The organism is Candidatus Endomicrobiellum cubanum (assembly GCF_031278955.1).
In the GTDB taxonomy this organism is placed as follows: Bacteria; Elusimicrobiota; Endomicrobiia; order Endomicrobiales; family Endomicrobiaceae; genus Endomicrobiellum; species Endomicrobiellum cubanum.
The window spans coordinates 1-47,901 of record NZ_JAITJM010000060.1 but is presented as its reverse complement, the minus strand read 5'-3'; the positions used below and the strand labels follow the sequence as shown (position 1 = coordinate 47,901).

At 30.5% G+C, this 47,901-nt stretch carries 44 protein-coding genes and 2 pseudogenes; 5 read left to right on the top strand and 41 right to left on the bottom strand.

Annotation, left to right across the window (positions count from 1 at the left end):
- Nucleotides 1-222 precede the first annotated feature (222 nt).
- The 20 genes from smc to LBD57_RS05775 all read right to left on the bottom strand — a co-directional run bounded on the left by smc (nucleotide 223) and on the right by LBD57_RS05775 (nucleotide 22,878).
- Nucleotides 223-3,693 (bottom strand): chromosome segregation protein SMC, encoded by a 3,471-nt coding sequence (gene smc / locus LBD57_RS05870; RefSeq protein ID WP_373470402.1) that lies wholly within the window; start codon nucleotides 3,691-3,693, stop codon nucleotides 223-225.
- Nucleotides 3,694-3,733: 40 nt separating this feature from the next.
- The gene (locus LBD57_RS05865) at nucleotides 3,734-3,913 is read right to left on the bottom strand and encodes a hypothetical protein (RefSeq protein WP_373470401.1); all 180 of its coding nucleotides are present in this window, start codon (nucleotides 3,911-3,913) and stop codon (nucleotides 3,734-3,736) included.
- Nucleotides 3,907-4,275: a hypothetical protein gene (locus tag LBD57_RS05860; protein ID WP_373470400.1), complete on the bottom strand. Its 369-nt coding sequence runs from the start codon at nucleotides 4,273-4,275 to the stop codon at nucleotides 3,907-3,909. The genes LBD57_RS05865 and LBD57_RS05860 overlap by 7 nt, the downstream gene beginning before the upstream one ends.
- An 81-nt stretch (nucleotides 4,276-4,356) precedes the next feature.
- Complete coding sequence (locus LBD57_RS05855) at nucleotides 4,357-5,478, bottom strand: hypothetical protein (RefSeq protein WP_373470399.1); 1,122 nt, start codon at nucleotides 5,476-5,478, stop codon at nucleotides 4,357-4,359.
- A 13-nt stretch (nucleotides 5,479-5,491) separates the two neighbouring features.
- Nucleotides 5,492-6,679: an aminotransferase class I/II-fold pyridoxal phosphate-dependent enzyme gene (locus LBD57_RS05850; protein WP_373470398.1), complete on the bottom strand. Its 1,188-nt coding sequence runs from the start codon at nucleotides 6,677-6,679 to the stop codon at nucleotides 5,492-5,494.
- A gap of 16 nt (nucleotides 6,680-6,695) precedes the next feature.
- Nucleotides 6,696-7,688 (bottom strand): NAD-dependent epimerase/dehydratase family protein, encoded by a 993-nt coding sequence (locus tag LBD57_RS05845; RefSeq protein ID WP_373470397.1) that lies wholly within the window; start codon nucleotides 7,686-7,688, stop codon nucleotides 6,696-6,698.
- 47 nt (nucleotides 7,689-7,735) lie between these two features.
- A complete protein-coding gene (gene pta / locus LBD57_RS05840) occupies nucleotides 7,736-8,743 on the bottom strand; it encodes a phosphate acetyltransferase (protein ID WP_373470396.1) in 1,008 nt (335 codons plus the stop codon).
- 34 nt (nucleotides 8,744-8,777) lie between these two features.
- The gene (locus tag LBD57_RS05835; protein WP_373470395.1) at nucleotides 8,778-10,436 is read right to left on the bottom strand and encodes an AMP-binding protein; all 1,659 of its coding nucleotides are present in this window, start codon (nucleotides 10,434-10,436) and stop codon (nucleotides 8,778-8,780) included.
- A gap of 32 nt (nucleotides 10,437-10,468) precedes the next feature.
- Nucleotides 10,469-11,035: a helix-turn-helix domain-containing protein gene (locus LBD57_RS05830; protein ID WP_373470394.1), complete on the bottom strand. Its 567-nt coding sequence runs from the start codon at nucleotides 11,033-11,035 to the stop codon at nucleotides 10,469-10,471.
- A 12-nt stretch (nucleotides 11,036-11,047) separates the two neighbouring features.
- Nucleotides 11,048-11,827 carry a hypothetical protein gene (locus LBD57_RS05825; protein WP_373470393.1) on the bottom strand — a complete coding sequence of 260 codons (780 nt, stop codon included), beginning with the start codon at nucleotides 11,825-11,827 and terminating at the stop codon, nucleotides 11,048-11,050.
- 38 nt (nucleotides 11,828-11,865) lie between these two features.
- Nucleotides 11,866-13,515 (bottom strand): AAA family ATPase, encoded by a 1,650-nt coding sequence (locus LBD57_RS05820; RefSeq protein ID WP_373470392.1) that lies wholly within the window; start codon nucleotides 13,513-13,515, stop codon nucleotides 11,866-11,868.
- Nucleotides 13,516-13,721: 206 nt separating this feature from the next.
- Complete coding sequence (gene gpmA, locus LBD57_RS05815; protein ID WP_373470391.1) at nucleotides 13,722-14,468, bottom strand: 2,3-diphosphoglycerate-dependent phosphoglycerate mutase; 747 nt, start codon at nucleotides 14,466-14,468, stop codon at nucleotides 13,722-13,724.
- 78 nt (nucleotides 14,469-14,546) lie between these two features.
- On the bottom strand, nucleotides 14,547-16,700 hold the full coding sequence (locus LBD57_RS05810) for a Tex family protein (protein WP_373470390.1): 2,154 nt from the start codon (nucleotides 16,698-16,700) through the stop codon (nucleotides 14,547-14,549).
- Between the two features lie 185 nt (nucleotides 16,701-16,885).
- Complete coding sequence (locus LBD57_RS05805) at nucleotides 16,886-17,833, bottom strand: cation diffusion facilitator family transporter (RefSeq protein ID WP_373470389.1); 948 nt, start codon at nucleotides 17,831-17,833, stop codon at nucleotides 16,886-16,888.
- Nucleotides 17,834-17,843: 10 nt separating this feature from the next.
- Nucleotides 17,844-18,593, bottom strand: a complete 750-nt coding sequence (locus tag LBD57_RS05800; RefSeq protein WP_373470388.1) for a DUF3108 domain-containing protein — start codon at nucleotides 18,591-18,593, stop codon at nucleotides 17,844-17,846.
- Nucleotides 18,587-19,159 carry a D-glycero-alpha-D-manno-heptose-1,7-bisphosphate 7-phosphatase gene (locus LBD57_RS05795; RefSeq protein ID WP_373470387.1) on the bottom strand — a complete coding sequence of 191 codons (573 nt, stop codon included), beginning with the start codon at nucleotides 19,157-19,159 and terminating at the stop codon, nucleotides 18,587-18,589. The genes LBD57_RS05800 and LBD57_RS05795 overlap by 7 nt, the downstream gene beginning before the upstream one ends.
- Nucleotides 19,120-20,130 carry a tetraacyldisaccharide 4'-kinase gene (gene lpxK, locus LBD57_RS05790; RefSeq protein ID WP_373470386.1) on the bottom strand — a complete coding sequence of 337 codons (1,011 nt, stop codon included), beginning with the start codon at nucleotides 20,128-20,130 and terminating at the stop codon, nucleotides 19,120-19,122. Before lpxK ends, LBD57_RS05795 begins: the two co-directional genes overlap by 40 nt.
- Nucleotides 20,127-20,879, bottom strand: coding sequence for a glycosyltransferase family 2 protein (locus LBD57_RS05785; protein ID WP_373470385.1), 753 nt, complete (start codon nucleotides 20,877-20,879; stop codon nucleotides 20,127-20,129). The genes lpxK and LBD57_RS05785 overlap by 4 nt, the downstream gene beginning before the upstream one ends.
- A 182-nt stretch (nucleotides 20,880-21,061) precedes the next feature.
- On the bottom strand, nucleotides 21,062-22,168 hold the full coding sequence (locus LBD57_RS05780; protein ID WP_373470384.1) for a glycosyltransferase family 4 protein: 1,107 nt from the start codon (nucleotides 22,166-22,168) through the stop codon (nucleotides 21,062-21,064).
- A complete protein-coding gene (locus LBD57_RS05775) occupies nucleotides 22,165-22,878 on the bottom strand; it encodes a PIG-L deacetylase family protein (RefSeq protein ID WP_373470383.1) in 714 nt (237 codons plus the stop codon). The genes LBD57_RS05780 and LBD57_RS05775 overlap by 4 nt, the downstream gene beginning before the upstream one ends.
- A 153-nt stretch (nucleotides 22,879-23,031) precedes the next feature.
- On the opposite strand from LBD57_RS05775, the gene rpmB reads away from it, so the two are divergent.
- A complete protein-coding gene (gene rpmB, locus LBD57_RS05770) occupies nucleotides 23,032-23,223 on the top strand; it encodes a 50S ribosomal protein L28 (RefSeq protein ID WP_373470382.1) in 192 nt (63 codons plus the stop codon).
- A gap of 47 nt (nucleotides 23,224-23,270) precedes the next feature.
- Here rpmB and LBD57_RS05765 read toward each other — a convergent pair whose 3' ends face one another.
- From LBD57_RS05765 to LBD57_RS05670, 20 genes and pseudogenes are all read right to left on the bottom strand, one after another.
- Nucleotides 23,271-23,516, bottom strand: a complete 246-nt coding sequence (locus tag LBD57_RS05765; protein ID WP_373470405.1) for a TGS domain-containing protein — start codon at nucleotides 23,514-23,516, stop codon at nucleotides 23,271-23,273.
- 116 nt (nucleotides 23,517-23,632) lie between these two features.
- Nucleotides 23,633-24,073: a hypothetical protein gene (locus LBD57_RS05760; RefSeq protein ID WP_373470404.1), complete on the bottom strand. Its 441-nt coding sequence runs from the start codon at nucleotides 24,071-24,073 to the stop codon at nucleotides 23,633-23,635.
- 102 nt (nucleotides 24,074-24,175) lie between these two features.
- Nucleotides 24,176-24,502 (bottom strand): annotated as a pseudogene (locus LBD57_RS05755) (HD domain-containing protein); the annotation flags it as partial.
- 179 nt (nucleotides 24,503-24,681) lie between these two features.
- A complete protein-coding gene (locus LBD57_RS05750; RefSeq protein WP_373470381.1) occupies nucleotides 24,682-25,779 on the bottom strand; it encodes a lipid-A-disaccharide synthase in 1,098 nt (365 codons plus the stop codon).
- Nucleotides 25,779-26,714 carry a Gfo/Idh/MocA family oxidoreductase gene (locus LBD57_RS05745; RefSeq protein ID WP_373470380.1) on the bottom strand — a complete coding sequence of 312 codons (936 nt, stop codon included), beginning with the start codon at nucleotides 26,712-26,714 and terminating at the stop codon, nucleotides 25,779-25,781. Before LBD57_RS05745 ends, LBD57_RS05750 begins: the two co-directional genes overlap by 1 nt.
- The gene (locus LBD57_RS05740; RefSeq protein ID WP_373470379.1) at nucleotides 26,711-27,799 is read right to left on the bottom strand and encodes a DegT/DnrJ/EryC1/StrS family aminotransferase; all 1,089 of its coding nucleotides are present in this window, start codon (nucleotides 27,797-27,799) and stop codon (nucleotides 26,711-26,713) included. The genes LBD57_RS05745 and LBD57_RS05740 overlap by 4 nt, the downstream gene beginning before the upstream one ends.
- A gap of 10 nt (nucleotides 27,800-27,809) precedes the next feature.
- On the bottom strand, nucleotides 27,810-28,610 hold the full coding sequence (locus tag LBD57_RS05735; protein ID WP_373470378.1) for an LpxI family protein: 801 nt from the start codon (nucleotides 28,608-28,610) through the stop codon (nucleotides 27,810-27,812).
- Between the two features lie 45 nt (nucleotides 28,611-28,655).
- Entirely contained in the window at nucleotides 28,656-29,417 is a 762-nt protein-coding gene (lpxA, locus tag LBD57_RS05730) for an acyl-ACP--UDP-N-acetylglucosamine O-acyltransferase (RefSeq protein WP_373470377.1), read from the bottom strand.
- Nucleotides 29,418-29,440: 23 nt separating this feature from the next.
- Nucleotides 29,441-29,956 carry an outer membrane beta-barrel protein gene (locus LBD57_RS05725; protein ID WP_373470403.1) on the bottom strand — a complete coding sequence of 172 codons (516 nt, stop codon included), beginning with the start codon at nucleotides 29,954-29,956 and terminating at the stop codon, nucleotides 29,441-29,443.
- A gap of 240 nt (nucleotides 29,957-30,196) precedes the next feature.
- The gene (gene lpxA / locus LBD57_RS05720) at nucleotides 30,197-30,961 is read right to left on the bottom strand and encodes an acyl-ACP--UDP-N-acetylglucosamine O-acyltransferase (RefSeq protein ID WP_373470376.1); all 765 of its coding nucleotides are present in this window, start codon (nucleotides 30,959-30,961) and stop codon (nucleotides 30,197-30,199) included.
- 19 nt (nucleotides 30,962-30,980) lie between these two features.
- The gene (gene fabZ, locus LBD57_RS05715; protein WP_373470375.1) at nucleotides 30,981-31,451 is read right to left on the bottom strand and encodes a 3-hydroxyacyl-ACP dehydratase FabZ; all 471 of its coding nucleotides are present in this window, start codon (nucleotides 31,449-31,451) and stop codon (nucleotides 30,981-30,983) included.
- A 16-nt stretch (nucleotides 31,452-31,467) separates the two neighbouring features.
- The gene (lpxC, locus tag LBD57_RS05710) at nucleotides 31,468-32,325 is read right to left on the bottom strand and encodes a UDP-3-O-acyl-N-acetylglucosamine deacetylase (protein WP_373470374.1); all 858 of its coding nucleotides are present in this window, start codon (nucleotides 32,323-32,325) and stop codon (nucleotides 31,468-31,470) included.
- Between the two features lie 7 nt (nucleotides 32,326-32,332).
- A complete protein-coding gene (gene lpxD / locus LBD57_RS05705) occupies nucleotides 32,333-33,352 on the bottom strand; it encodes a UDP-3-O-(3-hydroxymyristoyl)glucosamine N-acyltransferase (protein WP_373470373.1) in 1,020 nt (339 codons plus the stop codon).
- Nucleotides 33,353-33,886, bottom strand: a complete 534-nt coding sequence (locus tag LBD57_RS05700) for an OmpH family outer membrane protein (RefSeq protein WP_373470372.1) — start codon at nucleotides 33,884-33,886, stop codon at nucleotides 33,353-33,355.
- Nucleotides 33,887-33,911: 25 nt separating this feature from the next.
- On the bottom strand, nucleotides 33,912-36,167 hold the full coding sequence (gene bamA / locus LBD57_RS05695) for an outer membrane protein assembly factor BamA (RefSeq protein ID WP_373470371.1): 2,256 nt from the start codon (nucleotides 36,165-36,167) through the stop codon (nucleotides 33,912-33,914).
- Nucleotides 36,168-36,230: 63 nt separating this feature from the next.
- On the bottom strand, nucleotides 36,231-36,974 hold the full coding sequence (locus LBD57_RS05690; RefSeq protein WP_373470370.1) for a hypothetical protein: 744 nt from the start codon (nucleotides 36,972-36,974) through the stop codon (nucleotides 36,231-36,233).
- The gene (locus LBD57_RS05685; protein ID WP_373470369.1) at nucleotides 36,971-37,765 is read right to left on the bottom strand and encodes a type III pantothenate kinase; all 795 of its coding nucleotides are present in this window, start codon (nucleotides 37,763-37,765) and stop codon (nucleotides 36,971-36,973) included. The genes LBD57_RS05690 and LBD57_RS05685 overlap by 4 nt, the downstream gene beginning before the upstream one ends.
- Nucleotides 37,766-37,767: 2 nt before the next feature.
- Nucleotides 37,768-38,298: a FumA C-terminus/TtdB family hydratase beta subunit gene (locus LBD57_RS05680; protein WP_373470368.1), complete on the bottom strand. Its 531-nt coding sequence runs from the start codon at nucleotides 38,296-38,298 to the stop codon at nucleotides 37,768-37,770.
- Nucleotides 38,295-39,131, bottom strand: coding sequence for a fumarate hydratase (locus LBD57_RS05675; RefSeq protein WP_373470367.1), 837 nt, complete (start codon nucleotides 39,129-39,131; stop codon nucleotides 38,295-38,297). Before LBD57_RS05675 ends, LBD57_RS05680 begins: the two co-directional genes overlap by 4 nt.
- Nucleotides 39,112-40,458, bottom strand: a complete 1,347-nt coding sequence (locus LBD57_RS05670) for an NADP-dependent malic enzyme (RefSeq protein ID WP_373470366.1) — start codon at nucleotides 40,456-40,458, stop codon at nucleotides 39,112-39,114. Before LBD57_RS05670 ends, LBD57_RS05675 begins: the two co-directional genes overlap by 20 nt.
- A gap of 110 nt (nucleotides 40,459-40,568) precedes the next feature.
- On the opposite strand from LBD57_RS05670, the gene LBD57_RS05665 reads away from it, so the two are divergent.
- Together LBD57_RS05665 and LBD57_RS05660 are read left to right on the top strand one after the other, a co-directional pair.
- Nucleotides 40,569-41,606: a glycosyltransferase family 2 protein gene (locus LBD57_RS05665; RefSeq protein ID WP_373470365.1), complete on the top strand. Its 1,038-nt coding sequence runs from the start codon at nucleotides 40,569-40,571 to the stop codon at nucleotides 41,604-41,606.
- A gap of 8 nt (nucleotides 41,607-41,614) precedes the next feature.
- A pseudogene (locus LBD57_RS05660) lies at nucleotides 41,615-43,276 on the top strand (YgiQ family radical SAM protein).
- 166 nt (nucleotides 43,277-43,442) lie between these two features.
- Here LBD57_RS05660 and LBD57_RS05655 read toward each other — a convergent pair.
- Nucleotides 43,443-44,390: a peptidoglycan DD-metalloendopeptidase family protein gene (locus tag LBD57_RS05655; protein WP_373470364.1), complete on the bottom strand. Its 948-nt coding sequence runs from the start codon at nucleotides 44,388-44,390 to the stop codon at nucleotides 43,443-43,445.
- A 64-nt stretch (nucleotides 44,391-44,454) separates the two neighbouring features.
- On the opposite strand from LBD57_RS05655, the gene LBD57_RS05650 reads away from it, so the two are divergent.
- Together LBD57_RS05650 and LBD57_RS05645 are read left to right on the top strand one after the other, a co-directional pair.
- Entirely contained in the window at nucleotides 44,455-46,467 is a 2,013-nt protein-coding gene (locus LBD57_RS05650; RefSeq protein ID WP_373470363.1) for a hypothetical protein, read from the top strand.
- On the top strand, nucleotides 46,460-47,500 hold the full coding sequence (locus LBD57_RS05645; RefSeq protein WP_373470362.1) for a response regulator: 1,041 nt from the start codon (nucleotides 46,460-46,462) through the stop codon (nucleotides 47,498-47,500). The genes LBD57_RS05650 and LBD57_RS05645 overlap by 8 nt, the downstream gene beginning before the upstream one ends.
- Nucleotides 47,501-47,901: the final 401 nt, after the last annotated feature.

The window sequence follows — 47,901 nt, the reverse complement described above, 5'->3', positions numbered from 1 at the left end:
TTTTTTAGAAAAAACAAAAATTAGATGTTTTTATATAAAACTAACTCTTTGGGTTACCCCATTCCTCCTTTTTATGAATAAATTTTTCCTTTTTTTCCTTAAAATGGGCAAGGCAGGTACTATTTAAAATTAATCTCTAACTCTTCCTGAGTGTATCCACATATAGATCTATATTTATTACTTATTTACTGAAAATTAGGTAATTTTTTTCTTTTGCGTCTTTTATGCAATCTCTGAAGTTCTATTTTCTTGGTTGTTCATTCTAACAGAAATTATTTTGGAAACGCCGTGTTCTTCCATTGTTACACCATACAAAATATCAGCCATTTCCATGGTTCGCTTATTATGAGTAACTACTAAAAACTGTGTCTTAGAAGAAAATTCACTTACCATTGCATTGTACCTGCCAACATTTGCATCATCTAAAGGAGCATCTACCTCATCTAAAATACAGAAAGGAGACGGTTTAGCCATAAAAAAAGCAAAAAGTAACGCAACAGCAGTAAGTGCCTTTTCCCCACCTGAACACAAAGAAATATTTTGGAGTTTTTTTCCTGCAGGTTGAGCATAAATATCTACACCGCTTTCTAGTAAGTTATTTTCATCAGTAAGCATCAAGTCTGCTTCTCCACCACCAAAAAGCTTTTTATATAAACTTTTAAAATTTTCTCTAACAATATCAAAAGTTTTTTTAAAGTTTTCCATAGTGGACTGGTTAATTTTCTTTATAACCTCATGCAAGTCTTCTTTGGCTTTTAGTAAATCTTGCTGTTGGGTTAATAAAAAGTTGTATCTTTGTTCTAAAGCATCATATTCTTCTTGAGCAGCTAGATTTATAGAACCTAACGTTTCCATTTTTCTTTTAATTCGATCTATTTCTTCATTGTTTACTTGGACATCATTAAAATCGTTTTTTATTTCTTCATAGTTTTTATTATAAACTTGCAAAAGTCTTTGTTCTAAATCATTTTTTTGATATTCAAAATTTTTTAAATCTACTTGCATAGAATTTACAGTACTATTTAATGCTTCTACTGTAGAACGTAAAGTATTCATTTTGTCTGCATCTATATCTAACGCTTCTTGCAAAGTTTGTTTGTCTATCAAAGAAACTTGTATCTGAGTTTCTTTAGAAGTTTGCTCTTCATATAATGCTTGTAACTTAGCAGTTTCTTCTTGCGCACAAGTAGTAAGCTCTACAAGCTTATTGTCATTTATCTCAATTTTATTTTCACAACTAGCTATTTGTCGCTCTATATTAGTTATATTATCTTGAAGATATTGCTGCCCTTTTTGTTTATTTTCAAGTTCAGAAGTTTTTTTATCCCAATCACTTCTTGCTTGCATCATTAAGGGAGCAATTAAGTCTTCCTCTTTCCTTACAGAAAACATATTGTCTTCAATAATTTTTAATTCCTCGTAAAGCCTATTTTCTTCATCAGTAAAATCTGTAAGTTGAGTTTCAAAAGCAGATATTTTGTCACTAAAAGAAGAAAGCTCTAAAGTTTTAGCATTAATTTCTTCTTCGTTTTTACATATCTCTTCAGAAACGCTTTTTATGTCATTTCTTTTTTCTTCAATTTGCAACTGCTTTCCTTCAATTTGAGTCTTTATTTTTATAGATTCAAACCCAATCCTTTCTTTTTCCAATTTTGAATTTATTTGATACTCATTTAGTTGGTTTATTTCAGACTGAATAGAGAATATATCCTGGGACAATTGTTCTGATTTTGTTTTAAGAGTTTTTATGTGTTCTTCAATCAAAACAGGCTTTTCAAAAGATATTTTTCCACCACCTTGTACAATTACATTACTATAAACTTTGTTTGCACAAACTAAAGTGTTAGAACAAATAAAACGAATTATTTTTTCGTCTTGAATATCATATTTTAAGTATTTTATAAGCTCTGTATAGCCTAATGGAAGTCTAATAGCACTGCTTTGGTAAGAATCTGTAATTTTGTCTGCAACTATAAAAGACAGTCTGCTTAAACCATTTTCTTCTAAAAAAGATATGGCTTCTTCTGCTTTTTGAGAAGTTTCGCAAACAAGATAATTTAATTTCTCTCCAAGCGCAGAAGCTATAAGGTCTGCTTTATCGTCTTCAAAATCAATCATACTACTTATTGGGCCTCTAGCTACAGAACCTAAATTAAGCACTGCCCTAATCGAGGATCTTACAGGATCTTGTTGGTCAAATTCTTTTAGTGTTGCTATACGAGACTGATTTGAAGCTATTTTTTCTTTATGTTCAAGCAAAAGATTTTCCAAAGCTTTTATTTTTCCTTCATTTTCTGATATTGTTTTATTAATTTCTTCTTTCTTTTTATCAAAAGACTCTAAAGAATCTTTCAAAGAAACTAGCTCTGTTTCTAGCAAAGTAATTTCTTTATTTGTAGGTTCAATTTCATTTTTAAGTCTTGATATAATCCTTTGTAAAGAAGCGATGTCTGCATCCAAGTGTATTTTAGATTCTGAAAGTTCTGCTTTTAAGTTAAGCTGAGTTTTTTTTTCAGACTCTAAGCTTGAAAGTCTGTTACGAATTTCATTCCCTCTTTTCCCATATTCCGACAACTTTAGTTTAATAGAATTATATTGTTCTTCTTTTTGCTTATATTCTTGCTCTAGCTTTTGTGTCTGAGAAAGTAAGTAAGTGTCATCAGTATTTAAATTTTTTAATTGTTCTTGTGTTTGTGTAATTTTATCTTTATTTAAAATAAGTTCTTGTTTTAGCTTTTCTTGTTCGGCTTTTATTTCAGCTTCTCTATTCATAGCGTTTTGTATTATCTGATCACAAACCCCAATTTGCATCTTTATATTACTAGCATCTCTATTTAAACTCACATAATGTTCATTTTTTTCATCTAAACTAATACGTGTTTCTTGTATTTGAACTTCTAATTTAGACATCGAAGTATTTGTGGATTCAAATTCTTTTATCTTTGGATCTAACTCATTTTTTAACCTTTCTATTTCCTGACTACCATAAGATATGTGTTTTACTAAAGAAGCAACTTCGTACTTAGCAAGCTCCTCTTGATATTGTTTATATTGTTTTGCCTTTTTTGCCGCCATCTCTAAAGCTGTTATCTGCTGCTTGTGTATACTAAGAGCATCTGAAAGACGAGACATATCCATATCTATTTTTTCAAGTTTTCGTAAAGTTTCTTCTCTTCTAACTTTATATTTAGAAACACCTGCAGCCTCCTCAAACAGTTCCCTTCGATCTTCAGGTTTTGCAGTAGTTAAAAAATCTACTTTTCCCTGTTCTATTATACAATAGCCCTCTGAGCCGACACCTGTATCCAAAAACATATCCCTTATGTCTTTAAGTCTACACTGTGTTTTATTTATAAAATACTCACTTTCTCCACTTCTAAAAAGTCTTCTTGTAATTGTAATTTCAGAATAATCTATAGGTAAAATGTTTTGTGAGTTATCAAACGTAAGAGAAACTTCCGCCATACCTGTAGTAGCTCTAGTTTGAGTACCGCCAAATATAACTTCCTGCATGTTTGAGCTTCTCATAGATTTAGCCCTTTGTTCTCCCAAACACCAGCGAATAGAATCAGATATATTAGACTTGCCACAACCATTTGGGCCAATAATACAAGAAATGCCTGGCTCAAAATCTAACACTGTTTTATCAGCAAAGGATTTAAATCCGCACATCTCTACTTTTTTTAAATACATTACATTTTCCTATAAGTTGAGTCTCTCTAAAAACCCAGTACTAATATTCTTCTGGAGAAAGGCCATCATAAGATTGTCTTAATCTTTTTTGTAAATAGGCTGCCTTTTTTTCATCATTGTTTAAAAAAGCTTTTGCAATAACAAAGCAAGAACATCCAACTGCAGAAATTAAAACAAACTTACCTAAAATCTCATATAAAGAATCTTTCTCTTTTAGCATACTCTACACTTCCTATTTTCTGTTTGTAAAATAACATCACCTGATGGATTTACAAGCCTTGCAGAAATGAAATGATCTCCAGGCGTAAAGTAAGACCAGTCAAACCACCAATAACCAGAAGCAAATCTACAAGGAAGCCATTCCCCATTGTTAAACGAAAGCTCAACATACCCTTCGTTAGAAGCTCCTACTCTAATAACGTAATGAAAGCCTTTAATATTTTCTGATTCAAATGGATAATCTATAACAATATAACTATTACAGTTATTTTTTAATTCTAGCTTTTTTTCATCTATAGATTTTGTTTTTAGTTTTGTTGCTTTTTTTAAACTTCTTTTTTTCTTTAATGCTTTAATAACCATTTTCCCATACCTCCGACTATATATTTTCGTCGTTATTCTAGGAGAGGAGCATAAATCTACAAAAACTATACACAACTTTAACTAAAAACTATCAAAAGTAGCATATACTGCATACTTTTTATAAATCCTACCATTCATCATTTCTGCCGTACGATGAGTCATAACATTATCATCTAACACCCAAGAAAGTTCGCAATGTTTATAACCCAACTTTAAAGCATTCTTAAGACCTTTTTCATACATAATAGCTTCTATGCCTTTATGTCTATATTCTTTTACAACTCCCATTACCATAAGTCTTAAACTATTTATTTTTCTTCTATAATACAAAAACTTAAAAATACCAAATGGCAAGATTTTACCATTTAATTTCTTTAAAACTTGGTTGTAATCCGGCAAGGATATAAGCATTCCCACAGCAACACCAGACATTTTAGCTATTATTATCATTTCAGGTTCTACAAAACTTTTTAGTTTCGACGCAATATATGCAAACTCTTCATCGCTCCAAGGGACAAATCCCCAGTTTTTCTCCCATGCGCAATTATATATAGATATTGCTGAAGCTAAATCTTCTTTAAAAGAACTCTTTTTTAAAGTTTCCACTTTTAGCATTGGCATTTTCTTTTTTGCCATATTAACGATTTTCCCAAGTCTAGCTACTCTAGAGTCACTTGTAACGTCCATATCATAAGCATAAAGTTCTTTTATTTTTTTTAATCCGCATTTTTCTGCAAGACACAAATAATATTCTGGAGTATATGGCATCATAATACTCGGTAAAATATTAAAACCTTCCATCAAAAATCCACATTCATCATTTGTGGAAGGGTTCATAGGTCCCATAATTTTATGTATGCCTTGCTCGCTTAACCAACTCTTAGCATTATCAAAAAGAAGTCTCGCAACAGTTACATCATCAATACATTCAAAAAAACCAAAAAAACCGCAATTATCGTTTTGAAAAGATATATAGTTATAATCAATGATAGCTGCAATCCTGCCTAAAGTTTTTCCTTGTTCATCACAAACTAAAAAAAGTTGCTTTTTTGCATGTAACCAAAAAGGATTTTTCTCGCTTAAAATTTCTTCTACGTCTATTTTTAATGGAGCCACCCAAAATTTATTATCTTTATAGATTTCCCATGAGAAATCTATAAACTGTTTTAGTTGTCTTTTATTTCTTATATTAACTATTTTCATATATTCACAGATTTTAAGCTATTACACCACAAGATTTCCCAACTTTTTTAAATTTTTCTAAGATAAAATTTAAATGTTCGTCAGTGTGTGTTGCCATATAACTTGTCCTAATAATTGCCTGTCCTTCAGGTACTGCAGGAGTTACAACAGGAGATGTAAAAACACCTTCATCAAAAAGCATTCGCCACATTTTAAATACCACCATATCTGTACCTACAGTTAAAGGTATAATAGGAGACTCTGAATTATTTGTATTAAAACCAAGAGATTTAAATGCTTCTTTCATTTTTTTTGCAGTATTCATAACTCTCGCTCTTCTTTCTGGTTCTTGCTGTATTAAATCTAAAGAAGCATCTATTGCCCCAACACACGCTGGCGGAAGACTTGCTGTAAAAATAATAGATCTTGCATTATGCCTTATGTAGTCTATAACTTCCATTTTACTTGCTATAAAACCACCTATAGACGCCATAGATTTAGAAGCTGTTGCCATTAAGACATCAACATCATCTTCCATGTTAAAATGTTCTCCAGTGCCTCTTCCATTTGCACCTAAGACACCTAAAGAATGAGCCTCATCTACAAAAACTCTTGCTCCATACTTCTTTGCAAGTATTGAAATTTCAGGAAGTTTTGCAATATCGCCTTCCATACTAAAAACACCATCAACAACTATAAGTATTCCTTTATCTTTGTATCTTATAAGTTGTCTTTCAAGGTCATCCATATCATTATGTCTAAATCTTGCCATCTGTCCAAAAGACAAACGACATCCATCTATTATTGAGGCATGATCTAATTTATCTGTAACAAAAACTTCACTTTTTGAGACTAAACATGACAAAGCTCCTAAGTTTGAGTGATGTCCTGTAGTAAATAAAATTGCATCTTCTTTGCCGACAAACTTTGCAAATTTTCTTTCAACTTTTTCATGCAAATCATTTGTACCGTTAAGAAGCCTTGACCCTGTACAAGAAGTACCATAATGACTAGCAGCTTTAGCAGAAGCTTCTATAACTTTAGGATGGTTTGCAAGTCCAAGATAATTATTAGAACAAACAACTACTCTTTTTTTACCTTCAACTGTAATTTCTGGCCCTTGTTCTGACTCAACTCTATGATAATATGGGTAATATCCTACTTTTTTTAGTTCATTTGCAGCCTGAAAATTAAAACATTTTTCAAAAATATCAGAGGGCATTAAAACATCTCCTATTTCATATTAGTTTATTAAAAAAACCTTTTTTTAAATACCAATTATATGTTATTTTAGAAGCAACTTCAAGACTAGTAAAAGACAATTTTAAGTCTTTTTCAACAGGTTTTGTATCACAAGACCAATTATCACAAAGCATTTCAGCTATTTTTTGTTCGTTTAAAACTAAAGGTTTACCTGTTATATACGATAATAATTTAGTTATAAAACCTACAACATCAAAAACAAAGTCAGGGATAATAATAGGAATTGTCTTAACACCTACACTATTAGATATAATTTTGCCAATATCGTCCCAAGTATATTTTGTAGAATTAGCAAGGTAATAAATATTATTATCTGACTTTCCTTTTTCTATAGATTTTACAATACCATTTGCAACATCTTTAACATAAACAAGTTGTAAAAATCTTTTTTTAATAGTTGTAGGTCGTAAATGTTTATTTACCAAGTTAAAAAATATAAATATATCTTTATCCCTGGGACCATAAACTGCAGCAGGTCTAAAAATTATATATGGAATTTTATCGCTCAATATATGTTTTATTTCAATCTCTGCAGCAAGTTTACTCCTACCATAATCAGAAACTGGACTTTCTTTATCTGTTACTGTCCTAAGAGAATTTAGATCAGAGGGGCCTTGTGCAGCCTGAGAAGAAATAAAGATAAACTTTTTTAAGGTTGGTTTATTTTCTAAAATCGCCCTACATAAAATTTTTGTATTTTCAACATTTACTCTAAAGTATTCTTCTTTGCTAAAAGCTCTTACAATACCTGCACAGTGTACAATAACATCAAAATCTTTAACTAAAACATCTAAAAAAAATTTATTATTCAAATTACCATACAAATATTCTAAAGGAAGATGTTTTATCCATTTTAAATTTGATGTCTCTCTGACTAAACATGAGACCTTATATTTTGCTTCAATTAAAGCTTCAACAATATGGCTCCCAACAAAACCATTTGATCCTGTAACTAATACTTTCAACATTATAATAACCTCTAAAAACTAAAAAATGGAATACTTACTTCTTTACTCTATCTTTTATTTAAAAGCATTATAGCTGAGATTAAGTAAATATCCTCGGCACTAGACCCTCTACTTAGATCGCTTACAGGGAGTGATAGACCTTGTAATATAGGCCCTAAAGCTTGGAATCCACCAAATCTTTCTGCAATCTTATAAGATATGTTTCCAGTATTTAAGTCTGGGAAAATCAAAATATTGGCGTTCCCTGCGACTAGAGAATTCGGTGCTTTCCTTTTACCTACACTTGGCACAATAGAAGCATCAAATTGTAATTCTCCATCAACGTTTACAGAGCTATCTTCTTTATAATATTCTTTTGTAAGCTGTGTAGCTTCTATTATTTTTGAAAGCATTTTATTTGTAGCACTACCTTTAGTTGAAAAAGAAAGCATTGCAACATTTGCAATTTTCCCTGGGAAAATTTTTTTATAACTGTCTACTGTAGATACTGCTATATTGTGTAATCCTAAAGCTTGAGGCTCTGGGTTTACAGCACAGTCTGCAAACATTAAAGGTTCTTTTGCTATAGGATGATTTTCTGGAGGAATCATAAGAAAATAAGATGAAATCATCTTTATGCCTTCTTGAGTACCAATAACATAAATAGCTGCTCTCAAGACATCTGCACTGTCATAAACAGCGCCTCCCACACACGCATCACATTCACCACTTTTAAGATACATCATAGAAAAATACAAAGGATTTTTTAACAAATCTATAGAATCTTGTTCAGACATGCCTTTTTTCATTCTTGCTTCAACAAAAAATTTAATTTTAGTACCATTTAATAAAGACCTGTCCATAGAAATTATTTCGATCCCAGTTAAATCAATATTGGCATTCTTCGCTATATTTTTAATATCTTCTAAATTATTTGTTGGCAAAACAACAGACGCTATAGCGTTTTTAGTAAGCATAGAAGCTGCCTTTAAAATTCTTATATCAAAACTTTCTGGAAAAATAACTTTACCTTTTATTTTTTTTGCAGCTTCTAAAATTTGTTTTCCAATATCCATCTTTCAAGTCTCCCTAAATAACTAATACCCACTTCTACTTGATAGAATCAGTCTCTCTTATTTGTTTACGTTTTATTTTACCACTTATTGTTTTTGGTAGCTCTTTTACAAATTCTATAATTCTTGGATATTTATATGGAGCTGTAACTCTTTTTACATGGCTTTGTAGCTCTAAAACAAGCTCTGGACTCGGACTATACTCTTTAGTAAGCACAATAGTAGCTTTAACAACTGAACCTCTAATATCATCAGGAACACCAGTAATAGCACATTCTAACACACTTGGATGTTCTAATAATGCACTTTCAACTTCAAATGGGCCAATTCTATATCCTGAACTTTTTATAACATCATCTGAACGACCTACAAACCAAATATATCCATCTTCATCTTTATATGCCATATCTCCAGTATCATATATCCCACCTTTCCAAACTTTTTCTGTCAAAGCATCATCTTTATAATAACCACAAAATAGACCTACTGGTCTAGACTCTTTAGTTCTAACCACAAGACGACCTTCTTGTCCAGACTGACAAGAATTATTTTGATTGTCTATAACATCTATATCCCAGCCTGCAGAGGGTCTTCCTACTGATCCTGGTTTTACTTTAATCCAGGGAAAAGTCGCAATAAAAGCAACACTTTCTGTTTGCCCAAATCCTTCTTTTATCTCTAAACCTGTCATCTGTTTAAATTTTACAAAAACTTCTGGATTTAAAGGCTCGCCTGCAGTTTCTGCATATTTCAAATTAGAAAAATCGTACTTTGAAAAATCTTCTTTTATCATATATCTGTATACTGTAGGAGGAGCACAAAAAGAAGTTACTTTATAATATGCAATTTTGGATAATAAATCTTGATATTCAAACCTTTCATAATCATAAACAAAAATACAAGCACCACACAACCATTGTCCATAAATTTTGCCCCAAGAAGCTTTACCCCATCCAGTATCTGCAACTGTAAGATGTAAAGAATTTTCATCTAAATTTTGCCAAAACCGTGCAGTAATAATGTGCCCTAAAGGATAAGAAAAATCATGACACACCATTTTAGGCATGCCAGTAGTTCCAGAAGTAAAATATAACAAAAATTTATCTTTTGAACTTGTTGATTGTGTACCAGTAGGTCTTTGAAAAACATCTGAACACTTCTGAACTTCCCTTGAATACTCAACCCATCCATCAACTTTACCTCTTACTGAAACTATATGTTCTAATTCAGGTAAATCTTTTTTTGCTTGTGTTACTATATCAATAATTCTACTATCTGAAGCTGCTACAATAATTTTTACACCTGCAGCTTTTACTCTATACTTTATATCTTTTGCCGTTAACAAGTGTGTTACTGGTATTAATAAAGCTCCTATTTTATGCAAAGCAACTGCACAATGCCAGTATTCATAATGTCTCTTTAGCATAAGTATAACTGCATCACCTTTCTTTATTCCCAAAGATTTAAAAAAATTTGCAGCCTTATTACTTTCTTTTTTTATATCTTTAAAAGTAAAAATCTTTTCTTCACCTTCAGGGTTACGCCAAACCATTGCTTTTTTATTAGGTTCAGATTTTGCTATCTCATCAACAACATCAAATCCAAAATTAAAATTGTCTGGGACAGAAATTTTACAGTTTTTAATAAAATCTTCATAAGATTTATAATTGATTTTTACAAACTTTTCAGCTATCATTTTTTCTCTCTTTTTTTTTATTTACGTTAAAACTATTTTAACTCAAGAATTACCGCTAATAATTTTGCAGGAGTGCCTCCTATGATAAATACACTATGATCATGGCCAGAATCAAAATACACACAATCCCCAACTTCTAAAATATACTCTTTGCCATCAAAAACAAACTTTACAGTCCCTTCTAAAACATAATTAAATTCTTGTCCTCTATGAGAATAAGAATGCTTCTGGGGCTGAAATGATGGTTCAATTTTAACTAAAAAAACTTCAGCGTTTTTTCCAACAAATTCATAAGCTAAATCTTGATATTTATATTCTTTCATTCTATTTACAGTTATCCCCTCACCTTTTTTAACAACAGATAACGCTTTTAAATGAGGTTCTTGTCCTGTTAAAAGTGCTGTTAGTTCTATATTGTACTTGCTAGCAATTGCAGAAAGTACTGTTATAGGAATGTCAAGAGAACCTTCTTCATACTTTACAAAAGTTTCAACATCTAAACTAATACTTTTTGAAAAAGCTTCTGCAGACAAACCTGCAATTTCTCTAATAGATTTAATTCTCATACCTATTTGTTTAAGAATATCTTTACAAGGCATCTACCCTCCATACTAGTTTTTAGAATTCAATATACTTACATTAAATATAATTTTTCCTTCAATGTTTATAGCTTTTAGGACATCAAAAGAGGTTGTATATTTATTTACATAGTTCTCAAAATTTTTTTGTAAAGCATCTTGAATTATAGGTTCCACTACAGAGTCTACAACACCTAAAACTAATAAATAAAGCTCCTTATCTTTTATGCCAATATAGTACATTTGCATTTGAGCTATTAAAGTACCATAAAAAGGATTTGTTCTAGCCATCATATTAATTTGAGATGCTATAAGCCTTCCAACAAATTCATCTTTTGTTATGTCATGTTTATCATTTATAATTTTGGGCACTAAAGAGCTGCCAACAAGTTCTACGAGATTTCTTGATTCATAGTCTGAGCGAGATATTCGCATATAAAAGTAACTTTTTATATCTTCAATGTTTTGCACAACTCTAAAGGCTAAAATTCTGTTTTTATCAAAAGCTGTTGCAACCATATACTGTATATTAGAGTCACTACTTAAAACAACTCTAACAACAGATAGGTTTACAGTTTGTATTGTATGCATTATTTGTGGAAATATTTTGACATCATTAGAAGCAAGATTGTCTATTATTATATCTAAATATAGAGTTCTACCAACAACAACAGCTTCAGAATCTAACCCACATTCTTTTTTTACAAGGGCTTGTAGATCTTGTGTAATTTCTCCTTTTTTGTAAGTAACCCCACAAGAAGTTAACAAAAAACCTAACATTAATAAGCTAAATGCAATTTTAAATTTTTTCACAATTACAGTTTTTTCCTGTACATATAGTATTCTAAGCTTTAATCTCTTTCGGAAAAATTAGAAATTATAGAATTCTCAGGCTTAGGCTTTCTTTTGCCTACACTTTCCATAACTTCTTCTAGCTCATCAAAATCAAGTTCTTTATCTTTTATAAGCCTTTTTGCTAACGCGTCTACAGCATCCCAATTTGATTTTAAAAACTCCTCCACTTTAGAATAACAAGAATTTATTATAGATATCGTTTCATCATTTAATTTTTCTTTTAAACTTTGAGACATTTCCTCTTTAGGTATAACAGAAAAATTTCCTACCAATCCATTGTTTCCCATACCAACTTTCCATACCATAGCATTCGCTATTGCCATAGCTCTAGAAAAGTCAGAAGAAACTCCTGTAGTAGTATTGTTGTACTTTAATTTTTCTGCAGTATACCCTGCAAGTGATACCATAATATCTGCAAGAAGTTCATCTTTATTCTCACTATGTAGCTCCTCTTTAGGCAATGGGGCAACAAGACCTAAAGATCCTTGATGTGATTTTACAGTAACTTTAAAAACATCGTCAGTTGGATGCATAAAATATATTGCCACAGCATGACCTGCTTCATGATAAGAGGTCATCTCAAGCTCTTTAGGTGTCATATCTAAATACGTTTCCATGCCTAAATCTATTCTATCCATAGCCTCTGATATATCTTTCATATCTATTTCTTCTTTATTTTCTCTTGTAGCAATTAAAGCTGCTTCTTTAATGATATTTTCAATATCAGCTGGAGATTTGTACACAGCTTTTCTTGCAAGCCTATCAATCTTTACCTCAGAAGACATTTTTACTTTTTTAAAATAGTACTTAAATATTTCTTCTCTTTCTTTTAGGTTTGGAAGAGTAATAGAAATTTTTCTATCAAATCTGCCAGGTCTAAGCAAAGCTCTATCTAAAACAGCTTCGTCAGCATTTGTTGCGGCTATAACAATAACATTACTTTTTCCATTATCTAAACCATCCATTTCCACAAGCAGCTGATTTTGAGTGCTGTTTGTTTCTTCTCTTCCAGAACACATATGAGAAAAAGTTCTGCCTCTTCCTATAACTTCAATTTCATCTATAAAAACTATACAAGCCCCATCAGTATAAGCATATTCTCTAGCTTTTTTAAAAAGACTTCTTACTCTGCTTGCTCCAACTCCAACAAGTATTTCAACAAATTCGCTACCAGCCATAGAAATAAATGGAATCTTACATTCTGTAGCTATAGCTTTTGCAATTAGAGTTTTTCCACAACCTGGAGGACCCATCAAAATAATACCTTTAATTATTTTGCCACCAATTTTCTGGACTTGCTTTCTATCCTTAATAAGTTTTACAACTTCTAAAGCTTCTTTTTTTGCAGCTTCAAGCCCTATAACATCTTTAAAAGAAACTTCAATATCTTTAGCTTTAATTCTCTTCTTTTTTAAGTTGCCAAAACCTCCTCTTGTAAATACTGTCATGTACATAAACACAAAAGCAGCAGCGCTTGCAAATGCTAATAAAAGTTGTACAGGCATTGTTGCAAGAGTCATCACCCTATAAAAAGACTCTAGTTTACTTAGTCCATAAATAGATAAACTTATAAGCCCTATAACAATAGCACCAACAATAAACCATATTTTGTTGTTTATAAAATATAATCTAAACTTTCGCAGCATTTGCAAAACCTCTCATCTTTGAGGCTCTCCCTAAAACCCTCTAACACATATCTTTACTTACTGTGCCATTTTTGACACTGCGGCGTTAAACACTCCTGTGTTACAAAACTGACGCTTATCACTCGATAATCTCTGTGTTTTTTGCCTTGCTTTGTCAAAAAATTCACTGCAATTATACGTATTAGTTTTTTAGACAGACCCTTTTATTATTTTACTTTTCCCTGATTTGCAACAGCTTCCATGGCTTTTTTGACAGCTTCTTGATCACCCAAATAATAATTCTTTATAGGCTTTAAATCCTCGTTTAATTCATAAACCAAAGGCATAGCTGTAGGTATATTTAAATTTACAATATCATTATCACTTATATTATCTAAATATTTAACCAAAGCTCTTAAACTATTTCCATGAGCTGCAATTATAATTTTTTTGTCTATTTTTATTTGAGGAACAATTTCTTTTTCCCAATAAGGAACTACTCTTTCTACTGTATCTTTTAAACATTCTGTTAAGGGAATCTCTTTTTTGGAAAGTCCAGAATATCTCTTATCTTTACCTGGGTATCTTTCGTCATTTTCTTCTAAAGGCATTGGAGGCACATCGTAACTTCTTCTCCATATCTTTACTTGATCCTGACCATATTTTGCTGCAGTTTCAGCTTTATTTAAGCCTTGCAGTGCACCATAGTGCCTTTCATTTAATCTCCAACTTTTTATGACTGGGATCCAAAGCAAATCCATTACATTTAAAACATTCCACAAAGTTTTTATCGCCCTTGAAAGTACAGATGTATAAGCTAAATCAAATGTAAATCCATCATCTTTTAGATGTTTACCAGCATCTAATGCCTCTTGATAACCTTTTTGAGATAAATCCACATCCGTCCAGCCAGTAAACTTGTTTTCTTTATTCCAAACACTTTCCCCATGCCTAATTAAAACAATTTTATACATTGTATTCCTCCGCAATTTAGGGCAATTATATTACATTTAAATTAAACACACAAATGAATGTGTATACGAAAAAATAATTTAGTTGCTAACAACTTCAAGACTAATCCTTTTAAGTTCAGTGTCCACTCTCAACACTTTAACTTTTAGCGTATCTCCTACGGAAACAACTTCATATGGATTTTTAACAAATTTTGAACTTAATTTTGATATATGTACAAGTCCATCTTGATGAACCCCAATATCTATAAAAGCTCCAAAATTAGTAACATTTGTAACAGTACCATCTAACACCATATCTTCTCTTAAGTCTTCTAAAGTGTTTACATCATCACTAAATTCTGCTGTTGAAAAATCTTTTCTTGGGTCAACACCTGGCTTTTTAAGTTCAGAAGTAATGTCATTTAAAGTTAATAGCCCTATCTCTTGAGTAACATATTTTTTAGGATCAATTTTTTTTATGAGTTCATCATTTCCCACAAGGCCTGTAATATCAACACACAAATCTTTTGCCATTTGTTCTACAACAGGATAACTCTCAGGATGAACAGCAGAGTTATCCAATGGGTTTAAGCCTCCAGCAATTCTTAAAAAACCTGCACATTGTTTAAATGTTTTTTCTCCAAATAGTGCTATTTTCATGAGATCATTTTTATCTTTAAAAGAACCGTTTTGGGTTCTATAGTTTACAATATTTTTAGCGACAATTTTACCTATACCAGCAATATACGATAATAATTCAGTTGAAGCAGAATTTAAGTTAGCTCCAACATAGTTTACTGCAGACTCAACTGTAGCATCCAATTGTTTCTTTAATTGTATTTGATTTACATCATGTTGATATTGACCTACTCCTATAGACTTAGGGTCTATCTTTACAAGTTCTGCTAAAGGATCTTGTAATCTCCTTGCTATACTTATTGCTCCTCTAACAGTAACATCTAAATCAGGAAATTCTAAGGAAGCTAATACAGAAGCAGAATATACTGAAGCTCCTGCCTCACTTACAGTTACAATTTTTGCATCTAAGCTGTGCTTTTTTAAAACATTTTTTACAAAAGTATTTGTTTCTTTTGACGCTGTACCATTGCCTATAGCTATAAGCTCTACATAGTATTCTTTTATCAAATCAATTAGTATATCTTCTGCTTCTTGTATTTTTGCTTGGGGCTCGTGAGGAAAAATTGCATGGTATTCTTTAAAATTTCCATTTTCATCTATGACAGCAACTTTACAACCAGTTCTAAAACCCGGATCCATACCCATTATAACCTTATGTCCAGCAGGAGGTGCAAGTAAAAGATTTTTTGCATTTGTAGCAAAAACATCTATAGCATCTTGGTCTGCTTGGTCCATTTTCGCTAAAAATATTTCTACCTGTAACGATGGATATAAATGTCTATCATATGCAGTTTTTACAGCAGTATAAAGCTCAGGATAAAATAAAGATCTATTATTTATTGCAACTTTTGAAAGTATTAAATCTATAGCATCTTGATCTTCTACAACTATTTTCCAAGATAAAACCTGTTCTTTTGAGCCTCGTCTTATTGCAAGTAATCTATGGCCTACAACGGTTTTTAAAGGTTCATTATAATCGTAGTACATTTCGTATTTTGTTTTTAAATTTTGGGCAGCTTTTGTAGCCTTAGAACGAATATTACCTGTTGAAACTATAAAATTTCTCAAGACTCCTCTAATAGTTGCATCATCTGACAATTGCTCTGCAATAATATCTATTGCTCCAGAAATTACTTTTTCAATAGTATCAATGCCTTTTTGTGGATTCAAATATTTTTTTATAATATTTTCTCTATTTTCTTTCATAGAAATCTTTTGTGCCAAAATTTCTATGGCAAGAGGTTCCAACCCATTAGCTTTTGCAATTGTCGCCTTAGTTTGTCTTTTTGGCTTATACGGAAGATAAATATCTTCTAATTTTGTTTTTTCTTTACACAGTTCTATTTGTTTTTTTAGTTCCGGGGTAAGTTTTTTTTGCTCTTGTATACTATTTAAAATGGTTTCCTTTCTTGTCTCAAGTTCGATATAGTATTGCAATTTTTCTGAAATATCTCTTACGTTTATTTCAGAAAAATTTCCTGTTTTTTCCTTTCTATATCTAGAAATGAAAGGCACCGTATCACCATCACTTAACATAACAACAGTGTTTCTAACTCCAACTTCAGATAAACTCAAATCTGTTGAAATCCAATCAATTATTTTCTCTGCACTCATTATAATCTCTCCCAAAAAAATAAATTACTTTTAAAACCCTTATATGTATAAATGCAGTGATTTTTTTGACAAAGCAAGGCAAAAACGCAAGACTTATCGTTGGATAAGATAAGCATAAGTTTTTAAACGAAGCTGTGCCCAAAAAAGCGCTGTAAAGATATGTGTTAAGGTTTTAGACAGACCCTTTAATATTTTTCTATATTACATCTTTTAATTAAACATCCCTCTTGGCATTTCAATGTACACGTGTTATCGCAAGGTTCTACATGAATTGTCACAGAAGTGTTTTCAAATTTTTCAGAAATCTGCAGTTTCATTTGTCTTGTTATATCGTGAGATTGTAAAACACTCATTTGAGGTCTAACAAGTATGTGAAACTCAATAAATCTTTTATTACCAGCTTTACGAGTCTTTAAAGCATGGTAACCAGAAATATAAGTATTTGAATGTATTATCCCCTCTATAAATTTAACTTCATCCTCAGGAAGACTTACATCAAACAAATCTTTAGAAGATTTAATTATAAGATTGTAAGCAGTTTTAATAATTATGCTAGCAACAAAAATAGCAGCAATAGAGTCTAGCCAATAAATATTTATTTTCGGATAAAAAAAATCACAAACAGTAATTACAAATAACGCAAGCATAACTCCTAAAGAAGTGTAGACATCTGTTCTTAAATGCCAGGCATCAGCCTCTATAGCAACAGAATCTACTTCTTTTGCTGCAACAAAAAGTTTTTTTGAAATAAAAAAATTGACACCTGCAGAAAACAACATAACTAAAACACCAACTACTGGCATTCGTATCTTTGAAGGATTCAAAAGATGGTATAGTGCTTCATAAACAATATAAATAGCAGCTATAAAAATAAGAAAAGCTTCTATTGTACCTGAAACATTTTCAAATTTTCCATATCCATATGGATGTTGTTTATCTTCAGGTTTTGAAGACTCTTTCACAGCAAAATATGCCATTAATGAAGCAACTAAATCTATTAACGAATGCACAGCCTCAGAAATAATTGATATTGAACCTACACATATGCCAACAAATAATTTACCTAATGTTAATGAAATATTAGAAAACACAGAAAGTCTTGCTGTCTTTATTGACTTTTTTAAAACACTCATTAAAAATCCCTTATTTTTTATCACTAAAGAATGCTAATTTTGCAGATATTATTCCTATATTGCTTTCAACTTTTATATAAATTGGCAATTTTTTTGTGTCAGCAGTAACCCAAATTAACATCTTACCACCTAAATCAATAATATTGTTTTCATAAATCAAGGGTTCTATAACAAAACAATTACGCTGACCTAAAACTGTATTTAATTGTTCTTTCCTTAAAACCATAATAGCTAACGGTACAGAAATATTTTGTGAATGTAAATTTAAAATATATTTATGCCCTGCTTTTAAATCAAGCGTTCTAATACAATACAAAATAGCTAAAATATCTTTTACATTTTTTAGCGTTTTCCCTTCCTTTATCATTCCATTTCTACTTAATCTATAGATTTTCTCTTTTGGCTCAAATACGACATGCTCGTACATTTCTTTACCATCTTGAAGCATTTTTGAAGTAAATTCAAAAGAATATATAGCATTATATTCAAATAAAGACTCAAAATGAGCGTCAAAAGAAAACATAGAAGACAAAAAATCATTTGTTACTACATTCAAACTAGCATAACGAACTTTTACTCCATTAATATACTTAAAACCTTTAAGCTCTAAACTTGCCTCACCAACAGGAAGCATATTCCACATTAACGTGTAGTCTATTTTTTCAAACTCTGGAATTAATTGTCTTGCAGGCAAATTTTTTGCAAAAAAGCCAATCATGCACATAATAAACAAAAATAGGAATTTAGCCTTATTTAACATTTTTTAACATCTCTAACAATTAAATTAACGGCCTGCTTTAAATCTTTACACACAGCGAAAGGTTTTATTTTTTCCTGATTTATTTTTTGTTTTTGGTTTTTACCATGACCAGTAAGCACTAAAATACCTTTTCCGCCAACATTAAAACCCAACAAATAATCTCTAATACTGTCACCAACTGTATAAGATTTTTTTAAATCTATATTAAAGTCTTTAGACCCTTGCATAACCATGCCTACTTTTGGTTTCCTACATTGGCAGTTATCTGCATCAACGTGAGGACAAAAATATATGCCGTCAATAGACGCTCCTGCTATCTTTAAAAGAGACAAAAATTTTTTATGAATCTTATCTAAATCTTTTAATGTAAACATACCTCTTGCAATTCCTGATTGGTTTGTTACAACTATTACTTTAAAACCAGCCCTTTTAAGCTTGTTAATACTTTCTGCAGTATAAGAATAAAGTTTAACTTGACCAGGAGAGCTTAAGTAATTTTTACTGTAGATAAGTGTGCCGTCTCTATCTAAAAAGACTGCAGGGTGTTTAATATACTGTTTTCCCACTGGAGTTTTCCTGTTATAAATTTAGGAGTTACTTTTAAAACTATAATTTTTTCCCTTACACTTTCATCAATATCTTTAAACTTTACAGCGTCTTTAGCTGTAATAATAAAATAAGCATTCTGGTATTTCTTAACAATATCAGTTAAGAATTTATTATCGAAATTACTATGATCTCTTAAAACTATACTATCCTTTATTTTTAATCCAGATTTTAAAATGGAATTTTTAAATCCATTTGTAAAACCCACAGCACTTAAGGAATATAAATTTGACTCTTTTAAATATCTAATGTCAAAAACTGTTTTTAAATCTAAATCTATATATTCAAAATTACTATAACAAGTTACTACAGGATCTTTCCCTGTTAAAGATAATATTTTTTTTTTTAGGTTTTCTAATTCTACATTAGTTACCATATCAGAATTTGTAAGCACTATAATATCAGCCCTTCTTAAAGAATTTATAGGTTCTCTTAAAATTCCTGCAGGTATTAACATTCCACTGCCAAAAGGATTAAAAGTATTTACACAAACTATATCTAAATCTCTTTTTATATTCCAATGTTGAAATCCGTCATCTAAAACATAAACATCTGTATTCAATTGGTCTGTAAATCTTCCAGCATTGGAATACCTGTCTGATCCGATAATAACACTTGCTTTGGGAACACTTTTAGCTATTAGCATCGGTTCATCGCCAGTAATAGAAACATCCATATCTATGTTGCCATTTGTTAATATCACTGCTTTTTTAGTTTTTCTTAAATATCCCCTGGTTAAAACTGTAGGACTTATCTTTTTTTTAACTAAAAGCTTTAAAAGTTCTATTACGATAGGGGTTTTTCCTGTGCCTCCAAAAGTTATATTGCCAACGCTTATTACAGGTTTTTGCAACTTTTTTGGTTTAGTGAATTTTCTATCTAGCTTATATAACCCATAATAAATTAAAGATATTGGATATAAAGACTTCATTTATTTTCTAACTCCCACAGTTTTACATACTTCATTAGAGTGTAAAATGAAGAGTAAAGTAAAGCAAGTACTAAACCCGTAATACCATCTAAAAAGCCTCTTTTTGATATATACATTTTAAAAAACATGAATGCAGGGTTTACTATCAAATTTACAACTTTAAACTTCTTTCCTTTTTGGAACATTTCTTTTGAACGCAAATCACTGTAAAAGTCAGATTTATTAATAAAGCTTTTTATACTATCATAAGGATAATGTAAAATATCTCCTTTAAAATAAAACGGCTTACCCTTATAATCTATATCCTCATGTACCAATTGATCCTTATATATTACCTTACTCTTGTTAAACAAAATAGGATGCCTATAATCTGGATACCAGCCAGAATGCATAATCCACTTATTTATAAATCGACTTTTTCTCGGAGCAACGTAAACATCAAATTTCAGATATCCTTGAAGGGTAGACTCTATTTCTTTTTTTAATTCTTGCGATACCCTTTCATCTGCATCAAGACATATAACCCATTGATAAGTGCAATGCTTTAAAGCGAAGTTTCTTTGTTTGCCAAAATACTCAAACTTATTCTGAACAACTTTACATCCAAGAGATTTGGCAATTTTAACCGTATTATCTGAGCTAAAATCGTCTATGACCACAATTTCGTCAACCCATTTAATACTTTCTATACAATCTTTGATACGTTTTTCTTCATTTTTAGTCAATATGTAGGCAGAAACTTTGTTCATTTTACTCTGTCCTAAAAACTGAGATTTTTAAAGAGATTTATGGGTTTCTCTAAAAACCCTAATACATATAATTTACTGCAGATTTTTTGACAAAGCAAGGCAAAAAACACAGGCTTTATTGGTATCCTAAGCATAAGTTTTTTAACACAGTAGTATCGCAAAAGACGCAATAAGGATATGCGTTAAGGCTTTTTAGAGAGACCCTTATATACTTCTAAAACATTTTTTATTGTGTTATTTAAAACGAACTTTTTCTCAACAAACTTTTTACCTTCTATTCCCATTTGCTTTGCAATATGTGGGTTTAAAATAAGTTTTTTTATTGCATTGGCAACTTGAATAGAATTTTTAGGTTCCACCATAAAACCAGTAACTCCATCTACAAATGCTTCAGAATTTCCTCCAATGTTGGTAACAACTACAGGCTTTTCTAAAGATTGTGCCTCCACAACAACGTTCGGCATACCTTCTGTATCCCAAGCAAGCAAGCAAAATATATCCATAGCCAAAATATATTTAGGAACATCATCTTGATAACCTGTAAAACAAACTATATCATCAACATTAAGCTTTTTGGCATATGCTTGCTGTTCCTGTAAGCCTTTACCAGAACCCACTATTAAGTATCTTAAATCAGGAAACTCCTCTCTTAACATTTTTGCTGCTTCCATAAGATATGTTTGCCCTTTACCTTTAAAGTCTACAATTTGAGAAACCGTACCCACAACTTTTTTATTTTCTAAAGAATATTTCTTAATAACATCACTATAATCTATATTTTTGTTAAATTTTTCAAAATTGACTCCATTATAGACAACCATAATTTTTTTAGGATCAACTTTTTCATACTTTATTAGACCATTAGCAACCGCTTGTGACACAGTTATAATAGCATCAGCAAATTTATAATGATTTTTACTTATAAAGCTATGTCTAGTATCTTGCCTTCTATGAAAAACAACTTTAATTTTATTTAAACACAAGAATTTTACTATAAGTGAAGTCCAGTAGAGTTTACCTTGATGAACATGCAGTATGTTTATATTATTTCTTTTAATAATCTTTACAAGTTTTAAAATACCACAGGGATCAAAAGAATTAACTGCTTTAAATGTTACTATCTTAATATTTCTTTTCAAAGCCTCTTTGGACATTTGACTTTCATAAGGAACAGCAACTATATTATCGCAAACTCCTGACTTTTGTAAATTTTCAGCCAAGAGAAGTGTAGTTTTTTCTGCTCCACCAAAAGAGTAAGATGAAAAAATGTGTAAAATTTTATATCTCATCTAAATACTTTACCCCACAAAGATATATATTCCTTGACTGTCATTTTAAGAAAAGCTTCAGCATACATCATACCTTGTTCTTTAATTTCACCCCAATATCGATTTAACCCTTGAGCAATTTTTATATAATCTCTTGTTATAATCTGAGTTTTATAGCACTCTATTGCTTGTCTTTTAACATCCCATTCCTTACTTATATCAAATAAACAATTCGGATTAAGTGGAGACCACACAGAATAAGCATATATCATAAAATTCAATTTTATTTTCTTCCTTAGTTCATTAATTGCCCAAGAAACAGCTATATGGTCATTATGTTTGTCAAAAAAGAAAGGTATAAAAACTGCTTCTGGCTTTACAGAATTCAAGACAAAACCCAAATTTTCTTTAAAATTTTTATTACAATTTAGGTTACGTGAAGAAAAATGCATATAATGATTTTTCTTAGACCCTATTATTTCTGCAGCTCTTTTAGATTCTTCCATTCTCTCTTGCGAGTCATTTGTACAAAAAACAATTTCTAAATGCCCTCCAGATTTTACATGCTTTATCAATGTCCCAGCACACCCAACAGCTTCATCATCTTGGTGAGGAGCTATAGCTAAAACTTTATTTGCATAAATATTATCTTCTTTTGGTATAGAATAATTTATAAGCGGTTGAATATATTCATAAAGTCTAAATAAATGTATATTTTTTAAACGTTTCATTGTTTTTTCCAAACTTAAATGTAAATCAAATAATTTAGACTGATAGTTTATCAAATTTTTAAGACGTAACATAATGAAAGTACTAATTTGACTATAATTTAGCAAATTATGTATAATCTTAAAATATTAGTGCTATTGGGAGGAATGTAGAAAATGTCTTATAAATGCGCAGTTTGTGGCAAAGGTTCATCGTCAGGTAATACTGTAAGCCACTCAAATAAAGCTTCAAAGAGACTTTTTAGACCTAATCTTCAAAGTTTAAACATTGTTGTTAACGGTAAGAAAACCCGTGAATATGTTTGTACCTCTTGTATTAAGTCAAATAAAGTAAAAAAAACAATATAATTTTATAAAAAAGTACAGTTATTATTAAAAGTAATGACTGTACTTTTTTATTTATTCTCCCTTAAATATTTCCTTATTTTAGAACGAGCTTGAACAGTTGTTGCACATTCTAGCCACTGAGTGCTTGGTTTCATACTTTTCCTAGTTAAAATTTCACAAATATCGCCTGTATTTAACTTTGTACTTATTGTTACCCTCTTACCGTTAACTTTTGCACCAATAAAAGTATTTCCTATATCTGAGTGCACAGCATAAGCAAAATCCAGAGTTGTTGATCCACATGGAAGCTTTATTACGTTTTTTTAGGTGTAAAAACAAATATCTGTTCAAAATTACATTCTGTTTTTAACGAGTCTAAAAATTCTATAGAATCTGTTGTTCCTTTCTGATACTCAAGAAAGTGTTTTAATCAGTCCAACCTATCCTCACCAAGAACATTTCTTGTGTCTTCTTTACCTACACCTTTATAACGCCAGTGAGCAGCAACTCCATATTCTGCTCTTTGATGCATTTCTTCAGTTCTAATTTGTGTTTCAACTATGGCATTTGTATCCGAAATAATAGTTAAGTACAAAGATTGATACATATTTTCTTTCGGAATATTTATATAATCCGTAAAAGAGCCTTCCAAAAGATTAAAATTTGAATTTATTATGCTAAGTATTTCATAACAATGCTCTACAGTATCTGTAATAATCCTAAGACCGAACAAATCTTGAATTTCACTGAATGGTTTATTTTGCCTCTCCATCTTTTTGTATATACTATACAAATTTTTTGGTCTTGCTAACTCTCTATACTTTATGCCAACATTCTTTAACTTCTCCTTAATTTGTTTTTCTACTAACATAAGATTTTCTAAGTTACTCTCTGAACGCTTTTCCCACTGCGCTTTTATAAAATTATATTCTGCAGGATACAGTACCGCAAAGACAAGTCCTCCAAGTCTGTGAGCAAATGGAGCATATAAGGTAAGTGATTCGTGAGCAATGTGTTTTTGTAAAGGCAAAAATTTAATAGTTCTCATATTATGAAGTCTATCTGCCAACTTAATTATTATAACCCTTACATCTTTAACAACAGCAAGTAACATTTTTCGCCAATTCTCTGCTTGCTCTGTTATAGTATCGTCAAACTGATATTTTGAAAGTTTTGTAACCCCATTTACCAAAGAAACTATTTCCATCCCGAATTCTCTTATGAGCTCTTGCTCTGTTACTGCAGTATCTTCTAAGACATCATGAAGTAATGCTGCAGATATAGTTGCAAAATCCATTTTTAGTTCCGCTAAGTTTTACATCACATTAATACAATGTGACATATAAGGTTCACCTGAAGCTCTACACTGGCAAGAGTGTGCAATTATAAGCCTTTTTTACAATTTTAAACTCATTTTCTGGTATGTAAGTAATATTTGTAAAATATTTTTCATATTCAGGGTATTTAAGTTTAGAGGTTTTAGACAGACCCTTTTAAAATTATTTCTGCCACTCTTTTACTTACGCCAGGTTGGCCTAACATTTCTTTAAATAAAAGAAGTTCCTCAACTTTTGACATGTAATTTTTAGGTTCTAGTTGATTAAGTACGTAATCTGATATTTTTTTAGGATTTGCTTTAAATTGAATAAACTCGGATACAATATTTTTAGAGGATAAAATATTGACCATAGTTATATATTTTACCTTTATAACTGCTCTTAGAAAGAAATAGTTAATATAAGGCAATTTGTATATTATTGCCATAGGAATACCCATTAATGCATTTTCAAGACTTACAGTACCAGATGGACAAATAGCAAAGTCTATAAGTTTCCTTTTAGCAAAATCGTTTGAAATATCCATTTTAATATAATCTGGCAAACTATAAGAAATATCAGAATTTACACAAAACATTATAAACTTTGCATTTATCTTCTCTTTGAGTATTTTTGCAGCTTCAATAAGGATTGGAATGTGACGCTTAATCGACCAACTGCGACTACCAGGAAACAAGCCTATTAAAGGAGGGTTAAGAGCACTGAACGGCTCTTTATTAAAATTGTTTTTTTGCGTTATTTTATCTATTAACGGATGACCTACAAAAACAGCATCCACTCCATTTTGTTTATACAAGGTTTCTTCAAAAGGAAAAATGACAAGCATCTTTTTTACAGTTTCTGCAAGTTTTTTTATTCTTGAACTTCTTGACGCCCATACTTGGGGACTTATATAATAAAATACTGGAATATTTAGCTTTAGCGCAAGTTTTGCAATATGTATATGAAATCCGTAGTAGTCTACAAGTACTATTTTATTAGGTCGTTCTAAGATAAGTATAGAAACTAACTTTTTAAATAATTTTTTAAAATATAAAATTTGCTTTAACGATATAAGACCAAAAGCATTTATGTTAACTATATCCTCAATAAAGTAATCAGCCGCACATTTTAAATTATTCCCGCCCAATGCAATAACACGACAGTTTTGATTTATATCTTTGATTTTTTTTATAACATCTGCAGCACAAATATCACCAGATAAATCTCCAGCTGATATAAAAATCTTATCATTTACCATTAAAACACCATGTTCTGTAAAATATTAAGAGCAAGTTCCACTGCATCTCTTCCCTGCTCTCCTGAAACTAATGGTTTTTTACCCTCAATTACATTCCTTAAAAAGTTATCAAGTTCGTAAAAGAGCGGCTCGTTTGAAGGTAATTTAGGTTTTTTTATATCTATGTCAAACAAAGAAGTTATTTTTTCTTTCCCTTCTTTTTTCGTATAAACTTTAAGGCTTTTGCCAGCATAGTCTATGGAAATATAACTGTCATTTTGAAAAATTCTTATTTTTCTATATTTGTCCATTGACACCCTACTTGCAGAAACATCTGCAACACAACCGTTTGCATATTTTAACCTTACCTTCGCAATATCTTCGGTTTCTGAGAAGATTTTTGCTCCATACGCTTCAACAGAAACTACTCTGTCTTTTACTAGCGAAAATAAGATATCCAGATCGTGTATCATTAAATCAAGCACTACGCCTATATGATTTGTCCTAGGATCGTAAGGGCCAAGTCTGTTAACTTCAATAAATTTAAGCTTATTTACAAATGGAGACGCTGCAATAACAGCAGGATTAAACCTTTCCACATGCCCTACTTGTAAAACTAAATTTTTAGATTTTGCTATTTCTATAAGCTCTTGAGCTTCATTGACATTTAAAGTAAAAGGCTTTTCCACAAGACAATGTATACCACTTTCTAAAAGAGGTTTTGCAACTTGGTAATGGTACGGAGTGGGGACAGCAACCACTACAGCGTTAACTTTACCTATCAAGTCGTAAAAGTCTGTCAAATATTTTGTCTTGTTTGCTTTTGCAATTTTTTCAGCTCTTTTTGAGTCTGAATCAACAACAAACTCTAGTACAGAATTCTTATGTTGCCCTAAAATTCTTGCATGGTGCTGCCCCAAAGAGCCCACACCTATAACAGCTGTTTTTATACTCATTTTTTATAACCTTGCACAACTTTTATTATCTTAAGTATTTCATTATTTTTAATAGATGGATGGACTGGAATAGATATAACTTCTTGAGCTGCTTTTTCTGCCTCTTTGCAAAGACCATGTTTATAACCTAATTGTTTATAGAACGGTTGATTGTACATAACAGTGTTATAATAAATGCCACTACCTATATCATTTTTTGCAAGATATTTAATAAATTTATCTCTTTGATTAACTCTAAGCGTATATTGATGAAATACATGCCTATAATGTTTAGGAACAAAAGGAATCTGTAAAAAATCTAATTCTTTAAAAGCTTCGTTGTACATATTTGCTATTTCTATTCTTTTTTTAATCCAACTTTCAAGCTGTTCTAGTTGAGCTATACCGATTGCTGCAGCAAGGTTTGTAAGTCTATAATTGTACCCTAAAACAGTATGTGTTGAATGAGACTCTCTTCCATGATTTATAATCTGTCTACCATATTTATCAGAATTTTTATTATTCGTTAAAACCATCCCACCTTCACCAGTCATCATATTTTTTGTAGCATAAAAAGAAAATGCAGACGCATCTCCAAAAGATCCGACCTTTTTATTTTTAAACTCTGCTCCATGTGCCTGACAAGCATCTTCAATAAGTTTAAATCCGTACTTCTTTTTAAGTTCTAATATTGCGTCCATATCGCAAGCAAGCCCATATAAGTGCACTATTAAAACTGCTTTTACATTTTTCTCTCTTTTTAGAGTTTCTTCGAGTTCTAGTGGATCTATATTAAAAGTTTTTGGGTCAATATCTACAAATATAGGTTTAGCGTCACACATTAAAATTGAATTTGCGGTAGCTATAAAAGAAAATGGTGTAGTTATAACTTTATCTTGTGATTTAATACCACACATTAAAAGAGCAGTGTGCAAAGATGTAGTCCCATTTGCATTTGCAATAGCATATTTTGTACCACAATATTTTGAAAAAGATTGCTCAAAGTGAGTAACATATTTGCCGCTTGCCAAAATCTTTGAATCTAAAACTTCTTTAATTAATTGCCTTTCTTTTTTTCCAATAACAGGACATGCTACATTAATCATTTTTTCCTTCTTATACACCAAATATAGTAACTTTTTCTTCTTGTGCTTTCTTTATAACTTCGTCTTTGTCTAAAATTAGGGTAACACCAGCTTCTATTGCCATTGCTCTTATTCTGTTTTGTTTTAAAGTGTCTATCGTTTGCAAACCAATAACAGGGACATCAAACCTAAAATCTTGGTTTGGTTTTGCTACTTTAATCACTATAGCATTTTCTCCACCAAGCTTATATGCTCTCTTTATACACTCGTCTGTACCTTCTACCGACTCAACAGCTAGCACAGACCTATCCTTAACAACGACAGTTTGTCCAATATCAAAACCAGCTATACCTTTTGCTATCTTGTACCCAAAATCAACATCCTTGTTTTCATCTAAAGAGAGTTTCTTTCCAGCTATTAAACCTGGCAAAGCAAGTAAGTGTTTTAAGTAAGTGTGAGAATCTATTAAATACATCCCCTCCTTTTCGAACTCGTTAGCTATGGTTTTTAAAATAGTATCTGTTTTTTTGTTTATTAAACTACCCATAACTTTTATAGCACGAAAATCCATACTTATAGCAGAATAAATTTTTACATGTTTTACTTGACCTGCCATTATAACGTTTTTAATATTTTCACTTTTCAATGCATCTATAATTTTTTGAAATTTTCCAATTGAAAACCAAAAAACTTTATCACAAACTTTTTCTAATTTAGGGTCTGCTTCTTCTTTTAAAGCAATACAAACAACTTTATTTCCACTTTTTTTAATCTCATGTGCAACTAAAAATGGAAACCTATTATTGCCGGCAATAAGGCCTATGCTTTCCATGTTATTCTCTTATCATTAATTATGGACGCTTCTAAAATCAAATATTTAAGGCCTCGCTAGACCTCTTTTAGAACTTTCTACAAACTTAATAATCTCTTTGACGCAAACTGACTGAATTTGTTCAAGTTTTGATAAAGCATCTTTAAGTAAAAGCTTTGATTTAAAAAGTATACGATAAGCTTCTTTAACCGCATCTATATCCATTGAAGAAATTTTTCTTCTTTTCATTCCAACTAGATTTAATCCATCAAGTTTTACTCTATCACCAGCGCACAAAGCATAGGGAATTATGTCCATAGTAACAGCTGCACCAACACCTGTCATTGTATCTTTGCCAATTTTTACAAACTGATGTATTCCAACAAGTCCGCTTATAAAAGCATTATCGCCTATTTCAACATGACCGCCAGCTGCAGAACAGTTTGCCATAATAACATAGTCGCCTATTCGACAATCATGCGCTACATGAGATGAAGTCATAAAGTAGCAATTTTTACCTATTACAGTTTTGCCAGTTTTTTTTGACCCTCTATTAAAAGTCACAAATTCCCTGACTGTAGTACCGTCCCCAATATAAACTTTTGATGGTTCATCATTATAACTTAAATCTTGAGGAGGCGTACCTATAGAAGCTGAATTATAAACTTTGCAGTTGTCACCTATTTGTGCATGCTCAATAAAAACATTAGAGCCTATTATCACATTTTTACCTATAACAACATCTTTTCCTATTACAGTATATGCACCTATAGAAACATTATCACCCAAAATTGCAGTCCCATCTATTATAGCTGTTTTATGAATCATTTTGTTCACTAACTCCAAATCAATTAAAGTTTAAATTTATAAACTACGCTAAGACTAAGCTTAGAAAAAGTATAATTTATTTCTGGGGCTAATGTGTTTCCTATATAAATCTCTTTAGGTTTACCATTGCTTACATTACCACTAAAATCATACAATATTTCAAAAAATAAACCCGACGGTAAATCGTAACCTAAACCCAAACCATAATAAACACCAAAATATGTATTATTATTGTCTAGAACAGCTATTTGTCCGGATCTAAAAGAATTAATAATATCATCATAGCTAGGTTTAATATGCAAAATGGCAAGTCCTAAATTCCCTTTTAAATAAAGATTTTCTAAATTTTTTATAGGGTAAAATTGCAATGTCACATAAATTGGATATGCACTAACTTTAATTTCATCAAGACCGAGATCTTCAAAGACTTGTTTTTCAGAATTACTGAACGAAACAGATCTTGAAAGAGAATAACCAATTCCGATTCCCCACTTTAATCTGCTTGCAGTAGTATACAAATACTCTAATGCCAAATCGATATTTGCCTTAACGTTGTCACTCGTACTAGAGTCAATAATTTTTGCGGAACACCATTAAGTAAAACTTTATTATCAGAAGTTCCCAATTTACCCAAAATACCATATCCGGCTTTTATGGTTAGTTCTTGATCCCCTATGGTTTTACTAAAAGAACAATTACAAACATAAAAAAGTAAACAGAAAAACTAATAAGGCAAGTCTTTTCACAACAACCCCCAAATAAAGTTCTATGAATATTTTCTATTTTGGTCTTGTAATACCTCTTTGAGATCTTTTTATAAAATCTGTTATATCTTTAACGTAAAGTGAATTAGATTCTTCTAACTTTGCTATAGCATCCTCTAAACTTAATTTAGACATAAAAAGAATCCTATATGCAGATTTTATATCTTCTATTTCTGAAAATTTAACCTTTTTTCTTTTTAAACCTATAAGATTAAGACCCACCAAAACAGCTCTATCACCTTGAACTGTCACGTAAGGTATAATATCCATATTAATCATAGAGCCCGCGCCAATAATCACAGACTTCCCTATTTTGCAAAATTGATGTACCCCAATACTTGCACTAAGAATTGCGCCATCATCAATCTCAACATGACCTGCAATACCCGTTGAATATCCAACAATTACATTATCTTTAATAATACAATCATGAGCTATGTGAGCACAAGCCATAAGTAAACAATTATTGCCTACCACAGTCTGTCCAGCTGCAGCAGTCCCTCTATTTAAAGTAACACCCTCTCTTATAGTGGTATTATCGCCAACTATAACTTTAGTATGCTCTCCTTGATATTTTAAATCTTGAGGACGTTTACCTATAGAAGAAAAATTAAAAATCTCACAATTTTTACCTATTTGAGCATACTCTATAACACATTGTCCGTGAATTTTAGTCCCAGACTTTATAACAGTATCCGGACCTATTACAGTATAAGGACCTATCTCTACATTATCTTCTATAACAGCATCTTTACTTATAATAGCTGTTTGATGTATCATTATCACCACCCCTCTTAAGCTATTGTCTATCTACAATAATAAACATAAATTCCGCTTCTGTTGTAAGCTTACCATCCACATAAGCTTCTCCTTTCATTTTGCCACGTTTGCCACCATTTTTTATTATTTCAACATGAAGTTCAAGAAGATCCCCTGGTTTTACTGGTATGCGAAATTTAACCTTATCTATTGACATAAAATAAGCTAACTTATCCTGCATTTGAGGTTTTGAAAGAAACATAACACAAGATGTCTGTGCCATAGCTTCAACAATTAAAACCCCTGGCATTATAGGAGCACCGGGAAAATGCCCTTGAAAAAAATTCTCATTTCCGCTTACACATTTATAGCCTACAGCTTTTATAGGACAAGAAGAATCTACTTTAACTTTATCTATCATTAAAAATGGATACCGGTGAGGAATATACTTTAAAACTTCCTCATGACTTAAAATTTTTTCAGTTGGAGATAATTCTATATTTATATTCACTCTTTCCTCCGAAATTTTAATTCTTTTTAATAATGGCTTTACTAGCAAATTCTTTCACAAAATTTATATTGTTTTTATGTCCTGGTTTTTGAGCAACTATTTTTGCTTTAATGGGTTTTCCTACTAAATAAAGGTCCCCTATTAAATCTAAAATTTTATGCCGTACAAATTCGTCTTCATAGCGGAGTGGCTCTTTATTGTGTATTCCGCTTAACCCTATAACTATGGCATTTTCCATTGAGCCGCCAAGAGCAAGCCCATTTTTTTTCAAAGCCTCTATTTCATAGTCAAAACAAAAGGTTTTAGCGCTAGCAAAATCAATTAAGTAATTATCTTTATTTAAGTCCCTTAAAGATAAATTTTGATGTTCTAAAAATGGGTGGTCAAAACCTATAGTACAATCTATTTCTAAGTGATCGCTAGGATATGCTGAAATTTTAGTTTTCCCAGATTCAAAATGAACTGGCTCATTAATCGTATAAAATTCCCTTTGCGCATCCAACTCTTTTATACCAGCATTTAAAAGAGTTTCTGTAAAAATTTTTGAACTTCCATCTAAAATTGGAGGTTCATTATTGTTTATCTCTATAGCTAAGTTATCAATACTTAAAGCTGCGCATGCAGACATTATATGTTCTATTGTATGTACTCTTGCACCATATTTCCCTATCACAGTCCCTCTTACAGCAAGTCCTGTAGCTGTATTTTCATAATTTGCCTCAATTTCAGGTTTATTAGGTAAGTCAACCCTTATAAATCTTATGCCATAATCAGCTTGGGTTACTGGCTTAAATACTACAACACTTTTATTCCCTGTGTGAAGACCGATACCCTCAAGCGAAATCTCTTTTAAAATAGTCGTTTGTTTTGTCATAATAAATCTACTTATCCTCTAGATCTTTTTTTATTTTTTTTAAATCGTTATAAATTTCAGGTAATTTTCTAATTAAAGCTCTTATTTTTATACTTTGGTTTAAAGGCGCCATAGGGTTTCCACCTACTTGTTGGCCATCTTTTACATTACCAGAAATACCAGATTGACTTGCAATAGTTACATTATTACCTATTTTTAAATGTCCGCCAAGACCAGTTTGTCCTGCAATAGTTACATTATTACCTATGTGAGTAGAACCTGCTATCCCTACTTGAGCTACAATAATACAATCTTCCCCTATTTCAACATTGTGAGCTATCTGTACAAGATTATCTATTTTTGTCCCATTACCTATCTTAGTTGAATCAAAAGTAGCTCTATCTATAGTAGTATTTGCGCCTATTTCAACATCATCTCCTATCTTTACGTAACCTATTTGAGGAATTTTATAAATTTTCCCAGAAATATTCGCAAACCCAAACCCATCTCCCCCAATAACAGCTCCAGGTTGTATTATAACTCTATTTCCAATAATTGTACCTTCTCTTATAACTACATTCGGATAAATAAGGCAATCATCTCCAATTGTAACATTTTTGCCTATATAAACATTTGGAAAAATCTTAGCATTATTTCCAATTTTTGTACCACTCTCAACAACAACGTTTTGCCCAATATAAGCAGATATCCCTATAACAGAATCATTAGATATACAAGCAGTACTATGTATTATTTCATTTAATCTTTCTTTTTCTATTAAGCTAAGCACTATACTATAAGAATATTGAGGGTTTTCTACCTTTATAATATTTTTATCTTTAAATTTTGAAATATCTGTATCAAAAGCTACAAATATAACACCCGCTTTAGTTGTTAAAGCATCTTGCAAATATTTTAAATTTCCTAAAAAAGAAATTTCATTTTCTTTTGCATTAGAAAGACTATTAACACCAGTTAAAAGAATATCTTTCTTGCCAATAAGCTGGCCAGCAACAATATTTGCTAATTCACAAGCAGTTAACTTCATTTATTTCCCTTTTATATCTTTTACAATCTCGTCGGTAATGTTTTTATATTTACCAAATAAAACACTTTTTTTATCCAAGATTGTGTCTACGTGATACTTTTTTGCAAATTCTTTCAACAAAGTCTCTATATCCTTTAAAACTTCTGCGCTATAACGTTGTTCCAGCAAAGATATATCTTTCTTTGAACTTTCAGACAAATCTGAAATTTTTATACTTTGTTCTTTTAAAATTACTAAAAGACTTTCTAATTCTTTTGATAGTTCACAGACAAGCACTTCATTATTTTCCACCTTTGCTTTTGATATTTTTGACTCTAAAGTTTCTATTTTAAATTTCAACTTATTAAACTCTTTTATTAAATCTTCTATAATCACTTTTCTTTTATAGGCAAACTCTTTAATTTCATTTTTATATTTTAGTGTTTTTGGGTAAGCATTAAATATTTCGTCCATATCAACACAAAAAACACTATTAAAAACTTCAACACTTAAAGGTTCATCTAGACCAAATCCCTTTAAAGATATAAAAATCAAACAAAAAACTAATAAAAAAAATTTTTTAGAAAACATTTCCCATCGTAAAATAGAACTCTTGTAAAGGTTCACCCTCTTTATGGTTTAACCCGTAGCCATAATCAAGTCTTACAGGGAAAACTGGCGTTGCTATTCTTATCCCAAACCCTACTCCAGAGCGTAAATTCTTTTCCCCACTTCCAAGCTCCAAATTTATATTATTAAAATCTGTCCAAGAGCCACCTATATCATAAAAAAAAGCACCTACAAGTATTGACCTGTCTTTTTCTGCAACTATAGGGAACTTATATTCTACATTTAAAACACCTTTTACTTTACCCCCATTTTTAGAGCCTATTTGTACTCTAGGCTTGTAACCTCTAATATCGCCTTGGCCACCTACATAAAATCTTTCGTAAATTGGAACTGAAGTCTGATTTCCATAAGCTGTAATTGCACCAAGCTCAATATTAGCACATAACACTAATTTCCAAAAAGTTGGGAAAAACCAAGTAGACCTTGCAATACCTCTTATATAGTTTATTTCTCCTCCTAGTTCATTACTTGCCACTTGGAATTTAAGAAATTGTCTACTACCCTTTGAGGGATCAAAAACATAATCTCTAGAATCATAAATAATCCCTGTAGATACACTAGAGGTTTTTCCTTTTGAAAGATCGGCAGCTTGTTCTATTTGTTTTTTCACATCATCTTTCATATCTTTAAGCTTTATGTCTTCCAAAGTATATCCAAAAGCTAAGGCTACAGTCTCGCTTAATCTAGGGCCAATCTCTGTAGAAAAACCTACTCTCCCCTCTTCGTAAGCATCTGTATAAGTTGTATAATCTTTTTTCCTATTTGTATTAAAAAGGCTTAAAGTCAACTTTATATTTTTGTCTAAAATTCTTGGCTCTGTCCAATCTAATTCATAATTTCGCCTGCGAGCGCCAAATTCACATAATAAATTCAATCTTTGGGCTAAACCAAATAAATTCATATGTTGTATCTGAAAAGAACCTATCAGCAAATCAACTGAAGAATATCCAATTCCAGCCGTAACCATGCCAGGCTTCCCTTCTGTAACAGCAAGAGACAGGTCTAGAACACCTTGATCACCTGTAGGCATAGGTTGGGTCTCAACACTTTCAATAAAACCTAAATTATAAATTTTCTCTACACTTCTACGCACCTTTTGCAAAGAAAACACATCCCCTGGAGACAAAAGGACTTCTCTTCTTATTACTTTATCTTTTGTAGAAACAAGACCATCAATATAAATGTTGCCTACATATACTATTGTATTCTCTTGAATTGAAAAGTTTACATCTACCATACTAGAAACTTCATTTGATTTAGTAAATTCCGGCTCAATTTTTGCATTTAAATAACCTCTGTCAGAATATAAAGAATATATATTTCTAACTATTTCAATAATTTGGCCCTGATTATAAATTTGTTTCTTTTTTAATTTAATTACTTTTTGAATATCCTTATCATCAATAGCAAAAGTTCCAGTATAACTTACATCACCAATTTCATATCTATTGCCTTCATCTATATTGATTTTTAAAAACATTTCTGTCCTACTTTCATTATATGTAATAGATGAAGACAGCAGCTGATAATCCATAAAACCCTTATCTTTATAAAAACTTTGTACTGCCATTAAATCTGCTTGAAAAATACCTTCTTTAAATATTTTTTTAGGTCTTGTTTTCATAATCCTAAAAATTTTTTTAGTCTTAAACGAAAACACCCCCTCTACATCTACTCCACCTATAACAACTTTATTATTTTCCGTTATAACAAAAGTTATAGTGATTTTATTTGTGTCTGCATCCACCGTTGGATAAGCTTCTATTTGGCAATCTGCATAACCTTTATCGCTATATAACTCTAAAATTTTATTTTTAGTTTCTTCCAATTTTAAGATGTCATAATATTCTTTTTCTTTTAATACACTTGTTCTTTTTAGTTTATTTGTTGGTAAAGCTGAATTCCCTTTAAAAACAATACGATTTATATAAGGTTTTTCTGTAACTGTAAAAGTAAGAATCCCTCGTTGGTCATCAAAGCTTACTTCGACATTTTCAAAATAGTCAAGACCAGATATAGAGCGAACATTTTCTCTAGCTACATCTGCAGAATATATTTCGCCCTTTTTAATGTTAATAGCTGATAAAACTGTTTTTAATTTAACACTATGTAGTCCTTCAACCAAAACAAAAGATACTCTATCTGTACCATAAACAATTGATGTGAAAAAAAACATAAAAAATATAAGCACAACACGATTTTTCATCAAAAACTCCCACAATAGGATAACAACTTTAGCATTTTACTAAAAATACATGCCTTTCTCAAATTAAAAACTCATAAACATCCCAAAGCTATAAGTAGGTTCATCGCTATAAGTAAAAACATCGAAAATAAAGTTAAAAACACCTAAACTAACACTTAAGCCTGCTCCATAACCAAAACCATTCACATCTGAAGACATTCCTGCATATTTAGATGTGTATGCTGAAAGATGAGTAATGTCATAATTTAAACCTACATAAGGTTTTAACAGTGGAATTTTAGAAAATTGCAAAAGTATAGAATTTTTTAAATTCCAAGCTTTAAATTCGTTACTATCAGTGTTGGCACACGCATTATTATAAACAGATTGCAAGGAAATGGCAGGAACTATAACAGCTTTTGGTCTAAATAGTTCGTAAAGCAGACCAGCCCCAATAATAGTTGTATCATCAAATCTTGACAATCTTAAAATAGTATTAAAATCATAAGGTAATCCTATACAAAAATGAAGCATAGGGAAAAACAACCCTTTTGAGTCTGTATCTTTAACAATTATATTATCTTTAGAAATACTCCTATAAGAAATTTTTAAACTAGCATAAACGCCAAGAGGGCCGAGTGCATCGCCAACGCCAAAAGTACCTCCGGAAATTACTTGCCCAAAATCTTTTGTAAAAATATCAAGACTTTTTTGAGCATCTTGGGTGGATAAAGCATCTAAAACAGAATTAAAAGATGTGTATGGATTTGCTATACCTTGAGAAGTTAACAAAAAAAACATTACAAAAAATGTAAAAACTTTGTTCATTTTCTTAAACCCCTATTCCTTTTTTCCCATATAATTCTTATACCCTCTAATGTTAAGTTTGGGAGTATAACTTCTATCTCATCTATTTCATTTAACATCAAACTGGCAACTCCACCTGTAGCAATTATATGATTAACTTTCATTTCTCTTTTTGTTAGCTTTATAATCTCTTTAACAAGTCCGACATATCCAAAATAAAGACCTGCTTGTATACATTCAACAGTAGTTGTCCCTATAGCTTTTGAAGGTTTTTTAAGTTCGACCTGGGGCAATTGTGCTGTTTTTAAACTTAAAGATTGTGCAGAAATTAATGGACCTGGGGCAATAGCACCACCTAAGTATCTTCCATTAGTATCTATACAATCAAAAGTCGTTGCTGTTCCAAAATCAATAACAATACAACCACCACCATACATAAAATAAGCAGCGACTGCATCTGCAATTCTATCAGCTCCAACTTCTTTATTATCTAAAGACGCAAACTTTAAATCACCACAATTTTTATGATTGATAAAAAACACTTTTTTGTTAAAATATTTTTTTGTCATTTCTTCAAAAATAACATTTAAAGAAGGGACTACACTTGCAATAGCAACATGTTTTACATCTCTAGCATTAAAATCATTATAAAAAAACATATTCATAAGCATAGTTGCATATTCATCTGAAGTTTGCCACTTTATAGTAGACATTCTATAAACTTGTAAAGGATTACTTAAAACATTTTTGCCCTCCATTTTAAATAATCCTACTGTTATATTTGTGTTTCCTATATCCAAAGCTAAAAACATTGTTATCCTCTTACAAAAATATTGTTGCCAAGATTATCAATAGCAACAATAAGTGGCATATCTTTTACTTCAAATCTATAAATAGCTTCCGGTCCTAAATCCTCAAAAGCAATTAAATCTGCTTTTATTACAGACTTAGAAATAAGCGCAGCAACACCACCTGTAACTATAAAATATATTGCATTGTTTTTTTTTATTGAATTCTCAACTTCTTTAGACCTATCGCCTTTTCCTATTAAAACTTTTATACCCTCTTTGAGCAATCTTGGTGTAAAAACATCCATTCTAGAAGATGTTGTAGGACCACAAGCGCCAACAATATTCCCTGGTTTTGTTGGCGTGGGCCCGCAATAATAAATTGCAGAATTAGTTAAATTAAAAGGAATTTTGTCTTTATTACCAGAATCTAGTAAATTTATGATCCTTTTATGAGCAGCGTCTCTTGCAGTATAAATTGTTCCACTAAACAAAATTTTTCGTCCAGCTTTTAAACTATTTAAATTAAAAATTAAATCATTTAAGTGTACATTCATATTGTGATAGTTTGCCTTCTACAAGAGTGACATTGAATACTTACAGCTACTGGAAGCAAAGCTATGTGAGTAGGTTTTGTTTCAATAAAAACTGCTAATGCAGTAGTTTTGCCACGCAATCCCATAGGTCCTATATTTAATTTATTTATATCTTCTAAGAGTTCTTTTTCCTTATTATCATAAAAAGAACTGTTGTTTTTGCTGCCGATTTCTCTAAATAAAGTTTTTTTTGCCAATAACGCAACTGAAGAAAAGTCTCCTCCTATACCTATACCTACAATTAAAGGAGGGCAAGCATTTCTTGCGTTGTCTACAACATCTAAAACAAACCCTTTTATTCCTTCCCATCCGCAAAAAGGCGCAAGCATTTTTAAAGCGCTTGCATTTTCACTGCCACCACCTTTAGGTAAAAAAGAAATTTCTATTTTATCACCATCTATACTATCAACATAAACATTTGCAGGAGTATTATTCTGTGTATTTTTTCTATTTAAAGGATCACTGACGATGGACTTACGTAAATAGTTGTTTTTATATCCTAAAGATACTCCTTCGTTTATTGCGTCATAAATATTTCCATCTTCTATTTGTACATTTCTACCCAATTTCACAAAAAAGTTAGCTGTACCTGTATCTTGGCACAAAGGCAAACCATTTGTTTTTGCAATTTCTGCATTTTCAATAATCTCTTCTAAAATATCTTTTGCCACATTGTCTTCATACAAAATGCTCTGCTTTAAAGCACATAAAATATCATTAGGTAAATGAAAGTTTGCTTTAGCACACAAATTTGCTATTGCTTCTATTATAATTTTAGATTCTATATTTCGCACTCTGTATGTAACCTTTTTTCATCATTGTTTCTGTTATGTGTCTACTTCTTCCTATAATTTTTTTTGCGGTTTCATAAAGCTTATCATAACTTAACTTTTTGGAAGCAACTTTTTCTTTAACAGCTTCTACTCCTATCGCAGCTGCAACCTTTGGAAAAATCTCCCATTCATCCATGGTTGGAAGAATCTTACCAGGTTTTATTTTATTGTCAGGTACACAAGACGCAAGCTCTTTAGCAGCCATTATACACATCGTATCTGTAATTGTTACAGCCATTACATCTAAAACTCCTCTAAAAACGCCAGGAAACCCTAAAGAATTGTTTACTTGATTAGGGAAATCGCTTCTACCTGTTACAACTACAACAGCGCCTGCTTCTTTTGCTTGCCAAGGCCAAATTTCCGGAACTGGATTTGCGCAAGCAAACACTATAGGATTTTTTGCCATTAAAGACACATACTCTTTCTTTATTACTCCTGGGCCTGGTGAAGATAAAGCAATAACAGCATCTGCATTTGTCATAGCTTCTTTTATACCACCTCTAATATCATAGGCATTCGTATCTAAGGCAAGTGCCCACTGCTCATAACATGCTTTTAAGTCAAAACGTCCTTTGTGCAATATTCCTTTAACATCAACCATAACTATATTTTTAGGATTTACACCGTACAAAATTAAAAGCCTGGCTATACACACATTAGCTGCTCCTGCACCTATCATAGCTATCTTAATATCACATGCTTTCTTGTTTACAACTTTTAAAGCATTTATAAAACCTGCTAGGGTAACAAGAGCAGTGCCTTGTTGATCATCATGCCAAACTGGTATGGAACATTCTTTTCTTAATGTATTTAAAACAGAAAAACATTTTGGCTGCGATATATCTTCTAAATTTATGCCACCAAAAGAAGGCTGCAAAATTTTAACAGTTTGTATTATTTCTTTCTCGTCTTTTGTTCCAAGACATATTGGATATGCATCTATTCCACCAAGATATTTATAAAGAAGAGCTTTCCCTTCCATAACAGGCATACTAGCTTTCGCGCCAATATCTCCAAGGCCCAAAACTCTTGAACCATCACTGACAATTGCAACGCTATTGCCTTTATTTGTATATTCATAAACTAATTCTTGATTTTTATAAATATCCATACAAACTGCAGCAACACCAGGACTGTACCATATAGAAAAATCATTTAGGCTTTTCACTTGGCATTTCGGTACTACTTCTACTTTGCCTTTATAAAAAGAATGTAATTTTTTTGCTATTTTAGATGGCTTTTGAGCTGCTGTTAAAAGTTTTTCTTCATTATTATTTCTTTTCATGGTAAACCCTAAACAAGTATAAACTATGTATATTAATTATATATCTTTAAACAATACTCGTCAAACAGTAGTAATTTTTGTATAATAATTTAATAAATTGCGAGGTTTTTATGTTAAATATTCCAAAGGTTTCTGTTATTATTCCAATTTATAATGTTGAAAAATATATAAGACAGTGTTTAGAAAGTGTTATATCCCAAACTTTAAAAGATATAGAAATACTTTGTATTGACGATTGTAGCACAGATACTTCTATAAAAATTGTTGAAAGTTTTTTAAAAAAAGATAATAGAATAAAAATATTACAATTAAACAACAACAAACTTCCTGGTATTGCAAGAAATATAGGAATACAAAATTCTATAGGAACATATATTTCTTTTATTGACCCTGACGATTATGTAAAACCTGATTTCTTAGAAGTTGCCTACACAAAACTTGAAGAATTACAACTAAACAGCGTATGGTTTAATATAAAAATATTTAATGATACAAAAAAGTCTTTTACAAAAGATAATTACTTTCTAAAAAGTGATAATGGGCCATTAATTGTAACTTCTAAAAATATAAATATTTTTCCTATAAATTGTTGGAATAAAGTATATCGTTTGAGTACAATAAAGGAAAATAATATTATATTTTCAGAAAATATTCTTTTTGAAGATTTGGAATTTTACTATAGATTTTTTACACAATCAAAAGAAATTTATTTTATCAACAAACATCTTTATATTTATAGATTAAGACCAAATTCTATACTTTCTAGCAAAAAAAATAGAAATGATATTTTTAAAGCTATTAAAAACATATATAACTATTTAAATAAAAAAAACATATTCGAAGATTACAAAGAATCTTTTATTCAATTAATTATTCAAAGTATAGAACGTTCACCTAATATTAAAGATATGGTTCCATATATTGTAGATTTGCTAAAACAAATTAACTTCCCTAAAGATTACACTAGAACTGATAAAAATAATTTTTATGATTTTTTAAACTATATAATTTATTTCAATAAGCTCTCAAAAACAATGCAAACTTTAAATAAATATTATTTTGGTTTAATTTTTGGAATTTCAAAATTTTTACCTAAAAAAAGTTATAGAAAAAAATGTAGAGAAAAGTTCAAAAAATACATTTTTTAAGGATTTTCATGTTCTTGCCGACAACTAAGGAAGAGATAAAGTTACTTAAATGGGACCGACCTGATATAATTTTAGTTTCAGGAGATACATATATTGATAGTCCTTTTATAGGAGTTGCTGTAATAGGAAACTATCTTATATATCAAGGTTTTAAAGTTGCAGTTATAGCTCAACCTGATATTAAAACTGATGAAATTACAAGATTAGGAGAACCAAAGCTCTTTTGGGGAATAAGCGCTGGAGCTATGGACTCTTTTGTAGCAAACTATACAAGCATTAAATAAGTTTAGAAATAACGATGACTTAACTCCTGGAGGAATAAATAACAAACGTCCAGACAGAACGTGTATGGTTTACACAAATCTAATAAGAAGATATTTTAAAAACACAAAACCTATAATACTTGGAGGAGTTGAAGCAAGTTTAAGAAGGATAGTCCATTACGACTACAAAGACAATGCTTTAAGACGCTCAATATTGTTTGATTCAAAAGCCGATATTATAGTTTACGGTATGGGTGAAAAAAGCACCTTGGAACTTGCAAAATGTTTTAAAAATGGCACAAGTTATGAAAATATTGAAGGTATATGTTATATATCAAAAAACAAACCAGAAGATTCTTTAGAAATACCATCATTTGAAGAGTGCATAGAAAACAGTGATAAATTTTTTGAAAGTTTTTCTACTTTTTATAAAAATTCTTGCAGTAAAAATGAAAAAATCTTAACACAAAAACACAATGATAGATATCTAATATGCAACCCAAAACAAGACACTTTATCTCAAGAAGAACTAGATCAAATTTACAACCTAAACTACACAAGGCAAGTACATCCATACTATCAAAAACTAGGGCATGTAAAAGCCCAAGAAACAATAAAATTTTCAATTACAACACATAGAGGTTGTTTTGGAGAATGCAATTTCTGCGCTATTTCAATACATCAAGGTAAAAAAGTTATTTCTAGGAGTAAAGAATCTATAATTAACGAAACACAAAAAATAACAAATCTTAAAGATTTTAAAGGTTATATAACAGACTTAGGTGGGCCTACAGCCAACATGTTTAATTCAAAATGCTTGGCAAACAAAATTGCAAGAACATGCGAAAACAAACGTTGCTTATATCCAAGCACTTGCAAAAATTTAGATGCAGGACATGATAGTCAAATTGAACTTTTAAAAGAATTAGCATTATTACCAAATATTAAAAAAGTATTTATCTCTTCTGGGATAAGATATGATATGGTTTGTTCAGATAAATTGTTTGGAGAAAAATATTTAAATTTTATAGTAAATAATAATGTTTCTGGGCAAATGAAAATAGCTCCTGAACATTGTGACGATAATATTTTAGCTCTTATGGGCAAACCAAATTCTCAAATATTAAAAGATTTTATTGAAATGTTTAAAAGAATAAACTCTTCAAAAATTTTTTTAACTTATTATTTTATTGCAGCTTATCCGGGTTGTAGTGACAAAGAAATGAAAAGTCTTAAAAATTTTATAGACAAAAACCTAAAAATCCATCCAGAGCAAGTGCAAATCTTTACACCAACACCATCCACAAACGCAACATTAATGTATTACAGTCAAAAAGATCTTTTAAAAATAAATTTTTTGTTCAAAAAGATAGAAATGCTAAACAGAAAAGAATAGTTTGTCTATAGAACCTGACTTGACCGTTTTAACGAAAAAAAAGGAAGAATCATTCATAAAAAAGGTGGTTTGGGGGAACCCTAATGCTCAAACAGATTTTAACTTCACAGCTGCATACCATGACTTGAGCGCTAGAGATAGACTCACCTCAAACTTTCTTTTTAGTAAATAAACAAATTACCAAATAAATTTCATAGGGTCTAAAGTTTTATCACCTTTTTTTATTGTAAAGTGAAGATGAGGACCAGTAACTCTACCAGTTGCTCCACTTTTTGCTATAAGTTGACCTTTTCTTACTTTCTGCCCAACGCTTACATACAGTTTAGAAAGATGTCCATAATGTGTAATATATCCATTTTTATGATCTATAAAAACAGCAGTACCGTAATGGCTTACGTTACTACTTGCAACTATCACAATACCCTCAGCAGCTGCTCCTACCCACGTACCAGATGGCACTGCAATATCTATACCACCATGAAAACTTACTTTCCCAGTTACAGGATGAACACGTTTTCCAAAAACAGAAGAATATCTGCCACTTATTGGTGATTGAAATAAAGATCTCTGCTCATACTTTTCTTGCATGCTCTTATTCATTAAATCTATTGCAGGATATTTACCAGGAACAAATACATATTCCCCTGCAATTAGACTAGAAACACCAAAATTTTTAAGCTGTAACTCATCAATATCTACATCATATCGCTGAGCTATTTTTTGCCAAGTATCCCCTTCTTGAACAGGATGTAAGCAGCCTCCCGAAGATGGTATTAAAATTTTTTGATTTGTATTTATTTCGTATGTCTTAAGCTGAGGATTAACGCCAATTAATGTGTGTACTGAATATCCATACCTTTTGGCAAGTTTCCAAAGGTTATCTTTAGGTTTTACTGTATAAACAAAAAAGCTTGTTTCTCTAACTCTGGCAGAAAGATACTTTGCTCTTAAACTAACATCATTTAATAAATCTTGTGGAGAATATACGGGCAAACTTACAATTGGAACAGACGATATTATAGCCGCCGCTTTTTTTACAACTGCTATTTGGGTAACAAAAACAGCAAAAAGAATAAACGTGATAAACAAAACCCATCTAAAAATAATATCTTTTATTTCATGCATGCGTGTATTATAATAAATTTAAAATTTACTTGTAAAATTATAATAATATTAATATTATATTCTCATGAACTTTTTTAATCTGTTTTCAAGTTTATATTGGAAGCTTCGCGATAAAAAGTTTTTGTTTCTTGTAGCCGTATTTTCTATTCTTTTAAACTGGGCCGGATACTTTTTTGTTTACGAAAACAGTTACAATTTTTTATACTTCGATATGGTTGGAACATTTGTAGCAGCAATAGTGTTAGGAAGCTTATGGGGCATAATAGTAGCTTTTGCTTCTACAATTTTACTTGCAGTGTCAACATCTCCACATTTTATTTATCTTGCAGTCGTAAACATTGTGGGAGCATTATATTGGGGCATTCTAAGCGAGTGTGGGATTTTTACAATATTTAAAACCTTAGAACAAAAATCTTCTCTAAAGTCTAATTTCAGTAAAGCTATATATTTCTTATTATTTTATGGTGTTGGTGCTGGACTTTTGACAGCATTTTTTTCTTCTATTATAAGAAATATCATCTTCCAAAATATACTAGTAGATAAACCTTACTCTTTGTTTTTTGCTCATTTATTTAAAAATCTTTTTAATTTTTCAAATTCTGACATTACTACAATATTTATAAACTATATAGCAGACACTTTTATAGAAATTCCTGACAAAATTATTGACGTCTTTTTCGGACTTACAATATGTTTAACAATATTCAAATTTAATATTTATACATTAACAAACACTTATCAAAAACAAATATATAAAATTGATATACCTTGGCATAAAATAACACTAACTCGATTTTCCTCACCAGAAATCTGCTTATTTTTCATACTGATTATTATATACATTTTAAAGATAAAAACAACTTCTCTTAACTTGCTTGTAGGTTTTATGAATAACTTATCATTGTATTCTCTCCAAGATTATATATTTTTAGAAATTCTTAGTTTTCCTATTTTTATATTTGTTATTTTTCTAATGTTAAATCTTTTTTCAGCAAGGTCATATAAATATTTACAAATTACACCAAAATATAATCTTGACATTAAAAGTATAGATAAAGACAGTAAATATTTTCTTATTGACATTTTTTTTGTATCAAGTATTTTAATAATCACATATTTATTCATACTTATTGTCATAACAGGTATAACACCTATAGAATATTACAATACAATTAGCATTGTAAAAGCTAATCCAGAACTACTATTATGGTTATTAGTAACTGTGTGCACTTTTATATTAATTGACCAAAGAAATAACAAAGTTACAGAATCTGTTACATTAAATAATGAACTTATAAAAAAACAAACTTCAGAACAAATATCTGGAGCTTTTGATGAGCAAAAACAGAAACTACAAGTTTTAGAATTAAATTGGTCTGATAATACCTTAGAATTTTTAAAAAGCGCAAAGCACGATTTGATAAATGATTTAGAAAAATCAAAAACAGGTCTAAACGAACTATTAACTGAAGTTTATGATAATGTTGTAAAACCATATACTAATCTAATTTTAAAAAACCAAAAAGAAATACGTGAATATATTGAAGAACTAACTAACAGAGATTTAAAAATTTATTACTTACAAGATATAATAAAAGAACTAGAAAATACTGTATCCATGTTACAGTTAAAAGCTCCCTATATCAAAATTAGAATTATTAAAACTAAAAGAATTGACATTTATTGCAAAATAAATAAATTATTTTTTATAGCTTTTGATAATATTTTAGACAATTCAGTATACGCTTTACAAAAACACGTGCTTAATAACAATTTTACTGCAACTATAAACATAGTATTAAAAATTAAAGATGATAAATTTATATCTTTGTCAATTTTAGATAATGCAGGAGGGCTCTCAAAAAATAAAATTTCAAAAATATACAAATCTTCTATAGAAAGCTCTAAAGGCAATAGACTTGGAGAAGGCACTATAATAGCAAGCAATTTTATAAAAATACTAGGTGGTTTTATTTATGCAAAAAATATTCAATTTAGAAAAATGAATGGTTTAGAGACTGTAATTAATATTCCCTACTTTATAGAAGATTTCTCAACTGGAGAAAAAGATGAATGAAAAAAATAAAAAAATAATTGCTATAACAGACGATGACTCTAGTATACGCATGTCTATAGAAAGGACAATAAAAAAATATTTTCAAGATATAGAAATATTACAATTTACTAATACAACAGAAATAAAAAAATTTCTTTTAAACAATCCTGACAAAATAGATCTTTTGATTTTAGATATTTATTTTGGTTTTGGAGAAACAGGTCTTGATATTTTACCAAACATAAAAGAATTTTCACCAAATTTACCAATAATATTGCTCTCTGCTATGGAAAAAAATTATGGACAAAAAATAACAGATAGAGCAGGTGACTACATAATAGATTTCGTGGCAAAACCAGCAACAGAAACAGAACTTATTATAAAAATTAAAAAAGCGCTTACTACTAAAGAAGATAAAACAAAAACTATCGAGGATTTACAAAAAGAAAACTATTTACTTACAGAAATGTTAGATATTAAAGGCAAGGGCGCTGGACAACTTTTTGAAGACGAAGTAAACAATAAATTAAAAAACATGACAAAAGTATTTATGCAGTCACCATACGAGCCAAAAGAAAACATTATAATTAACGGTCAAGAAATAGACGTTATAGCTTTTACAGCATCCCCTCTTCCATTTGCAATAATGTTATTTGAAGCAAAGTATTTCCCTAATGCAAAAATTATAGGAAATATCAACGATCCTACAAAAATTATTATAAATAATATAGAAAAAATTTCTACTAAAAGGAGAAACTTGTTTGAGCAATCTGAAAATCAGTTTAAACAGGTAAGTAAACGTATAGAAAAAGTTTTATATGATTTTAAATATACTAAAAAAGAAGAAAAGCTTAGACCTTTTATACAAAATTTTATAGTTTTTACAGATACTACAGATATATCTCAAATAAAAACTATAAATGCAAATAAGTACACAAAAATATGCAAACTTAAAGACTTAACTCAAGATTTTTTAATAAAAACTGCTTTTGCTACGCCTAGAAGAACTGTAGAAGAAAATGTTAAAACAATAATATTACAAAACTTATTTTAGCTATTTTGATTTCCACTTGAGAACACATTAAAAAATTCTTACCAATGCCTTATTAATTAGTTCAAATTTAGAGCTAGGATAAGCTGTTAAAAAGTTTTTTATGTCTAATTTTTGTAGAAGATATTTAAATCTATGTTAAATTCTTATAAAATTACCTACTTTTTCAATGCCAGTCCCAACTTAATCTTCTTATTTTATAGTATGTCATCCAATTATTTTTAGTTCATCACTTTATTTATATCCTTACCCACTACTCTTGTTACTACTCTCCTATTTTTAGCGTGAGCGTGTTCATGATTTGTAGAATGTAATAGCATATCCTCTCCATAGGACTCTATCTTTACCCTAATTTATAAGAGAGTTTAAGGAGGCCAGATATAGAATTCCCGGCAGAGCCATCG

Bases quoted from the DNA above. Each gene is read 5' to 3' on its own strand.
- smc (WP_373470402.1), bottom strand. From the start codon at position 3,693: ATGTATTTAAAAAAAGTAGAGATGTGCGGATTTAAATCCTTTGCTGAT.
- LBD57_RS05865 (WP_373470401.1), bottom strand. From the start codon at position 3,913: ATGCTAAAAGAGAAAGATTCTTTATATGAGATTTTAGGTAAGTTTGTT.
- LBD57_RS05860 (WP_373470400.1), bottom strand. From the start codon at position 4,275: ATGGTTATTAAAGCATTAAAGAAAAAAAGAAGTTTAAAAAAAGCAACA.
- LBD57_RS05855 (WP_373470399.1), bottom strand. From the start codon at position 5,478: ATGAAAATAGTTAATATAAGAAATAAAAGACAACTAAAACAGTTTATA.
- LBD57_RS05850 (WP_373470398.1), bottom strand. From the start codon at position 6,679: ATGCCCTCTGATATTTTTGAAAAATGTTTTAATTTTCAGGCTGCAAAT.
- LBD57_RS05845 (WP_373470397.1), bottom strand. From the start codon at position 7,688: ATGTTGAAAGTATTAGTTACAGGATCAAATGGTTTTGTTGGGAGCCAT.
- pta (WP_373470396.1), bottom strand. From the start codon at position 8,743: ATGGATATTGGAAAACAAATTTTAGAAGCTGCAAAAAAAATAAAAGGT.
- LBD57_RS05835 (WP_373470395.1), bottom strand. From the start codon at position 10,436: ATGATAGCTGAAAAGTTTGTAAAAATCAATTATAAATCTTATGAAGAT.
- LBD57_RS05830 (WP_373470394.1), bottom strand. From the start codon at position 11,035: ATGCCTTGTAAAGATATTCTTAAACAAATAGGTATGAGAATTAAATCT.
- LBD57_RS05820 (WP_373470392.1), bottom strand. From the start codon at position 13,515: ATGCTGCGAAAGTTTAGATTATATTTTATAAACAACAAAATATGGTTT.
- gpmA (WP_373470391.1), bottom strand. From the start codon at position 14,468: ATGTATAAAATTGTTTTAATTAGGCATGGGGAAAGTGTTTGGAATAAA.
- LBD57_RS05810 (WP_373470390.1), bottom strand. From the start codon at position 16,700: ATGAGTGCAGAGAAAATAATTGATTGGATTTCAACAGATTTGAGTTTA.
- LBD57_RS05805 (WP_373470389.1), bottom strand. From the start codon at position 17,833: ATGAGTGTTTTAAAAAAGTCAATAAAGACAGCAAGACTTTCTGTGTTT.
- LBD57_RS05800 (WP_373470388.1), bottom strand. From the start codon at position 18,593: ATGTTAAATAAGGCTAAATTCCTATTTTTGTTTATTATGTGCATGATT.
- lpxK (WP_373470386.1), bottom strand. From the start codon at position 20,130: ATGAAGTCTTTATATCCAATATCTTTAATTTATTATGGGTTATATAAG.
- LBD57_RS05785 (WP_373470385.1), bottom strand. From the start codon at position 20,879: ATGAACAAAGTTTCTGCCTACATATTGACTAAAAATGAAGAAAAACGT.
- LBD57_RS05780 (WP_373470384.1), bottom strand. From the start codon at position 22,168: ATGAGATATAAAATTTTACACATTTTTTCATCTTACTCTTTTGGTGGA.
- LBD57_RS05775 (WP_373470383.1), bottom strand. From the start codon at position 22,878: ATGAAACGTTTAAAAAATATACATTTATTTAGACTTTATGAATATATT.
- rpmB (WP_373470382.1), top strand. From the start codon at position 23,032: ATGTCTTATAAATGCGCAGTTTGTGGCAAAGGTTCATCGTCAGGTAAT.
- LBD57_RS05760 (WP_373470404.1), bottom strand. From the start codon at position 24,073: ATGTTAGTAGAAAAACAAATTAAGGAGAAGTTAAAGAATGTTGGCATA.
- LBD57_RS05750 (WP_373470381.1), bottom strand. From the start codon at position 25,779: ATGGTAAATGATAAGATTTTTATATCAGCTGGAGATTTATCTGGTGAT.
- LBD57_RS05745 (WP_373470380.1), bottom strand. From the start codon at position 26,714: ATGAGTATAAAAACAGCTGTTATAGGTGTGGGCTCTTTGGGGCAGCAC.
- LBD57_RS05740 (WP_373470379.1), bottom strand. From the start codon at position 27,799: ATGATTAATGTAGCATGTCCTGTTATTGGAAAAAAAGAAAGGCAATTA.
- LBD57_RS05735 (WP_373470378.1), bottom strand. From the start codon at position 28,610: ATGGAAAGCATAGGCCTTATTGCCGGCAATAATAGGTTTCCATTTTTA.
- lpxA (WP_373470377.1), bottom strand. From the start codon at position 29,417: ATGATTCATAAAACAGCTATAATAGATGGGACTGCAATTTTGGGTGAT.
- lpxA (WP_373470376.1), bottom strand. From the start codon at position 30,961: ATGATACATCAAACAGCTATTATAAGTAAAGATGCTGTTATAGAAGAT.
- lpxC (WP_373470374.1), bottom strand. From the start codon at position 32,325: ATGACAAAACAAACGACTATTTTAAAAGAGATTTCGCTTGAGGGTATC.
- lpxD (WP_373470373.1), bottom strand. From the start codon at position 33,352: ATGAAGTTAACTGCTTGTGAATTAGCAAATATTGTTGCTGGCCAGCTT.
- bamA (WP_373470371.1), bottom strand. From the start codon at position 36,167: ATGAAAAATCGTGTTGTGCTTATATTTTTTATGTTTTTTTTCACATCA.
- LBD57_RS05690 (WP_373470370.1), bottom strand. From the start codon at position 36,974: ATGAACAAAGTTTTTACATTTTTTGTAATGTTTTTTTTGTTAACTTCT.
- LBD57_RS05685 (WP_373470369.1), bottom strand. From the start codon at position 37,765: ATGTTTTTAGCTTTGGATATAGGAAACACAAATATAACAGTAGGATTA.
- LBD57_RS05680 (WP_373470368.1), bottom strand. From the start codon at position 38,298: ATGAATGTACACTTAAATGATTTAATTTTTAATTTAAATAGTTTAAAA.
- LBD57_RS05670 (WP_373470366.1), bottom strand. From the start codon at position 40,458: ATGAAAAGAAATAATAATGAAGAAAAACTTTTAACAGCAGCTCAAAAG.
- LBD57_RS05665 (WP_373470365.1), top strand. From the start codon at position 40,569: ATGTTAAATATTCCAAAGGTTTCTGTTATTATTCCAATTTATAATGTT.
- LBD57_RS05655 (WP_373470364.1), bottom strand. From the start codon at position 44,390: ATGCATGAAATAAAAGATATTATTTTTAGATGGGTTTTGTTTATCACG.
- LBD57_RS05650 (WP_373470363.1), top strand. From the start codon at position 44,455: ATGAACTTTTTTAATCTGTTTTCAAGTTTATATTGGAAGCTTCGCGAT.
- LBD57_RS05645 (WP_373470362.1), top strand. From the start codon at position 46,460: ATGAATGAAAAAAATAAAAAAATAATTGCTATAACAGACGATGACTCT.